55 protein-coding genes and 3 pseudogenes (1 of these 58 only partly in view) are annotated in these 55,068 nt (G+C 65.3%); 30 read left to right on the top strand and 28 right to left on the bottom strand.

Going from position 1 to position 55,068, the window contains the following annotated elements; all coding sequences use genetic code 11:
• From PY310_RS14980 to PY310_RS14965, 4 genes and pseudogenes are all read left to right on the top strand, one after another.
• Positions 1-418, top strand: a pseudogene (locus PY310_RS14980) (NADPH-dependent F420 reductase); its annotated part reaches 227 nt to the left of the window's first position; the annotation flags it as partial.
• 243 nt (positions 419-661) lie between these two features.
• Positions 662-994 carry a YciI family protein gene (locus PY310_RS14975; protein WP_275215264.1) on the top strand — a complete coding sequence of 111 codons (333 nt, stop codon included), beginning with the start codon at positions 662-664 and terminating at the stop codon, positions 992-994.
• Positions 994-2,247 (top strand): RNA polymerase sigma factor, encoded by a 1,254-nt coding sequence (locus tag PY310_RS14970; protein ID WP_275215263.1) that lies wholly within the window; start codon positions 994-996, stop codon positions 2,245-2,247. The genes PY310_RS14975 and PY310_RS14970 overlap by 1 nt, the downstream gene beginning before the upstream one ends.
• A gap of 101 nt (positions 2,248-2,348) precedes the next feature.
• On the top strand, positions 2,349-3,020 hold the full coding sequence (locus tag PY310_RS14965) for a hypothetical protein (protein WP_275215262.1): 672 nt from the start codon (positions 2,349-2,351) through the stop codon (positions 3,018-3,020).
• Between the two features lie 59 nt (positions 3,021-3,079).
• Here the strand turns inward: PY310_RS14965 and PY310_RS14960 are convergent, their stop codons facing one another.
• The gene (locus PY310_RS14960; RefSeq protein WP_275215261.1) at positions 3,080-3,832 is read right to left on the bottom strand and encodes an ArsR/SmtB family transcription factor; all 753 of its coding nucleotides are present in this window, start codon (positions 3,830-3,832) and stop codon (positions 3,080-3,082) included.
• 105 nt (positions 3,833-3,937) lie between these two features.
• Between PY310_RS14960 and PY310_RS14955 the strand changes: the two genes are divergently transcribed.
• Together PY310_RS14955 and PY310_RS14950 are read left to right on the top strand one after the other, a co-directional pair.
• Positions 3,938-4,525 (top strand): SOUL family heme-binding protein, encoded by a 588-nt coding sequence (locus PY310_RS14955; protein WP_275215260.1) that lies wholly within the window; start codon positions 3,938-3,940, stop codon positions 4,523-4,525.
• Positions 4,526-4,534: 9 nt separating this feature from the next.
• The gene (locus tag PY310_RS14950; protein ID WP_275215259.1) at positions 4,535-5,035 is read left to right on the top strand and encodes a GNAT family N-acetyltransferase; all 501 of its coding nucleotides are present in this window, start codon (positions 4,535-4,537) and stop codon (positions 5,033-5,035) included.
• Between the two features lie 66 nt (positions 5,036-5,101).
• Here the strand turns inward: PY310_RS14950 and PY310_RS14945 are convergent, their stop codons facing one another.
• From PY310_RS14945 to PY310_RS14935, 3 genes are read right to left on the bottom strand one after another with little or no spacing between them, the layout of a single operon-like run.
• The gene (locus PY310_RS14945; RefSeq protein WP_275215258.1) at positions 5,102-6,124 is read right to left on the bottom strand and encodes an LLM class flavin-dependent oxidoreductase; all 1,023 of its coding nucleotides are present in this window, start codon (positions 6,122-6,124) and stop codon (positions 5,102-5,104) included.
• A gap of 32 nt (positions 6,125-6,156) precedes the next feature.
• The gene (locus PY310_RS14940) at positions 6,157-6,624 is read right to left on the bottom strand and encodes a MarR family winged helix-turn-helix transcriptional regulator (protein ID WP_275215257.1); all 468 of its coding nucleotides are present in this window, start codon (positions 6,622-6,624) and stop codon (positions 6,157-6,159) included.
• A gap of 44 nt (positions 6,625-6,668) precedes the next feature.
• Positions 6,669-7,427 (bottom strand): NADPH-dependent FMN reductase, encoded by a 759-nt coding sequence (locus PY310_RS14935; protein ID WP_342755753.1) that lies wholly within the window; start codon positions 7,425-7,427, stop codon positions 6,669-6,671.
• A 206-nt stretch (positions 7,428-7,633) separates the two neighbouring features.
• On the opposite strand from PY310_RS14935, the gene PY310_RS14930 reads away from it, so the two are divergent.
• A complete protein-coding gene (locus tag PY310_RS14930; protein ID WP_275215256.1) occupies positions 7,634-9,025 on the top strand; it encodes an OFA family MFS transporter in 1,392 nt (463 codons plus the stop codon).
• A 1-nt stretch (position 9,026) separates the two neighbouring features.
• The gene (locus PY310_RS14925) at positions 9,027-9,170 is read left to right on the top strand and encodes an MFS transporter small subunit (RefSeq protein WP_275215255.1); all 144 of its coding nucleotides are present in this window, start codon (positions 9,027-9,029) and stop codon (positions 9,168-9,170) included.
• A 115-nt stretch (positions 9,171-9,285) separates the two neighbouring features.
• Here PY310_RS14925 and PY310_RS14920 read toward each other — a convergent pair whose 3' ends face one another.
• Positions 9,286-10,824: a PucR family transcriptional regulator gene (locus PY310_RS14920; RefSeq protein ID WP_275215254.1), complete on the bottom strand. Its 1,539-nt coding sequence runs from the start codon at positions 10,822-10,824 to the stop codon at positions 9,286-9,288.
• A gap of 224 nt (positions 10,825-11,048) precedes the next feature.
• On the opposite strand from PY310_RS14920, the gene PY310_RS14915 reads away from it, so the two are divergent.
• From PY310_RS14915 to PY310_RS14900, 4 genes are read left to right on the top strand one after another with little or no spacing between them, the layout of a single operon-like run.
• Positions 11,049-12,317 carry an alpha-hydroxy acid oxidase gene (locus PY310_RS14915; RefSeq protein ID WP_275215253.1) on the top strand — a complete coding sequence of 423 codons (1,269 nt, stop codon included), beginning with the start codon at positions 11,049-11,051 and terminating at the stop codon, positions 12,315-12,317.
• A gap of 27 nt (positions 12,318-12,344) precedes the next feature.
• The gene (locus tag PY310_RS14910) at positions 12,345-13,253 is read left to right on the top strand and encodes an ABC transporter substrate-binding protein (protein WP_275215252.1); all 909 of its coding nucleotides are present in this window, start codon (positions 12,345-12,347) and stop codon (positions 13,251-13,253) included.
• A 6-nt stretch (positions 13,254-13,259) separates the two neighbouring features.
• Entirely contained in the window at positions 13,260-14,306 is a 1,047-nt protein-coding gene (locus PY310_RS14905) for an amino acid ABC transporter permease (protein WP_275215251.1), read from the top strand.
• Complete coding sequence (locus tag PY310_RS14900) at positions 14,303-15,070, top strand: amino acid ABC transporter ATP-binding protein (protein WP_275215250.1); 768 nt, start codon at positions 14,303-14,305, stop codon at positions 15,068-15,070. The genes PY310_RS14905 and PY310_RS14900 overlap by 4 nt, the downstream gene beginning before the upstream one ends.
• Before the next feature lie 6 nt (positions 15,071-15,076).
• On the opposite strand, the gene PY310_RS14895 is transcribed toward PY310_RS14900, so the two are convergent.
• From PY310_RS14895 to PY310_RS14875, 5 genes and pseudogenes are all read right to left on the bottom strand, one after another.
• On the bottom strand, positions 15,077-16,636 hold the full coding sequence (locus PY310_RS14895) for an HD domain-containing phosphohydrolase (RefSeq protein WP_275215318.1): 1,560 nt from the start codon (positions 16,634-16,636) through the stop codon (positions 15,077-15,079).
• Between the two features lie 58 nt (positions 16,637-16,694).
• Complete coding sequence (locus tag PY310_RS14890; protein WP_275215249.1) at positions 16,695-17,450, bottom strand: hypothetical protein; 756 nt, start codon at positions 17,448-17,450, stop codon at positions 16,695-16,697.
• Between the two features lie 101 nt (positions 17,451-17,551).
• Positions 17,552-18,445 (bottom strand): potassium channel family protein, encoded by an 894-nt coding sequence (locus tag PY310_RS14885; protein WP_275215248.1) that lies wholly within the window; start codon positions 18,443-18,445, stop codon positions 17,552-17,554.
• 37 nt (positions 18,446-18,482) lie between these two features.
• On the bottom strand, positions 18,483-18,833 hold the full coding sequence (locus PY310_RS14880) for a glycerophosphodiester phosphodiesterase (RefSeq protein WP_275215247.1): 351 nt from the start codon (positions 18,831-18,833) through the stop codon (positions 18,483-18,485).
• A gap of 115 nt (positions 18,834-18,948) precedes the next feature.
• Positions 18,949-19,299: pseudogene (locus PY310_RS14875) on the bottom strand (glycerophosphodiester phosphodiesterase family protein); the annotation flags it as partial.
• Positions 19,300-19,309: 10 nt separating this feature from the next.
• Between PY310_RS14875 and PY310_RS14870 the strand changes: the two are divergent.
• From PY310_RS14870 to PY310_RS14860, 3 genes are all read left to right on the top strand, one after another.
• On the top strand, positions 19,310-19,477 hold the full coding sequence (locus PY310_RS14870; protein ID WP_275215246.1) for a hypothetical protein: 168 nt from the start codon (positions 19,310-19,312) through the stop codon (positions 19,475-19,477).
• A 268-nt stretch (positions 19,478-19,745) separates the two neighbouring features.
• On the top strand, positions 19,746-21,260 hold the full coding sequence (locus PY310_RS14865; protein WP_275215245.1) for an MFS transporter: 1,515 nt from the start codon (positions 19,746-19,748) through the stop codon (positions 21,258-21,260).
• Positions 21,261-21,436: 176 nt separating this feature from the next.
• Positions 21,437-22,537, top strand: coding sequence for a N5-glutamine methyltransferase family protein (locus tag PY310_RS14860; protein ID WP_275215244.1), 1,101 nt, complete (start codon positions 21,437-21,439; stop codon positions 22,535-22,537).
• Between the two features lie 24 nt (positions 22,538-22,561).
• Here the strand turns inward: PY310_RS14860 and PY310_RS14855 are convergent, their stop codons facing one another.
• Genes PY310_RS14855 through PY310_RS14845 form a run of 3 tightly spaced genes read right to left on the bottom strand, consistent with a single transcriptional unit; the run spans position 22,562 to position 25,364 of the window.
• Entirely contained in the window at positions 22,562-23,008 is a 447-nt protein-coding gene (locus PY310_RS14855) for a DUF2177 family protein (RefSeq protein WP_275215243.1), read from the bottom strand.
• Positions 23,005-24,882 carry an AMP-dependent synthetase/ligase gene (locus PY310_RS14850; RefSeq protein WP_275215242.1) on the bottom strand — a complete coding sequence of 626 codons (1,878 nt, stop codon included), beginning with the start codon at positions 24,880-24,882 and terminating at the stop codon, positions 23,005-23,007. Before PY310_RS14850 ends, PY310_RS14855 begins: the two co-directional genes overlap by 4 nt.
• On the bottom strand, positions 24,879-25,364 hold the full coding sequence (locus PY310_RS14845) for a MarR family winged helix-turn-helix transcriptional regulator (protein ID WP_275215241.1): 486 nt from the start codon (positions 25,362-25,364) through the stop codon (positions 24,879-24,881). The genes PY310_RS14850 and PY310_RS14845 overlap by 4 nt, the downstream gene beginning before the upstream one ends.
• 117 nt (positions 25,365-25,481) lie before the next feature.
• Here PY310_RS14845 and PY310_RS14840 point away from each other — a divergent pair, with 117 nt between their 5' ends.
• On the top strand, positions 25,482-26,354 hold the full coding sequence (locus tag PY310_RS14840; protein WP_275215240.1) for a DUF1295 domain-containing protein: 873 nt from the start codon (positions 25,482-25,484) through the stop codon (positions 26,352-26,354).
• A gap of 68 nt (positions 26,355-26,422) precedes the next feature.
• Here the strand turns inward: PY310_RS14840 and PY310_RS14835 are convergent, their stop codons facing one another.
• Positions 26,423-27,799 (bottom strand): APC family permease, encoded by a 1,377-nt coding sequence (locus tag PY310_RS14835; protein WP_275215239.1) that lies wholly within the window; start codon positions 27,797-27,799, stop codon positions 26,423-26,425.
• Positions 27,800-27,873: 74 nt separating this feature from the next.
• On the opposite strand from PY310_RS14835, the gene PY310_RS14830 reads away from it, so the two are divergent.
• Positions 27,874-28,326 (top strand): OsmC family protein, encoded by a 453-nt coding sequence (locus PY310_RS14830; protein ID WP_275215238.1) that lies wholly within the window; start codon positions 27,874-27,876, stop codon positions 28,324-28,326.
• Positions 28,327-28,564: 238 nt separating this feature from the next.
• Positions 28,565-29,284 (top strand): polysaccharide deacetylase family protein, encoded by a 720-nt coding sequence (locus PY310_RS14825; protein ID WP_275215237.1) that lies wholly within the window; start codon positions 28,565-28,567, stop codon positions 29,282-29,284.
• A 420-nt stretch (positions 29,285-29,704) separates the two neighbouring features.
• Here PY310_RS14825 and PY310_RS14820 read toward each other — a convergent pair whose 3' ends face one another.
• Entirely contained in the window at positions 29,705-30,028 is a 324-nt protein-coding gene (locus PY310_RS14820) for a hypothetical protein (protein WP_275215236.1), read from the bottom strand.
• A gap of 676 nt (positions 30,029-30,704) precedes the next feature.
• Here PY310_RS14820 and PY310_RS14815 point away from each other — a divergent pair.
• A complete protein-coding gene (locus PY310_RS14815; RefSeq protein ID WP_275215235.1) occupies positions 30,705-31,124 on the top strand; it encodes a hypothetical protein in 420 nt (139 codons plus the stop codon).
• A gap of 4 nt (positions 31,125-31,128) precedes the next feature.
• On the top strand, positions 31,129-32,364 hold the full coding sequence (locus PY310_RS14810; RefSeq protein ID WP_275215234.1) for a hypothetical protein: 1,236 nt from the start codon (positions 31,129-31,131) through the stop codon (positions 32,362-32,364).
• On the opposite strand, the gene PY310_RS14805 is transcribed toward PY310_RS14810, so the two are convergent.
• The 3 genes from PY310_RS14805 to PY310_RS14795 all read right to left on the bottom strand — a co-directional run bounded on the left by PY310_RS14805 (position 32,361) and on the right by PY310_RS14795 (position 36,834).
• A complete protein-coding gene (locus PY310_RS14805; RefSeq protein WP_275215233.1) occupies positions 32,361-33,998 on the bottom strand; it encodes an alpha-amylase family glycosyl hydrolase in 1,638 nt (545 codons plus the stop codon). The two genes, PY310_RS14810 and PY310_RS14805, sit on opposite strands and share 4 nt — an antisense overlap.
• On the bottom strand, positions 33,995-34,951 hold the full coding sequence (locus PY310_RS14800) for a lipid kinase (protein ID WP_275215232.1): 957 nt from the start codon (positions 34,949-34,951) through the stop codon (positions 33,995-33,997). The genes PY310_RS14805 and PY310_RS14800 overlap by 4 nt, the downstream gene beginning before the upstream one ends.
• A gap of 200 nt (positions 34,952-35,151) precedes the next feature.
• Positions 35,152-36,834, bottom strand: coding sequence for an HNH endonuclease signature motif containing protein (locus tag PY310_RS14795; protein WP_275215231.1), 1,683 nt, complete (start codon positions 36,832-36,834; stop codon positions 35,152-35,154).
• 371 nt (positions 36,835-37,205) lie between these two features.
• Here PY310_RS14795 and PY310_RS14790 point away from each other — a divergent pair, with 371 nt between their 5' ends.
• Both PY310_RS14790 and PY310_RS14785 read left to right on the top strand, forming a co-directional pair.
• Positions 37,206-37,472, top strand: a complete 267-nt coding sequence (locus PY310_RS14790) for a hypothetical protein (protein ID WP_275215230.1) — start codon at positions 37,206-37,208, stop codon at positions 37,470-37,472.
• 228 nt (positions 37,473-37,700) lie between these two features.
• A complete protein-coding gene (locus tag PY310_RS14785; protein ID WP_275215229.1) occupies positions 37,701-38,936 on the top strand; it encodes an endonuclease/exonuclease/phosphatase family protein in 1,236 nt (411 codons plus the stop codon).
• Between the two features lie 65 nt (positions 38,937-39,001).
• Here the strand turns inward: PY310_RS14785 and PY310_RS14780 are convergent, their stop codons facing one another.
• The 3 genes from PY310_RS14780 to PY310_RS14770 all read right to left on the bottom strand — a co-directional run bounded on the left by PY310_RS14780 (position 39,002) and on the right by PY310_RS14770 (position 39,781).
• Positions 39,002-39,271 carry a Txe/YoeB family addiction module toxin gene (locus tag PY310_RS14780; RefSeq protein ID WP_275215228.1) on the bottom strand — a complete coding sequence of 90 codons (270 nt, stop codon included), beginning with the start codon at positions 39,269-39,271 and terminating at the stop codon, positions 39,002-39,004.
• Entirely contained in the window at positions 39,268-39,516 is a 249-nt protein-coding gene (locus tag PY310_RS14775) for a type II toxin-antitoxin system Phd/YefM family antitoxin (RefSeq protein WP_275215227.1), read from the bottom strand. The genes PY310_RS14780 and PY310_RS14775 overlap by 4 nt, the downstream gene beginning before the upstream one ends.
• Before the next feature lie 112 nt (positions 39,517-39,628).
• A complete protein-coding gene (locus tag PY310_RS14770) occupies positions 39,629-39,781 on the bottom strand; it encodes a hypothetical protein (protein ID WP_275215226.1) in 153 nt (50 codons plus the stop codon).
• Between the two features lie 99 nt (positions 39,782-39,880).
• Here PY310_RS14770 and PY310_RS14765 point away from each other — a divergent pair, with 99 nt between their 5' ends.
• Complete coding sequence (locus tag PY310_RS14765; RefSeq protein WP_275215225.1) at positions 39,881-40,381, top strand: MFS transporter; 501 nt, start codon at positions 39,881-39,883, stop codon at positions 40,379-40,381.
• Positions 40,382-40,467: 86 nt separating this feature from the next.
• On the opposite strand, the gene PY310_RS14760 is transcribed toward PY310_RS14765, so the two are convergent.
• The 5 genes from PY310_RS14760 to PY310_RS14740 are packed head-to-tail and all read right to left on the bottom strand — an operon-like array spanning position 40,468 to position 44,255.
• The gene (locus PY310_RS14760) at positions 40,468-41,094 is read right to left on the bottom strand and encodes a 4Fe-4S single cluster domain-containing protein (protein ID WP_275215224.1); all 627 of its coding nucleotides are present in this window, start codon (positions 41,092-41,094) and stop codon (positions 40,468-40,470) included.
• Positions 41,091-41,888: a ComEA family DNA-binding protein gene (locus tag PY310_RS14755; RefSeq protein ID WP_275215223.1), complete on the bottom strand. Its 798-nt coding sequence runs from the start codon at positions 41,886-41,888 to the stop codon at positions 41,091-41,093. The genes PY310_RS14760 and PY310_RS14755 overlap by 4 nt, the downstream gene beginning before the upstream one ends.
• Positions 41,885-42,112: a hypothetical protein gene (locus tag PY310_RS14750; protein ID WP_275215222.1), complete on the bottom strand. Its 228-nt coding sequence runs from the start codon at positions 42,110-42,112 to the stop codon at positions 41,885-41,887. Before PY310_RS14750 ends, PY310_RS14755 begins: the two co-directional genes overlap by 4 nt.
• Positions 42,109-42,537: a hypothetical protein gene (locus tag PY310_RS14745; protein ID WP_275215221.1), complete on the bottom strand. Its 429-nt coding sequence runs from the start codon at positions 42,535-42,537 to the stop codon at positions 42,109-42,111. Before PY310_RS14745 ends, PY310_RS14750 begins: the two co-directional genes overlap by 4 nt.
• A 5-nt stretch (positions 42,538-42,542) precedes the next feature.
• A complete protein-coding gene (locus tag PY310_RS14740; protein ID WP_275215220.1) occupies positions 42,543-44,255 on the bottom strand; it encodes an AAA family ATPase in 1,713 nt (570 codons plus the stop codon).
• Between the two features lie 302 nt (positions 44,256-44,557).
• Between PY310_RS14740 and PY310_RS14735 the strand changes: the two genes are divergently transcribed.
• On the top strand, positions 44,558-44,887 hold the full coding sequence (locus tag PY310_RS14735; protein ID WP_275215219.1) for a DUF4234 domain-containing protein: 330 nt from the start codon (positions 44,558-44,560) through the stop codon (positions 44,885-44,887).
• 87 nt (positions 44,888-44,974) lie between these two features.
• On the opposite strand, the gene PY310_RS14730 is transcribed toward PY310_RS14735, so the two are convergent.
• Complete coding sequence (locus PY310_RS14730) at positions 44,975-46,633, bottom strand: thiamine pyrophosphate-binding protein (RefSeq protein WP_275215218.1); 1,659 nt, start codon at positions 46,631-46,633, stop codon at positions 44,975-44,977.
• Positions 46,634-46,754: 121 nt separating this feature from the next.
• Positions 46,755-47,258, bottom strand: coding sequence for an Lrp/AsnC family transcriptional regulator (locus PY310_RS14725; protein WP_275215217.1), 504 nt, complete (start codon positions 47,256-47,258; stop codon positions 46,755-46,757).
• 93 nt (positions 47,259-47,351) lie between these two features.
• Between PY310_RS14725 and hisC the strand changes: the two genes are divergently transcribed.
• From hisC to PY310_RS14700, 6 genes and pseudogenes are all read left to right on the top strand, one after another.
• The gene (gene hisC / locus PY310_RS14720; protein WP_275215216.1) at positions 47,352-48,449 is read left to right on the top strand and encodes a histidinol-phosphate transaminase; all 1,098 of its coding nucleotides are present in this window, start codon (positions 47,352-47,354) and stop codon (positions 48,447-48,449) included.
• A gap of 52 nt (positions 48,450-48,501) precedes the next feature.
• Positions 48,502-49,917, top strand: coding sequence for an amino acid permease (locus tag PY310_RS14715; RefSeq protein ID WP_275215215.1), 1,416 nt, complete (start codon positions 48,502-48,504; stop codon positions 49,915-49,917).
• Positions 49,918-50,480: 563 nt separating this feature from the next.
• Positions 50,481-51,803, top strand: a complete 1,323-nt coding sequence (locus PY310_RS14710; RefSeq protein WP_275215214.1) for a hypothetical protein — start codon at positions 50,481-50,483, stop codon at positions 51,801-51,803.
• A gap of 314 nt (positions 51,804-52,117) precedes the next feature.
• A complete protein-coding gene (locus PY310_RS14705) occupies positions 52,118-53,278 on the top strand; it encodes a DUF262 domain-containing protein (RefSeq protein ID WP_275215213.1) in 1,161 nt (386 codons plus the stop codon).
• Positions 53,254-53,469, top strand: a pseudogene (locus PY310_RS21655) (ATP-binding protein); the annotation flags it as partial. The gene PY310_RS14705 and the pseudogene PY310_RS21655, both read left to right, overlap by 25 nt.
• A 12-nt stretch (positions 53,470-53,481) precedes the next feature.
• Complete coding sequence (locus tag PY310_RS14700; RefSeq protein ID WP_275215212.1) at positions 53,482-54,738, top strand: AAA family ATPase; 1,257 nt, start codon at positions 53,482-53,484, stop codon at positions 54,736-54,738.
• Positions 54,739-55,068: the final 330 nt, after the last annotated feature.

Raw genomic sequence — 55,068 nt, 5'->3', positions numbered from 1 at the left:
TATGGCCCAGGCAGGCGCGGAGAACCTGGACGGCAAGGCCATCCTCGACATTGCCAACCCGCTGGACTTCAGCAACGGCATGCCCCCAACCCTCTTCGTCAAGGACACTGACTCCCTTGGTGAGCAGATCCAGCGCGCCTTCCCTGCCGCCCGGGTGGTGAAGTCCCTTAACACCCTCAACGCGGATCTCATGGCCAATCCGGGCCAGCTTTCGGAAGCCAGCACAGTCTTCGTTTCCGGGAACGACGCCGATGCCAAGCACACCGTCACCGTGCTTCTGAAGGGGTTCGGCCACCAGGACGTCATTGACCTCGGTGACATCACCACCGCCCGTGGCACGGAGATGCTCCTGCCGGTCTGGCTCCGCCTCTGGGGCGCGCTCGGTACACCGGTGTTCAACTTCAAGATCGTCCGCTAAGGGCCCTCGGGGAGGAAAATCCGGCCGGCGCAACGGCGGACAAGCGTCGAGTACCCCCAGCCACGGACAAAACCCTGGCATGGTCCGGCTTCTCTTGGAATTCTGGTGCGTAGTTGTCGATCTCGGCTTCCGGTGTCCGTCGTATGAGTAGGAGCCTTACGGAAAGGCTCCGTGGTCGGCGCGGTATTCGGCGTCGATGCAACGGAAGGCTCAGAGCAGAGTTACGGACGATGGGAGCACGGAATGTCAAAGTATTTGGTCCTGATCTTTCAGGATGAGGCGGCGAAGCAATCCGAGGGCGAGGCCGTCAGCACCCCCTACCAGGAGTTCCAGCAGCGCCGCGGCGCGTCACTGCTCGGCGGGGCCGCACTGCAGCCGCCTTCGACGGCGACGTCCATCCGGCGCGACGGGGCAGGCGGATTCTCGGTGACGGACGGTCCGTTCGCAGAATCGAAGGAAGCGCTGGGCGGCTACTACCTGATCGAGGCGGCCGACCTGGATGAGGCGCTGGAGATCGCCAAGGACGTCCCGGCCGGCATCGGGGTAGAGGTCCGGCCCGTGCGAATGGTCAGCTGATGCCGCAGGCCGCCAGCGCGGAGGTTGCTGCCGCGGTTGCCGATGCGCACCGCCGGGAGTGGGCGTTCGTGCTGGCGGCCACCGTCCGTGTTGCGGGGGACCTCGACACGGCGGAAGAAGCCGTCCAGGACGCATACGCCAGCGCACTGTCCACGTGGGGTCCCCGCGGCATCCCGCGGAACCCCGGCGCGTGGCTCACGGTGACCGCCCGCCGTCGGGCCCTGGATAACCGCCGGCGGGCCGCGACGGCGCAGCGGGCGCTCCCGAAGCTGCTGGACCCGGCCGAGGCAACCGATTATGAGCCGGACCCCGGGCCGGAAGGCATTCCCGATGACCGGCTGCGGCTGATCTTCACCTGCTGCCACCCGGCCCTGGGGTTGGACGCCCGGGTTGCCCTGACGCTGCGGCTCCTCTGCGGGCTCTCCACCGCCGACGTGGCAAGGGCGTTCCTGATCCCCGAAGCCACCATGGCCGCGCGGATCACCCGGGCGAAGAAGAAGATCACTGCCGCGCATATCCCGTACCGCGTGCCCGCGGCGTCGGAGCTGCACGGGCGCATCGACGGCGTGCTGTCGGTCGTCTACCTCGTGTACACCACTGGGCACACCGCACCGTCGGGCGCCGGCCTGATGCGCCGGGACCTTGCGGAACGCGGCCTTGAACTGGCCCGAATGCTCCGGGTCCTGCTTCCGCAGGACCGCGACGTCGCCGGCCTCCTGTCCCTCATTCTGCTCACCGACGCCCGCAGGTCCGCCCGGCTCGACGAGCACCGTGAACTCGTGCTGATGGAGCACCAGGACAGGGCGAAATGGGACCGGACTGCCATCGAGGAGGGCGTGGCGCTCCTGCGCGAGGCGTTGGGTGCGCGGCCGCCGGGCCGCTTCGCCGTGATGGCGGCCATCGCTGCCGTCCATGACGAGAGTGCGTCGTGGTCCGACACTGACTGGCGCGAGATCCTGGGGCTCTACGACGTGCTGATGGAGACGTGGCCTTCTCCCGTTGTCCAGCTCAACCGGGCCATCGCACTCGGTTTTGCGGTGGGCCCGGCGGAAGGCCTGGCGGAGTTGGACGCGCTCGGCGCGGAGCCGCAGCTGGCCCGTTATCCGTATCTTGCCGCCGCGCGCGCAGATTTCCTGACCCGGCTGGGCCGCGTCCGTGAGGCCAGGGTTGCCTTCGAGGAGGCGCTGATCCTGACCGACAATGAGACCGAACGGCGCTACCTCCGCAGCCGCCTGAACCAACTTGCGGGCTGAGCGCGGAGTAGGACGGTGGCGCCCGCGGCGGGTGCTTTGGCTGTTTGGGTTGCCTCGGGGGAGGCCTTGGGGTGCGGCGGAGGCAGTGGGAGGATGAATCCGTGGATCAATTCTTTGATTTCCTTCGCCACTACTGGTGGCTCGCTTTCCCGCTCAGCGGGATGGCCGGCGGGTGGGCGCGCCAGTGGTCCAGGGCCAGTGAACGCCGGCACCGTCGCCGCGTGGAGCTGTACAAGCTGAAGAACCAGGCGGTGCAGGCGGAGCAAGCGAGCCGGGCAGAGGTGGCGGCCCTGATGGCAGCGCACGATGCCGTGAACCGGCGGTGGCTGGACTACGAGCTCGATGTCGGGAAGCTGATCGACTTCCCGGTCATGACGGATGTGCGGGAACCCCTTACAGTAGCGTTCATCCGGGCGAAGAAAGCGGCGGACGGTTTGCGGCCGGCGGACCCGGGCGACATTACGACGCCGGCCCGGCTGGCGGAGTACCGGACAGCCGTCAATGGCTTTGAGCTGGCCTTCGACGTGGCCGAGCGCGAAGCCAAGCGGATCAAGGACCACAATTTCAGTGCCTTGGAGCGCCAGCGTCTGGCGACGGCCAGGAAGCTATTGAACATCGCCTCGGACAACGCCGCCACCCCGGCCGAACGGCAGACCGCGTACAAGCGCGCCCGGCGGGAACTGGACGGCCTGATCGTCCTGCCCGAGGCCACGGTGGCCGCGCTGGAAGTGAAGATCGCCGGCGAACTGAACGCACCGCACACCACGGAGTGAATGCGCAGGACGGCGGCACCCGGCTCTTGAATTCCCGGCCCGGGTGCCGCCGTCGTGCGTTACGTGTACAGGAGCGAGCCGGGGGTGGTGAGTTTCTCGCCGGTCTCGAGCCAGGTCTTCAGGCCGGAAAGGATCATGGGCCAGCCGCCGTAGAGCTGTTCGTTGGCGCCTTCGCGGAGCTGGTCGTGGGTGACGGTGAGGTGGCAGGAGTCGCCCACGGGTTCGATCTCCCAGGTGATCCGGGAGGTTCCTTCGGCTTTGACGTCCTCGCCCCACAGCGCCGTCATGGTCTGGACGAGCCGGCGCGGCGGGTCAACTTCGATGTTCTCGCCTTCGCCCAGCAGCGCCCCGGCTTTCGGGTTGCCCATCTCAAACCGGCCGCCCGGGGTCCAGTCGGAGGAGAGGGTGTTCCCGAACTGGTATTTGCTGCGGATCTCGCTGTCCGTGATGGCCTCCCAGAGCCGTTCCGGCGTGGTCTTGATGTAGATTTCGAAGATCTTTTCCATGGGACTTTCCAATCTGGTTTTGAGGTCGCTGAGGCCAGCGGCCCATGGTTCGGCATACTTGCTCACCCAGCGGTCGTGGATCAGCCGGATGGGCACCGGATTCAGGAAGTGGAGTTTCTCCCGGCCCCGGCGGCGGGTGACCACCAGGCCGGCGTCCTCCAGCAGCTTGAGGTGCTTCATCACCCCGTAGCGGGTCATCTCAAAGCGGGCCTCAAGCGCATGCAGGGTCTGCCCGTCCTCCCGGAAGAGCTCATCGAGCAGGTCCCGGCGGGTGGGGTCGGCGAGGGCCTTGAATACGGCGTCCACAGTCCAAGAATAGGTGACTAAAAGGTCACATGTCTAGACGTTCGCTGCCAACAGGGTAGGTCCGTCTCTGGCCGCCGGCCCCGGACCGGCGTAGGGTCTGGAGGCATGACCGAACAGCAACCTTACGAGCTGGTGCACCGCTACCCGCACTTTGAACTGCGCCGCTATCCCGCGCACGTCGTCGCCGAGGTGCACGTCAACGCCACCTTTGACCGGGCCGGCAACGCTGCCTTCCGGCATTTGTTCGACTACATCAGCGGCAGCAACACGGCCCGGCAGAAGCTGGCGATGACTGCCCCCGTCATCCAGGAAACCCAGGCACCGCAGAAGCTGGCGATGACAGCGCCGGTTCTCCAGAGCGGCCCGCTGCCAGGCAGCGATTCGCCCGCTGAGTTTGTGATTGCCTTTGTGCTGCCCGCCAGCACGACGGCGGAATCCGCTCCGGTGCCGACGAACCCTGACGTGGTGGTCCGGGAAGTTCCGGGTTCGCTGGCCGCGGTGGTCCGCTTCTCGGGCAGCGGCAACGCAAAGGCCTTTGAGCAACGGAACAGGGGGCTGCAGGCGGCACTGCCCCTGGCCGGTCTGACAGCGGTGGGTCCGCCGCGGTTTGCCCGCTTTGACCCGCCCTTCAAGCCCTGGTTCCTGCGGCACAACGAGGTCATCCAGGACGTGCAGGAGACAGCCAGCGCCTAGGCTGACCGGATGGAGTATCAGCTGCGCCAGGCCACGCCCGGGGACGCCCTCGCCGTGGTGCTCTTCCATACACTCGCCCACGAGGAGAGCTACGGGCACTTACTGTCCCCGGAGTTCTTCCGCGCCCGGCGGGCCAGCATCGCCGAACGGGCCGAACGGCGTCGCCCGCACCTGGCAGTTGATGACCCGCGGATCATCGCCGTGGACGGCAACAACCACATCGTGGGACTGGCGGACGCCGGGCCGGGCCGGGATGAGGACGGCCCCGCGGAGCTGGAACTGTATTCGCTCTTTACGCTCCGGCACACCTACGGGACGGGACTGGGCGCGGCACTGTTGAGTGCCGCCGTCGGCGATTCCGCCGCCTATCTGTGGGTGCTCCGGGACAATCCCCGGGCGCAGGCGTTTTACCTCAAGCAGGGATTCCGCCCCGATGGGGCAACGGGCCTGCTGCCGCCCGAGTGGGAAGAGTTGCCGCAGGTCAGGATGGTCCGGCCGGCCCGGGGCTGACGCCGAAAGTTCAGGAGCACGTGGGCACCGCCCGCGAGGGAAGAGCATGGTCTTCCCTCGCGGGGGTCAGCGCCAGCCGAGCTCGGGCGCTACATACTTCAGGATCGATTCGATGACGTGGGCGTTGTAGTCGACGCCGAGCTGGTTCGGGACCGTGAGCAGCAGGGTGTCTGCCGCGGCGATCGCCTCATCCTCGGCCAGCTTCTTGGCCAGCTCCTCCGGGGTGCCCGCGTAGGAGCGGCCAAACACGGCGCGCGTTTTCGCGTCGATGTTGCCCACCTGGTCCGAACTGTGGCGGTCGCGGCCGAAGTATTGCCAGTCGCGCTCGTCCGTCAGGGCGAAGATGCTGCGGCTGACCGAGACACGCGGCTCCCGCTGGTGCCCCGCCTCCTTCCAGGCCTGCCGGTAGAGCTCAATCTGCTCGGCCTGCTGGACGTGGAAGGGCTTACCGCTCTCGTCATCCTTGAGCGTGGAGCTCTGCAGGTTCATGCCGAGCTTTGCCGCCCAGATGGCCGTGGCGTTCGAGCCCGAACCCCACCAGATGCGGTCGCGCAGGCCCTCGGAGTGCGGCTCCAGGCGCAGCAGGCCCGGCGGATTCGGGAACATCGGGCGAGGGCTGGGTGCCGCGAAGCCCTCGCCCTTGAGTACCTCGAGCAGACGCTCAGTGTGCCTGCGGCCCATGTCCGCGTCCGACTCGCCCTCGGCGGGAGCGTAGCCGAAGTGGCGCCACCCGTCGATGACCTGCTCGGGTGAACCACGGCTGATGCCCAGCTGCAGCCGGCCGCCTGAGATCAGGTCGGCCGCGCCGGCGTCTTCCGCCATGTAGAGCGGGTTCTCGTAGCGCATGTCGATCACGCCGGTGCCGATCTCAATGCGGCTTGTCCGGGCGCCGATCGCAGCGAGCAGCGGGAACGGGGAGGCGTACTGCTGTGCGAAGTGGTGGACGCGGAAATAGGCGCCGTCCGCCCCCAGCTCTTCGGCCGCGACGGAGAGGTCAATCGCCTGCAACAGCGCGTCCGAGGCAGTCCGGGTGCCGGACTCCGGGTGGTCGGTCCAATGGCCGAATGACAGAAATCCGATGTTCTTCACACCGGCAACCTTAGTACTTGTCGCATGTTGTGTTACTCGCATTCAGGCTGAAGGGAGGCAATGATTTTGCGGGTGGCCGAGGCCAGGGCGTCCTGTTCCGCGCGGGTGAGCGGGTCGACGAAGTGTGTGCGGACGAACTCCACATGACCCGGCGCCGCGTGCTCTATGGCCTTCCGGCCGTCCGGGGTGATCTGCACGTCCAGGCCGCGTGCATCGGAGGAACAGTTCTTCCTCTCCAACAGGCCCCTGGCCTCCATCCGCTTGAGCAGGTGGGACAGGCGGCTGCGGTCCCAGCCGAGCGACCGGCCCAGCTCGCGTGCACGAACCACGCCGTCCGGGTGCTCAGAGAGTGGAACAAGCACCGCAAATTCGGCCCCGGAGAGCTGTGACTCCCGCACCAGCTGGCGGTCCATGGCGGCCGCCATTTGCTGGGATGCCTGCAGGAATCCGCGCCAGACTTCGGTCTCCCGTTCGTCCAGCCATTGGGTTTCCTCCGTCACAACGCCCCTCCCGCGGGTTCAACGTGGCACACTGCCGGGGAGCTCTAGCGAATGGTCGCGAAGCCCTTGGCCCAGGAGACCACCTGGTCAACCATCGGTGCCAGGGTGCCGGCGTTCTGCTCGGTCGGCTTGAACTCGGAGAAGTTCTCGAAGTCATTGAACAGGGAGAACATGACCTGGTTGCGCACGTGAGCCACCTGGAGTTCGGAGAGGATCTCGCGCAAGTGCTCGACGGCGCGGGCGCCACCCGCTGAACCGTAGGATACAAAGCCCGCCACCTTGTTGTTGAACTCTGCGTTCAGGTAGGACAGGGCGTTGGTAAGCACCGGGCCTGCAGTGTGGTTGTACTCGTGCACCACGAAGATGAAACCGTCGAACTCGCTGACCTTGGCCGACCACGCCTTGGTGGCCGGGTTCTGGTAGTTCTGGTACGCGGCGGGGTAGGCCTCGTCCAGCAGGGGGAGGCTGAAGTCGGCGATGTCCACCAGCTCGACGTCCGCATCCGTGCGATCCGCCACCTGGGCCAGAACCCACTCGGCTACGGACTTGTTCACACTGCCCGGCCGGCTGGCGCCGGTGATGATGGCAATCTTGGGCAGGCCATTCTCCGCCAGGGGATCGGCGGCCGGGGAAACCTCAGGGGCAACTGCGGCGGGAGCCTCTGCGGCAGGGACCACCACGCTCGGGGCCGCCACGCCGGGGGCTGCCGAGGCAGCGGAGTGGCCGGGCTTGGACTTGCGGGAGAAAATTTTGAACCAGGACATGGGCGCCTCACCGTTCGGAATGGTTGATGTTTCAATCATTCTACGAGGCTTTTTGATGATGTGTCAACAAAATGTCTACCGGGTGCCCGTCCGCCGCTCACCGTGAAATCCCTGCCGCTCGGCGCATAGATCCTACGTTTGCTTGGTATCTGCATCATGATTGCCGGAGGCGTTGGCCCACGTAGGGTCTTTCGCCTCTGGAATCGCTGGACACCGAGGTGCGGTGACGGGCAGAAGGAGTAACTATGGGCTGGCTGGACCGTGAACGAACTGTTGCCCCGCCGGGCTTCAACCGCTGGCTGGTGCCGCCTGCCGCACTCGCCGTCCACCTGTGCATCGGCCAGGCCTACGCCACCAGCGTTTACAAGACGGCACTGGTGAAGCACTTCGGGGCCAGCCTGACCGAAATCGGTGTGATCTTCTCCATCGCCATCGTGATGCTGGGCCTCTCGGCCGCCATCATGGGCACCTGGGTGGACAAGCACGGCCCGCGCAAAGCGATGTTCACGTCGGCCCTGTTCTGGGCCAGCGGCTTCCTCATCGGCTCACTGGGCATCTTCACGCACCAACTCTGGCTCGTCTACCTCGGCTACGGCGTGGTGGGCGGGATTGGCCTGGGCATCGGTTACATCTCGCCGGTGTCCACCCTGATCAAATGGTTCCCGGACCGCCCGGGCCTGGCCACCGGCATGGCCATCATGGGCTTCGGCGGCGGCGCGCTCATCGCCAGCCCGGTCTCCACCGCACTGCTCAAAATGTACGATCCCAACTCCGGCGCCCAGGGCTGGGTGGCCAGCGGCGACGCCGTGGGCAAACTCTTCCTGACCCTCGCCGTGGTCTACCTCGCCTACATGCTCTTCGGCGCGTTCACCATCAGGGTCCCGGCCGAAGGCTGGAAGCCTGCCGGGTTCGACCCGTCCAAGGTCAAGGCAGCCACGCTGGTCACCACGGACAACGTCTCGGCCAAGAACGCCGTGAAGACCCGGCAGTTCTGGCTCATCTGGGTGGCGCTGTTCTGCAACGTCACCGCGGGCATCGGCATCCTGGAGCAGGCCGCTCCCATGATCCAGGACTTCTTCAGGAAGCCCGACGGCGGTTCCCTGGTGAGTGCCGCTGTGGCGGCGGGCTTTGTGGGGCTGCTCTCGATCGGCAACATGTCCGGCCGTTTCGCCTGGTCGGCCACGTCCGATGTGACCGGCCGGAAGCGCATCTACATGGTCTACCTCGGCGTCGGGGCCGTGCTCTACACGGTGCTGGCGCTGGCGGGCTCCACCAGCACGTTCCTGTACGTGGTGCTGGCCTTCGTGATCATCTCCTTCTACGGCGGCGGCTTCGCCACCGTGCCGGCCTACCTCCGGGACCTCTTCGGCACCTTCCAGGTGGGGGCCATCCATGGCCGGCTCCTGACGGCGTGGTCCGCAGCCGGGGTGGCCGGCCCGCTGATCGTCAACGCCTTCCTGGACGCCCAGGGCAAACCCGGCCAACTGAACGCCGCGTCCTACCAGCCGGCACTGCTGACCATGGTGGGGCTGCTGGTGATCGGCTTCATCGCCAACCTGCTGGTCAAGCCGGTTGACCCGCGATTCCACGAACCCCGCCCCGGCCTGAGCCGGCATGAACCAGCCATGGAGGCATGACATGAGCACCGCATCCACCCCCGGCGCGTCCGCGCCTGCTGCACCGTCAACCGGCAGAGTTGCTATAGCCTGGGCCCTCGTCGGGGTCCCGCTGGCCTACGGCGTCTACGAAACGTTGACGCGTGTGGCGGCCCTGTTCGGCTGAACCCCGCGCCCCGAAGTGCCGCCGGCCGCCGTTGTGTAAATCACGACGGCGGCCGGCGGCGTGGGAAGCTACGTCGCCCTGACTCGCCTTGATTGAACAGGCGTGACATCAGCCGCTAATTGTTCCGGGCCCAGAGCTGCAGCCACAGCAGCAGGCGCGTTTCGGGGTCGTCGAGATCCAGGCCGAACAGCGTCTGCACCCGGGAGAGACGGTAGCGGACGGTGTTGACGTGCACCGCCAACATCCTGGCCGCTTCGATCGCGTTTCCGCCGCAGTCCAGGTAGGCCGCAACAGTGGATTCGAAGGATTTCTTATGCTGTGCGTCGTACGCCGCGATCCGTGCGGCTTGGGTTCCGGGCAGCTGGCCTGAGGCCGTCAATGACGAGGCAATCTGGCGCAGCTGCAGGCGCGGGCCGAGGGATTCGTCGTCGGCCACCACCTCGTCGGAATCGTCGGGAATGCGTCCTTCCGCCACGTTGCGGACCAGTTCGGAGAGGACCAGCTCGGCGTTGACCCGGGACTGCTCCAGCCGGCCAATCGGGGCCGCGATCCCCAGTGCGGCCACCACCGGGCGGCCGAGCAGCCGCCGCGCGTTCCGGACGATTTTGAGCACCGCGCCACGCTGGAACTGCCGGGCGGATTCTTCGCCCTGCGGCAGGACGATGTACACGATGCCGTCCGCCAGCCCGCAGACGGCCGAGGGCAGCCGGACGGCGCAGGCGGTCCGAACGGTGTCAAAGAGCTTGAGGCGCGATTGCAGTGTTTCGGCGGCGCCCGCGTCCGCCGGGCCGCCGCTCACCGCGGCCACCCTGATGGAAGCTGCCGAGATGCCCAGTCGGATGGCGGCCAGTTCGGCGCATTGGGGCTCGAACAGCAGCGGCTGGACCATGTCCATCTGGCGGGTGAGGTTGGAGACGTAGGAGGTGCGCTTGTGCAGGATGTGGAGCGCGGCGACGTTCGCCGCCTCGCCCAGAATCCGGGCCGCGTCCTCATGGTGGTGCTCGGCGCGCTCCAGGAGCCAGAGCGAGCCGAGGACCTCGGCGCCGGCGCGGATGGCGATGGCGGTCCGCCGGAGCATGGGGTCCTCGGTGGCCACCTCCAGCGCTTCCGCGGCCGCGTGAACGCGGCGGTAGTCCTTGTCGGTCTGGGCGGAATGGGGCACGTGCAGATTCAGGATGGAACTGCGCCGCGTCTCGTCGATGGGCTGGTCCGGGAGGGTCGAGTAGGCCAGGATCGTCTGATCGGGATCGGCGATGGCGATAGCGCCCCCGGCCTGGGCGGCTACGGTGTTGGCCAGATCGAACAGATCCCCGGGACGGATGTCCACCAGGGTGCGGCCGGACCGGCGGTGCGGGACCACGGCCGCGTCCATGATTTCCGCGAGCTGGTTCCAGGGGACTGTGTCGGAGGCCCGGAAAAGGGCCATCCCGGCTTCGCGGGCCACCGCCCGGAGTACGGCGTCCGGTTTGCCGTTGGATTTATAGACGATTGCCACATATCCGGCGTGATGGAGCTCCTGGATTTTGGCCCGCAGCCGTTTTCCGGTGAGTGACAGGCCGATGGCCAGCGCAACCGCGCCGGGAAAGTTCGCCGGAACGGCGGTGGAATCATAGAGCACCGAGCCGGAAACCGGCTGCCGGGAATCAGCGGGCATGTCCACGAGGCTAAGGATTTCCGAACTGGTGGACCGGGCCACATCAGCAAGGGTGGGCAGGCCCGGGTTCTGCAGGACAGCGGCACTGCCCGGTACTTCTCCGGCATCCTGTCTTTGGTAGTAAGTGCTAATGGCTGACCCCTTACCTTGTCTGAATCTCCATAGTTACACGGCCGCGTGCTTCCTACGCTGAAGAAAGCAACGTCGGCAGTGGAAGGCCAAGATTGAAGATCAGCGAAGCGCGGGAACTCATCCAGTTCAGGGCGCCTGTTTTGTCCAGGCAACGCCGGGTGCTGGCCAACGCTTTTAGCGTTGAGGAGTACCGCAAGGCGGCCAGGAAAGTCCTGCCTGCGGGCATCTTCGATTACCTCGACGGCGGCTCCGAGGACGAAGTGACGCTGCGCCGGAACCGGGCCGTCTTCGACTCCTGGGCGCTGATGCCCCGGTGGGGCCCGGTTGCCGGCCCCGATACCAGCACCGCCCTGCTCGGCAAGACCAGTGCCCTGCCCCTGACGCTGACCCCCACCGGTGCCACCCGCCTGTTCCACCCCGCGGGGGAGTCCGCCGTCGCGGCGGCCGCCGCGCACGCCCGCATCCCTTACGGACTCGCCGGGCTGAGCACCGTGGCCATGGAAACCATTGCCAAGGACCATCCCGGACTGGACCGCTGGTTCAACTTCGGGCTCGGCTCCGATGCCCTGGCCGCCCGGGACAAACTCGCGCGCTGCGAAGCCGCCGGATTCACCACCCTGATTGTCGGCGTCGACATCCGGGCCCTCGGGTCCAGGGAACGGGACCTGCGAAACGGCTTTACGGCACCTCCGGCTCTGACGCTTTCCACCGTCGCGGACATCGCCCGGCGGCCGTCCTGGTGGATCAACTTCCTGAAGGCGGACGGGATCAGCTTCCCGAACCTGGATCCCCGCAGTGCCGCGGCCACGTCCATGGTGACCCCGTCCATGTGGCAGCACATCCTCGGCCACTCCGACGCTGCCAGCGGGTGGAAGGAACTCGAAGCGCTGCGCGAAGCCTGGTCCGGCAAGATCGTGCTCAAGGGCTGCGTCAATCCGGCCGATGTTGACCAGGCGGCCCGGATCGGCCTGGACGCCGTCCAGCTCAGCAACCACGGCGGCCGCCAGCTCGATCACATGCTCAGCCCCATGGAAGTGCTGCAGGAGTCCCGCCAGCGGGTGGGGGACGCGCTGGAGATCTATGTGGACTCGGGAATCCGCCGCGGCAGCGACATCTTCAAGGCGCTGGCGCTGGGCGCCGACGCCTGCTCCATCGGCAGGGCGTACCTCTACGGGCTGGTGGCCGCCGGCACGCCCGGCGTGGAGCGGGTGATTGATATCCTCGCGGACGAACTCAGGCGTACCATGACGCTGGTAGGCGTTTCGAGCATTCCCGAGCTGAAAGCACGGGGTGGGGAAATCCTGCGTGACATCCGCTCTTCCGGCGAAATTCTTGAAAAAGCACCATCAGGCACCACCTAAAAAGAATCTCTGAAAGCTAAGGAAGCCATGCGCACCCGATACATACTCCCCGTCCTCACCGTAGCCACCGCGCTTGCCCTCTCCGGCTGCGTGGACAACAGCCAGCCTGCTGCCACCGGTTCGGCCGGGGCAAGCGGCAGTGCCGCCGCCGTCGACGTGAAAAAGAACGACGACGTGGCCGCGATGCTCCCGGAGAAGATCAAGAGCGCCGGGGTGCTCAACGTGGGCATGGCCAACAACTACCCGCCCAACGAGTTCAAGGACGATAACGGGGCGCCCGCCGGCTGGTCCGTGGACCTCACCAACGCGCTGGGCAAGGTGATGGGCCTGAAGGTCAACTTCGATATCGGCACCTTCGACAACATCCTGCCGGCCGTGCGCGCAGGCAAGGATGACATGGGGATGTCCTCCTTTACGGACACCGTGGAACGCGAAAAGCAGGTGGACTTCGTCAACTACTACTCCGCCGGGATCCAGTGGGCTACCGCCAAGGGCAAGACCGTGGACCCCAACAACGCCTGCGGGCTGAAGGTGGCCGTCCAGGCCACCACGTACGAGGACACCGACGAAGTGCCCAAGAAGTCCAAGGCCTGCACCGACGCCGGCAAACCGGCCATCCAGATCTTCAAGTTCGACGCCCAGGACCAGGCCACCAACGCCCTGGCGGTGGGGCAGGTGGACGCCATGAGCGCCGACTCGCCCGTGACCCTGTACGCGATCTCCAAGACCAAGGACAAGCTGCAGACCGCCGGGGACGCGTTCGAGGTGGCCCCCTACGGGATCCCGGTGGCCAAGGGCAGCGACTTCACCCCCGCGCTGCAGAAGGCGCTCCAGACCCTGATCGACGACGGCAGCTACACCAAGATCCTGTCCAAGTGGGGCGTCGAAGCCGGCGGAATCAAGAAGGCGGACCTCAACGTGGCGGCCAAGGGTTAACAGAACATGAGCAGGGCGGAATCCGACGGGATGACCCAGGCGGGACCGGGCGGCGGCCCGCGGAGCGGAAGCGGGCGGGCGGTGGACGATGCCCCGCCGGAGGCCATCGTCGCCATTCCGCTGCGCCACCCCTGGCGGAACTTCTTTGCCGTCATCCTGGTGCTGGGGCTGGCGGTGTTTGTGCTGGACGCCGCCCAGCGCCCGGATTACGGCTGGGCGGATGTAGGCAAGTACATCTTCGACCGCCGGATCAGCGCGGCGGCCTGGGTGACGTTGTCGCTGACCGTCTACGCCATGCTGGGCGCCATCGTGATCGGCCTGGTGCTGGCCATCATGCGGCTTTCGCCCAACCCGGTCCTGAAGAACATCGCCTGGCTGTACATCTGGATCTTCCGGGGGACTCCGGTGTACGTGCAGCTGGTCTTCTGGGGCCTGGTGTCCCTGATCTATCCGGTGTTCACCATCGGCATCCCGTTCATGGACCCGTGGGTCACCATTCCCAACGGAATATTCACCAACCTCTTCATCACCGCCGTGATCGGCCTGGGCCTGAACGAGGCCGCCTACATGTCCGAAATTGTGCGGGCGGGCCTGCTGTCCGTGGACCGCGGCCAGGAGGAAGCCGCCACCGCGCTGGCGCTGTCCTGGGGCCAGACCATGCGCTTTGTGGTGGTGCCCCAGGCCATGAAGATCATCATTCCGCCCACCGGCAACGAAGTCATCTCCATGCTGAAGACCACCTCCCTGGTGGCGGCCATCCCCTTGAGCATCGACCTGTACGGGGTCTCCCGCGGCATCTCCGCGGTGACCTTCACCCCCGTGCCGCTGCTGATTGTGGCATCACTCTGGTACCTGCTCTTCACCTCGGTGCTGATGGTGGGCCAGCACTTCATTGAGAAGCGGTTCTCCCGCGGCACCGGCCGGGCGGACGCTGGAAGGAAATCGCCGGCGTCGGACGCGGCATCCGAGGCGGGCCCCGCGGCGATCCCCGGGACAGTGCTTCCGGGGGAGCCGGGCGCCCCGCTCGGCAACGACTTTGGAGGAAAAGGATGACGGACGTGCCCATGGTCCTGGCCGAGAAAGTCTCGAAGAACTTCGGTACCAACCGGGTTCTGCGCGGCATCAGCCTGGAAGTGGCCCGCGGCCAGGTCCTGTGCATCGTGGGGCCCAGCGGTTCGGGCAAGTCAACGTTCCTGCGCTGCATCAACCACCTGGAACGGGTGGACGCCGGCCGGCTTTCCATTGACGGCGAACTGGTGGGCTACCGCCAAAAGGGCGGCAAGCTCTATGAGCAGAAGCTCTCCGAAGCGGCCCTGCAGCGCCGGGAAATCGGCATGGTGTTCCAGCGCTTCAACCTGTTCCCGCACCTGACGGCGATGGAAAACATCACCCTGGCCCCCATCCGGGTGAAGGGCCTGTCCAAGGCCAAGGCCACCGCCCGCGCAAACGAGCTGCTGGCCCGCGTGGGGCTGGCGGACAAAGGTGATGCCTACCCCGCGCACCTCTCCGGCGGGCAGCAGCAGCGGGTAGCCATCGCCCGTGCCCTGGCCATGGACCCCAAGCTCATGCTCTTCGACGAGCCCACCAGTGCCCTGGACCCGGAACTGGTGGGGGAGGTGCTCGAGGTGATGAAGGAACTGGCCAAGAGCGGCATGACCATGGTGGTGGTGACCCATGAGATGGGCTTCGCCCGCGAAGTGGCGGACACCCTGGTGTTCATGGACGAAGGCGTGGTGGTGGAGGCCGGCCCGCCCCGGCAGGTCCTGAGCAATCCGCAGCACGGGCGCACCAAGGAGTTCCTCTCCAAGGTCCTGTGACAGCCGCTAGGTGGTGGGCGCCCCGTACTCGGTCAGGCCGTTCCTGATCGCGAACAACGTGGCACCCACCCTATTGGTTGCACCGATCTTGGTGTAGATGTGCTCCACGTGGTTGCGGACGGTTTTCCGGGCAAGGAACAGGGTGCTGGCGATCTCGGCCGGCGTCATGCCGCGGCAGAGCATGCCGAGGATTTCCACTTCCCGCGGGGTGAGCCCGCCTGCGGCGGCATGGGGACGGCGGGGCTGCTGGCCGGCCGCCACAAGCACGGACTCCACCGCTTCGCTGCCGAGCCTTCCTGCTGAAACTTCCCGCCGGAGCCGGGCAGCCGCATCAGCCGGCGTGAGCGCGGGCCGGTGCGGACGTGGCTCCAGGGAGGCATGGTAGGAGTCGGCAGCCGCCAGGATCCGCTGCTTGATCCCCAGCTCCGCTCCAGCAAGCCCGCGTGGATAGCCGGACCCGTCGAGCCGCTCGTGGTGTGCGCCGGTGAGGGCCGCCTCGCCCTTCAGCCCGGGAACGCGGCTGAGGATCCGCTCGCCCAGAAACGGGTGCATGCGGATGCGTTCCAGCTCCAGCGCGGTGAGGGGTTCCTTCTTGTCCCACACCTGGTTGGACACCCCCAGCCGGCCAAGGTCGTGAACCCAGCCTGCACGGCGGAGCTCCCCGACGTCGTCCGCCGGCAGCCCGTGCTCCTCGCCGGCGGCGGCGGCGAGGGCCGCCACGGCGCGGGAATGCCCGGCCGTGTAGGGAGACTTGAGGTCTGCGAAGTCGCCGATCGCGCGCAGCACCGCATCCAGCTGGCCGCCGGACAGGGGAGCGTCAGCGGGAGCCAGGTCAAGGGCGGCCTGCCAGCAGTCGACGTCGAGGAGTCCTGCGGTGAGTGCCGCGGCCTGGTCGAGGAACAGCCCGGCCAGCGCCGGATCGAACTGGCTGCCGCGGCGCGCCCGGACCATGGCCACCGCCCCGGCCAGCCCCTCCCGGCGCAGGAAGACCTCTGCGGTGTCCGCGAGTTGCATGATCCGCATCTCCAACGGGATGTCCAACCCTGACACGCCCGCCGGCAGGCCCTTGCCGTCCCACCGCTCGAAGGTGTGGGCAAGCAGGCCTGCCACGCCGTCGTCGAGCCCTACACTGCTGGCCAGCACCCCGGCGGAGACGCAGTGCGAGGCAATCATGGTCCGCACGGCCCCGCTGCCGGTGGCCGCGAAACGCGTCCAGCGGGCAACGCGGGCCAGCGGCGGGAGGCCGGCACCGGCATGGCTGAACATGCCGGCGTACATGGGGAGGCCGTGCTGGTCACGGTTGTAGTAGTCGGCGCGGAAGGCGATGTCATCCGTGAACAACGCGGCCAGTTCAAAGGAATCCGCGTGGCAGCCGATCCAGGCCAGCTGGTTGGCGTAGTAGATCCTGCCTTGGCCGGCGGCGTCAACGCCCGCTGCCCCGGCGATCCGTAACGCCAGCAGGGACGCACGCAGCATGTGCTCCATCGGCTGCCCCAGTCCCAGATCGATGGCGAGCGACAGCGCGGCCAGGACTTCGCTGCGCCGGGGCGCAGCCGGTGACTGCATCACACCTGCCATTCTAGGAAGCCGTCAGCCATGGCAGTAGGGACCACGCTCGCGGCGGTTATGCGGCCTGGTTCTTCCCGGCCTTTACCCGGGCAGGACCGGGTCCGGCGGGAGGCGCGGTGGACGGGAACCTGACGCCCACCCGGGCCCCGAACAGGCCGCGCTGCGGAAGCCAGAAGTCCGCCAGGTGGTCCTGGACCGGGAGTGCCCCCGGGACTCCCGCGTCCGCGCCCTGGATTGTGGCCCGGGACTCCGTCACCAGCCACAACTGCCGCGGCTGGGCCTGGAACGTCTGGCCGTTCGGCACCACACCCGCGACCTTCATCCTGCCGGCGTTCAGCAGCGGGCCGGCGAATGCTCCCATGGCCCGGAGCACCAGCTCGTTCCGCCAAAGGCGTTCCGGCATCCGCACGGCCATGGCCGTCAGCATCCTGGTGGCCGCGGACGTGCCTAGCTGCAGGCGCCAGTCAACGGCGCCGGGAACCGTGATCCGGGCGGTGAACGGCTCGCTCCACTGGATGTCGACGTCGGTCTCCACAGTGTGCTGGACGGCCGTCCCGAAATAGCGGGCGCAACTGAATTCGGGTGCGGTGTTGGCGTAGATGGTCCACTCGCCGGCGGGTGTGCGGTGCCAGACGGAGCGGTAGCCGGGGCCCACGGAGCTGACCGGAAAATCCCGGAAGGCCAGGTAGTGGCCACTGCTGAAAGGTAGGCCCAGGACGGCGTAGCCAGCGAAATGCTCGGCGGCGTCGTCCGGAAGTTCGGCAAGTTTCGGTGTTGCCTCTGCTGATGTCTGCGGCTGGTAGATGGTCATGGCCGCCTCCTTTTCTCCATGACCCGAGCCTATGACCGGGCCGCGGCAGGGGCATGGGGCAATTGCCCCATTTTGGCCCACCCTGCACGCGGGTCCCGACGCTATTCCGCGCCGGGATCCCGGCGCCGCACGTGCCGGTGGTGCAGTTCGTAGCTGTCGAACACATCGGCGGATGTGGTTCCGGCGTGGCCGAATTTGCCGCGCAGGACTTCCGCGAGTCCTTCGAGGGCGGCATGGAGCATGCGGCCTGCGAACTGGAGTTCAGCGTTCTCGCTGCGCTGCGCCTGGGATACCAGCTCCTGGGCGTAGGCCACGGTGGCCGGCAGGGAACCGCGCTGCTCAATTTCACGGAAGTAGTAGGTTTCGTGGAACGCGAGGAGGTCTATGCTCACCGACGCCACGTTCCCGGCGATGGACTCCAGCAGTCCGGCCGCGTGAGCCGGGTTCACCGCCAGGAGGCCGGCCGGACCTGCGGCTTCCCGGAGCAGGTTCAGCTGATGGGCAAGCGCCCGGCGACGGTTGAGGGCCGGGAAGGTCTGCAGGATCCAGGTGACCGTTGCCGTCAGCAACCCGAATCCGGTGACGGCCTCGAGGGCAACCACCAGCCTGAGCACCGGATGCGCCGCCACGATGTCGCCGAAGCCCACCGTGGAGAGCGTGACCAGGGACATGTACAGGGCTTCGGCGAAGTCGGCCTGCAGCGGAACCCCGGCACCATAAACAAAACCGTCCGTCAGGTGGGGCAGGTAGAGCAGGGCCCAGCCGACGGCCGCCAGGCCGGCCCACGCACCGATGACGGCCGCCATCGCCAGGGGCGCTGCGATGAACGTGCCCCGGCCCCGCAGTTTCCTCGACACCAGCCAGAACCCGCGCATGATCGCCCGGCCCAGGGGCCCGGAGCCGTGCGGGTAAAGGAGCGTACGGAAGACGTCCACGAGCATCAGCAGAACCAGCCCGGCGCCCAACACCGTCCAGAGCGTGTCCTCGAAGTCCATCCCTCATCTTAGAAGCGGCACGGCCACGCCGGGGAAACTAGCCTTTGGCCTCGTACGCCTTGGGCAGCTTCAGCCCGCGTTCCTCCATGAGGGTGCGCAGCCGGGTGGGGTAGTCGGTGATGATGCCGTCCACGCCCAGGTCCATCAGGCGCGCCATGTCCGCGGTGGTGTTCACGGTCCAGGGGATGACGGGCAGCCCCACTGCGTGGGCATCGGTGATCATCGCAGGGGTGACGGAACGGAACGTGGGGGAGACGGCGTCGTACCCCAGGGCGGCTGCCGCCTTGGGAAGCGAACCGTTGTAGTCGTCGATGTCGATGCCGCCCAGGTTGGGGCTCTTGCCGGGCTGGCCCACGCCCATCCAGGCGTCGCCGCTGGAGAGTGCCACCAGGGTCAGCCCGGGTGAGGGACTCCATGCCGGCGCCGCCGATCTCGCTGTCGTTCACCTTGGTTTCCACGTTGAAGCGGACTTTCGCGGCGTTGGTGTCGCGGGCCAGCTGGTACACGTCCTTGAGCTCGGCGATCCGGTTGCCCTCGATGACGTCCTGGTCCGGGTAGCCGGGCAGCTGCATGAAGCCGCAGTCCAGGGTCTTGACCTGGGCCAGGGACAGCTCGGCCACGCGGTCGCCCACGTACGGGAACTCGGGGTCGCCGGCGGTGGCCGGTGCGGTGTCGACGCACTTGTTCGCCTGGATGGTGTCGTCGTGCCAGACGATCACCTTGCCGTCCTCTGTCAGGTGGGTGTCCAGCTCCAGGGTGGTCACGCCCAGCTTCAGGGAGTTGGCGAAGGCGGTGAGGGACTCTTCGGTCCACTCGCCGCGGCCGCCGCGGTGGCTCTGCAGGTCGAAGGACACGTTGCGTTCGTTGACTTTGATCGCCGAGGTGGCAGCGCCGGCAGCGTTCGACGACGGCGTGCCGGCCCCGTTCTCCGGGGCGGCGACGGCGGGGCTCGCCATGGCGGCGATGAGGGCGGCGGCTGCCGCAGCAGTCAGGACGTGGCGCATGGGTGGTTTCCTCCTGGGATTTCATTGATGCGCCCGGGTGGCGGTGCCAGAATGGTCGAAGCACATAAAATCAGCCGCCATGGGACCTGGGCCGGGACTGAACGCAGGGTTCCGTCCGCACCTTGACCATTCGGCTCTTCCTGTCAGCCCGGCACGGTTGCCGGGCACCCGGGCTTCGCCAGCATCGCGAGTCCAATGCCAAAGACGGCGCCATCCGTCGGTGGCGTGTGTCCACTGGAGGTACAAGTGCCTGAATGCCAGCTGGGGGGTAGTTTCGATGCGGCGGTGGGGCAGCCATGACCCGGCAACCTCTGCAGAAGCGCCGGCTCCGCGTCTCAGACGTCAATGTTGTTGACCACCGGACGCTCCGGAAAGCGCTGGGCGGGACCATCGTCGGGAACACGATGGAATGGTACGACGTGGGGGTCTTCGGGTATCTGATCACCACCATGGGGCCGGTGTTCCTGCCCGAAGCGGACAAAGCCGTGCAGAACCTGTTCCTCCTGGGGACGTTCGGGGCCACGTTTATCGCCCGCCCGGTGGGCGGGGTGTTTTTCGGCTGGCTGGGCGACAAGATCGGCCGGCAGAAGGTCCTGGCCATGACCCTGATGCTCATGGCCGCGGCCACGTTCGCCGTCGGTCTGCTCCCCGGGTACTCGGTCCTGGGCATCTGGGCCGCCGTGCTGCTGGTGGTCACCAAGCTGGTGCAGGGGTTTTCGACCGGGGGCGAGTACGCAGGCGCCACTACGTTCGTCAGTGAGCACTCCCCGGACCAGCGCCGCGGCTTCTTTGTCAGCTTCCTGGACATGGGCAGCTATCTGGGCTTCGCCCTGGGCGCCGGTCTGGTGTCCGTCCTCCAGCTCATCCTGGGCCAGGCCGGGATGGAGGCCTGGGGCTGGCGAATTCCGTTCCTTATTGCCGGGCCCCTGGGCATCATTGCGATCTACTTCCGGATGAAAATTGAGGAATCGCCGGCGTTCCGGGCAACCCTTGAGGCCGAGGCGGAGACGGCCAGGCACCCCGAAACCGGGGAGGTGCTCGGTCCCCTGGGCCCGGTGGGAATCCTCAAGGCCCACTGGCAGCGGATCGTGCTGGCCATGATCCTGGTGGCCGCCGCCAACACGGTGGGCTACGCGCTGACCTCCTACATGCCCACGTACCTGACCACCAACAAGGGCTACGACGAAATCCACGGGACCCTCCTGACCATTCCGGTCCTGGTGGTCATGTCCCTGTGCATTCCGCTGACCGGCCATCTCTCGGACCGGATCGGCCGGCGCCCGGTGCTGTGGATAGGTGCCATCAGCACGGTGGTCCTGGCGCTGCCGGCCTTCACCCTGATCTCCGTCGGAACCATCCCGGCCACGGTCACCGGCCTGGCCCTGGTGGCCTTCCCGGTGACGTTCTACGTGGCCAACCTCGCCTCCGCGCTGCCGGCGCTGTTCCCCACGGCCCACCGCTACGGGGCCATGGGGATCGCGTACAACTTTGCCGTGGCCATCTTCGGCGGCACCACGCCGTTCATTATTGCCAGCCTGATCCAACTGACGGGCAACGACCTGATGCCCGCGTATTACCTCATGGCCACCTCGGCCATCGCCGCGGTCACCATCTACTTCCTGCCCGAATCCGCCCGGCGGCACCTGCCCGGGTCGATGCCCAGCGTGGATTCGGAGCAGGCCGCCCGCGAACTGGTGGCAACCCAGGACGCCAACCCCCTGCTGGACATGGCCACGCTGCCGTTCGGCCCCGGATACGAGGCCGGAAGGGCGGCGCACGCGGGACCCGAAGGCAGGGCGGGGGAGCGGTGACGGGCCGGCACCCCTGTATCCTGACAAGGTAGCTCAAGGGTCCCCGGGGCCATCGACCAGGGCCTGACTCCGGCCCCCGAATTTCCCGGAATGGAACCTCTATCAGCACTGACCCAGCAGCTCCCGCCAGCCCCCCCGCGTCCGCGCACACCCCTGCGGCGGAGGAACCCGCCGTCGTGACCTGGACCGAGGCCGGCGAGAGCAGGACCGCGCGCTGGCGTTCGGCGAACGGCCGGCCGGCGCCCACGCGGGTGGAAGTGGTGGACGATTCCCTCACGGCCGATGACGCGAACCGGATGGCATCCCAGGGGGTCGCGATGCTCTGGCACGGTGACTTCCACAACGCGCGGCAGATCCTCAACGCCCTGGACCGGCGGGTAGGCGCCGGAAAGAAGACCGGAGGAATCCCCGCCGATCAGTTCTACCGGCACCGCCAGGCCGCCTCGCACCGTGCACGCATTCTCGGCCTGCTGCTGATTCCCCTTGACCCCGGTCCGGTGGTGCCGCTGCGCCGCGCACCGGACATCCGGGAGGCCGCCGCGGAAGCGTACGGTGAGATCGGCGAACCCTCCGTGGTGTCCCTGCATGAGCTGGTCGGGGCCATCGGCGCGCACGAGTGGCGGCGGAACGGCGTCTACGTCGAGGCGCTGCAGGGCCGGATCCACCCGCACTACGGCACGTTCTTCCCCACCCGCAGCGAGTACGTGGACCTCGTGGCGACTGCTGCGCTGCCGGCTGACACGCTGGCGTTCGACGTCGGAACCGGCACCGGGGTGCTCGCCGCCGTCCTCGCCCGCCGCGGCGTCCGCCGCGTGGTGGCCACCGACAACCAGCCGCGCGCCATCGCCTGCGCCGCCGAGAACTTCCGGAACCTCGGCGTCGCGGACCGTGCCGAAGCCGTCCTGACGGACATGTTCCCGCCCGGACGCGCACCGCTGATCGTCTGCAACCCGCCCTGGCTTCCGGCCACGCCGCACTCCAGCCTGGACAGCGCCGTCTACGACCCCGGCAGCAGGATGCTGTTCCGGTTCCTGAACGAACTCCCCGCCCACCTGGAGCCCGGCGGTGAAGGCTGGCTGGTGCTCTCCGACCTGGCCGAACACCTTGGCCTGCGCTCGCGGGAGGACCTGCTGACCGCCATCGAAGCGGCCGGGCTGAAAGTGACGGAACGGCTCGACACCCGGCCAACGCATGCGAAGGCATCGGACCCCAACGATCCGCTGTTCCAGGCACGCTCCGCCGAGGTCACGTCCCTCTGGCGGCTTGTTCCCCGGTAGTCCCGGGGGGCGATGGACTTGTCCCTAGGACGCGGAAGGGTGCCTGACGAGGCCCAGCTTCAAAAGCGTGGCCGCGAGCCAGGTGACGGCGCTGCAGGCCGCGACGCCCCAGGCAATGTCGGTGACCGCAACGAGGGCGGGGAAGTCCTTGAGGACTGCCAGCCCGGTGAGCGCCCAGGTGGCATAGGTGAAGAAGCCGAACAGCGCCCCGCCGGCCACCCGCTGCCGCATGGTGGCCCGCTGCTGGTTCGGCCTGATGCCGTAGTGCACCATCCCCGCGACATAGATGAGATAGAAGGCTGCAGCGCCGGCCACGTTGGGGCTGTCAGCCAGCAGGCCCGGAATCTGGCTTTCATACTGCCGGCTGGCCACGGTGGTGATCCAGAGGACGTCGAGCACGGCAAACAGCACCGCAGCCACTGCATAGGCCAGCAACCACTTTTTGACTGGGGCGTTGCCCTGGGCGTTCATGCGCGCCTCCCTGATTCGGCATAGAGTTTTTCGACGATGGGGCGGGCGTGTTCGGTGAAGGCGCCGCGCTTGAGTTTCATGGTGGGGGTCACGAAGCCGTTGGCCTCGCTGAGGTCCGTGAGCAGGAGGACAAAGCGGCGCACCTGCTCGGACCGAGCGATCTTCGCATTGGCGGCGTTGACTGCCTTGCCGATGGCGCTCAGGAGCCGGCTGTCGTCGATCTGCACTGCGCCCCCGCCGTGAGGAATGCGCAGGCCGGCCAGATCGGAGATGCCCTCGCGCTCGGCCCAGGCCGCCACGGACTCGGGGTCCAGCAGCACCAGTCCGCCGAGGTAGGGCTTGCCCTCGCCCACCATCACCGCGTGTGCCACGAGCGGGTCCCCCTCCACATAGCCTTCCCAGATGGCGGGCGAGATGGTCTTGCCGCCGGCGGTGACAATCACGTCCTTGCTCCGGCCCGTGAGGGTAAGCCGGCCCCGCTCATCCAGGGCCCCGAGATCGCCCGTGCGGAAGAACCCATCCTCGAAGGCTTCTTCGTTGTCGGCGGCCCGGCGGTAACCGGCGAAAACGCCCACGCCGCGGGCCAGCACCTCGCCCTGTTCAGAGATGCGCACCGTGGTGCCGGGCATGGGGACGCCCACGGAGCCAGCCTTGATGGACCCGGGCATGTTCCCGGTCAGCGGGGCGGTGGTCTCAGTCAGCCCGTAGCCCTCGATGACGGGAAGGCCCAGGCCGCGGAAGAACAGGGACAGTTCGGCATCGAGTGCGGCGGCGCCGGAGAGCAGGAAGTCCAGCCGGCCGCCCACCAGCGTCCTGAGCCGCGCGTAGAAGAGGCGGCCGAACAGTGCATGCCGGGCACGCAGGCCGAACGGGGCACGCACGGTGGGGTCGGCGTCGTGCGCTTCTGCAAACCTGCCCCATTCCACGGCGGTGCGCTGCGCCAAAGCCCACACCGGCCCGAGTTTCTTTTTCGCGGCGGCGGCCGCGGCGGATGCCTGGATCTTCTGCAGAACGCGCGGGACCACCACCAGGAACGTGGGTTTCAGCGCGCCGAGGGCGGGAACCACGTCCCGGGGATCGGACAGGTGCGCGATGCGCATGCCGTTGGCCAGGCAGATCAGCTGGAGTCCGCGCGCCAGCACATGGGCCATGGGCAGGAAGATGATGGTGTTCCCGTCACCCCGGACCACCTCGGTGTACGCGGCGGCCACGTTCAGCACCTGGCCCACGAAGTTGCCGTGGGTGATGAGGGCACCTTTTGGCGCCGCGGTGGTGCCGGAGGTGTAGACGATGGTGGCCACCGAGTCCAGATCCGCCAGCAGGCGGCGCTGCTCGACGGCGGCATCGGGGACGTGCGCGCCCGCCGCCGCCAGCCTGGCAAGGTCTGCGCGGTCACTGACCTGGCGGGCGTCCATGGTCCACACGCCGAGGCCGGCCGTCCCGGCCTGCTCGAATCCCTGTTCCAGCAGGAGGGCGTGCGCGGCGCTGCCCGCCACGGCGAGGCGCACCTCGGCGTCCTTGAGGATGGCGGTCACCTGGGGCAGGGCCGAGGTTTCGTAAATGGGAACCACGACGGCGCCGGCGAACCACGCCGCCATGTCCGCCAGGGCCCATTCGTAGCGGGTGGGAGACATGATGGCGAGCGATTCGCCCGGCTGCAGTCCGGCGGCGATAAAGCCCTTGGCCAGGGCCCGGACCTCGTGGACGAACTGCTGCGTGGTCACCTGCCGCCAGGGCTCGGTGATCGCGGCTCCCCCGGAGCGCACCTCGAAGGCGACGTGCCCGGGGTCTGACCGGAACCGCTGCATCAGCAGGTCGGTGGCGTTCCGGTGGCCGGCGGTGGACACCAGGGGCGGGGAGGTGATCTCTCTCAACGGGCATCCTTTTGTGAAAGTGCGTTCAAATGGGCCTGCATCTGGCCGGCAGCGGCGTGGAGGAAGGCCTCCACGACGGCCTGGTCTGCGGCGGGGAGCGCCGACAGGTACGTGCTGGTGGCGGCGACCAGGGGCCGCATCAGATCCATGATGTCCCGGGACGCCGCGGGGGTGACGTTCACCCGCACGTGCCGCCGGTCCTCGGCGCTCCGCAGCCGCACCGCGTAGGCGTGGGCTTCCAGCCGGCTGACGATCGCGGTGGTGGTGGCTGCGGAAGCACCCAGTTCCTCGGCGAGCTTTCCCACCGTCACCGGCCCCACCTGGGCCAGCACCGAGAGGGCACGGTAATCGGTGAGGTTCAGGCCCAGGGTGCGGGCCACCTCGCGTTCGGTCTCATTGGCGAGCGCGAACATCCCCTGCAGGATGAACGCGGCCGGATGAAAGGACGTGGCTTCCGTCATCCCATCTTGTTGCGTTTGCATGTACTCATAATACCCAATACTGTGGAACCATCAAATCGGTTTGAATATTAGCTGGCCTAGCATAGTGACTGGCTAGCGTTATGTCCGGCAAGGGCTGCGGGCGGGAAAGGGGCTTTGATGACCAAGGAATCAGAACGCAAGGCGGCCATCGTGCTGCCTGTGGTGGTGCTCGTCGGCGCGCTTGTGGCGGTTGCCGGCAGTCAGGGCGGTGCCGCTGTGGGCGGCTGGCCGCTGTTCGGGCTGGGAGTGGCCGCGGCCTTCCTGATCCAGTGGCTGGCGTTCATCCCGGCGTTCAAGGCGCAGACGGAGCGGTTTTACGACTTCACCGGCGCCCTGACGTATATCAGCATCACGCTGTTCCTGGTGCTGCTCAGCCCGGACATGGACGCCCGCGGCTGGCTGCTGGCGGCCATGGTGATGGTGTGGGCGCTGCGGCTGGGAACCTTCCTGTTCCGCCGGGTCACCAAGCACGGCAAGGACGATCGCTTTGACGAAATCAAGCCCTCCTTTGTCCGCTTCCTGAACACCTGGACCGTGCAGGGGCTGTGGGTGGTCCTCACCGCGGCGGCGGCCTGGATCGCCATTACGTCGGCCACGCGGGTGGCGCTGGACTGGTGGGCGCTGGCCGGTGTCGTGGTGTGGGCAGTCGGGTTCGGCATCGAGGTGGTGGCGGACAACCAGAAGAGCCGGTTCAAGGCGGACCCGGCCAACGAGGGCAGGTTCATTTCCACCGGGCTCTGGGCGAAGTCCCGGCACCCCAACTACTTCGGCGAGATTGTGCTGTGGATCGGCGTGCTGCTGATCGCGGTTCCGGTGCTGGAAGGCTGGCAGTGGGTGGCCCTGATTTCCCCCGTGTTTGTGGCGCTGCTGCTCACCAAGGCCAGCGGCATCCCCATGCTCGAGAAGAAGGCCGAGCGGAAGTGGGGCGGCCAGGCCGACTACGAGGCCTACAAGCGGAACACCCCGGTGCTGATCCCGGGGCTCAAGTAGAGGGTCGTAGGCAACCAGGAACCGCGGGCTGCAGGCTGCGGGCCGCGGGCCGCGGCCCGCGGGCTGGGTCAGGCGCCGGACTCGACGCCTTTCCGCCGCCGGAACATGATCGCGGCCACGGCGAGGCCCAGGACAAACCAGATGAGTCCCGCCGTCAGGGCAACGGGCGTGGCGGACGCCAGCACCACTACCAAAAAGGCGGCCCCGACGGCGGGAACTGCGCCGTGGAGGAACCAGTTTCCCGGGCCGGGGCCCAGCTTTTTGACCAGGAAGTAGCCGATCACCGAGGCATGCAGCAGGATGAACGCCGTCATGGCCCCGACGTTGACGGCCGAGCTGAGGATGTCCAGGCCGTCGCCGCGGGTGGCCGCCCACACGGCCACAATGATGTTCCCGGACGCGGCGAGCAGGATGCTGCGCACAGGCACCCCGGTGCGGGCGGAGACCGTGGCCAGGGCACGGGGCAGCCGCCGTTCGCGGGCCATGTCCATGATGATGCGGCTGCCCGCGCCTTGGCCCACCATCGCCGCGAAGGCAGCGCCCGCGGCCTTGGACAAGGCCAGCAGCCAGTGCAGCCACGGGCCGATGCTGGTATCCACCGCGTTGTAATAGGCGGCACCTTCCAGCGCGGGGTTGGCGGCAAGTTCCGCCGGGCTGGTGGGGGAGAGCAGGGCGCCCACGTAGCTCTGCGCCACGAACAGGACCCCGGCCACGGCCAGGCACAGCATCGTGGCACGGCCCACCATCCGGACGCCGCCCTTGGCCTCCTCGGCGAAGGTGGCCAGGGCGTCGAAGCCGAGGAAGGACAGGACAGCCACGGACACCGCAGCCAGGACCGCGGTAATTGAGAAGCCGCCAATCCCCGTGAACGGGCTCAGCCAGGGCCGCGTGGGTCCGTGGGACACCAGCACCCAGACCCCGAACACCAGCACCACCAGCAGGACCAGCACTTCCAGGAGCACGACGCCGGTGATCACCTTGGAAGCGACCTGAACCCCCGCGAGGTTGAGGGCCGTGGTGGCCAGGACCGCCACCGCCACGAAGGCCCAGATGGGGACGGCCGGGAACAGCGAATTCAGGGCGATCCCGGTGAACATGTAGGCGACGGAGGGTATGAGCAGGTAGTCCAGCAGGATCATCCAGCCTGAGACGTAGCCGGCCCGCGGGCCGATGCCCGCTCCCGCATAGGCGAAGACCGAACCGGCGCGGGGCACCTCCCGGGACATGCGCATGTAGCTGAGCGCGGTGAACCCCATGACCAGTGTGGCGATGACGTATACCGTTGCCACCGCGCCTGACGATTTCGCATCCAGGGTGCCGAAGATCCCCACCGCGGCGGCCGGCCCGATGAAGACCAGGCCGAAGAAGATGAGCTGGCCCAGGGAGATGCTGCGCCGCAGCGTTCCGGTGTCCGGGGCAGGTGCCTGCAGGTCCATGGGGATCATTCTGCTCCTCAGCGGCGCCGGGTGCACGGAAACGGCATCCCGGCCCGCGGCCTCACCGGTGGCATCATGGTCCCATGAGCGAAACAGAAGACCCCACGCTGCGTTCCGTCGAGCTGACCCGTACGGCCACGGCCCGTTACGTGGCGCGTAATGCCGCCGGCGCGGAACTTGAATTCGGCCACGGCGAGGGCCTGCTGAGCCCGGTGGAGCTGCTCCTGGCGGCGATCGCCGGATGTTCGGCCATCGACGTGGACACCGTGACGGCTCGAAGTGCCGAGCCCACGGCCTTCCAGGTCTCGGCCACCGGCCACAAGGTGGTGGAGGACGGTGCCAACCGGGTGGACGGGCTGCACCTGACCTTCAACCTGGCCTTTCCCGATACGGACGAGGGACAGAAGGCCGCCGGGATGGTGGAACGGCTGGTGGACCTCTCCCACGAGAAGTACTGCACCGTCTCACGGACCGTGGAGCACGGCACCGCCGTCACCAACGAGGTCCACGTCGCGGTGGGTGACACCGAGGGCTGACCCGAACTCCTTAGGGCTGAGCCCGCACTGCCGGGCCCCGCCTTGATCCGCGGGCTCTACCCTCATGCCATCATGAAGCTTGAACGTCTTCCCTGCCCTGGTTGAAAGTAGACCCGTGATGTATTTTGACCCCGCAACACGCACTCGAGCACGTGTTGGGCGCCGGGCTGCCCTCGCGCTAGTCGGCACAGCCCTGGCGGCCGGGATTAGCGCCTGCGCCGGACCAGAGACTGCTGAAATGGAACCGGCAGCCGGTGCGCCATCCCCGGTGATGGTGTCATCACCAGACCCCTCGGTGACGCCTTCGCCTACGTCCTCCAAGCGGCTCCGGAAGACTTTTACCCCCGACTACCGCCTTCCTCCAGTCCAGAACGGACTCGCCCCGGTTATCACCAGGATCCAGACCCAGCACCCGGTGGTCTTCCTGACCATCGATGACGGAATCGCCAAGACACCCCGGATGCCAGAACTCATGGCAGAATCCGACCTTCCCGCCACCCTGTTCCTGACCCGCAATTATGTTCAGGACAACCCGGACTTCTTCAAGGCCCTCAAGGCCCAGGGCAGCCTCGTTGAAAACCATACGGTCAGCCACAACATCAACATGGTTCGGGACATGTCCTACAGTCAGCAACTGGCCGAGATCACCGGAATGCAAACCTACGCCGAGCAGCAGTACGGACGGCGGCCCACCCTTTTCCGTCCTCCGGGTGGAGCGTACTCGAACGTGATGCGCAAAGCAGTCGCCGACGCCGGCCTCAAGGCCATCATCACGTGGGAAGCGAAGGCCAACTCAGGCCACATGGACTATCAGGTCGGCAACACCCTGCGCCCCGGCGACATCGTCCTGATGCATTTCCGACCCGAATTCGCCGCAGACCTCGCAGCCTTCCGGCAAGCCCAAACCGCCGCCGGCCTCGAAGTCGTCCTCCTCGAAGACTTCCTCGTCGCCACCTAATCCGGCAAAGGCATCCTCCGCCGACATTGATCCGGGGTTCACAAGGAGGGCCCGAAGGGTTTGTCCAGACGGTGATTTTAATTTAGGTAAGCCGCGCGGGTACCTTTCGTTGCCGAACTGTTGAGCTACGGAAACACCCCCGCCACCTTCGCCTCCGGCGCGCAGGGATCGGCAGCGTTGTCTGGTGCACGGGCTACACTGGCGCCTTCAGCTGGCTAGGGCAGGACCTGACGGATCCCGCAGGGGCACCGTTGCGCCACGGGCCCGCTTCGCCGGCTCCGGGCATCTGGTTCATCGGGTTGCGGTGGCTCATCCGACGGACCTCGGGGAACTTCATAGGTTTTCCGAAAGACGCCGAAGTCATCGCCAACTGCGCACGAAACTTTCTCGGACGCAGGAGTGTCTGAGCCCGGACAACGGTCAAGGTGTTGGCGTGTCCGCCCCGTCCCCGGTGTCCTCCCAGATGACATCGAGATTGTGGAAGATCACCGGCCCATCGCACAGTTCCGCCATCTTGGCTGCGAACTCCGACGTTTCGGGCCGGCCGGAATTCTCCATCGCGGAGTCGAAGGAATCGAAGTCGATGATGGTGAAGTAGGTCCCGGGGTGGTCCCGGTCAGCCGTGGCAACAATGCGGCGGAACGTGGGCGTAGTGCTTCCCTCGGTTCTGGAGGGACGGCCCAGTTCTTCGATCTCCTTGATGCGGGAGGACTTGAATTCGATGATCTGCACAAACCCGGGCATGACGGCTCCTCGACGGCGGTGGATGCTGATGCGGCTGAGAGTAGTCCCGGCGCCGGTCGGCGAACAGGGGACAAATGCCCTAACCGGGCGGCCGTCCCGGCACCGCACTGAAAGGGAGGCCGACGGCGACGCGGGGTGCCGTCGCCGGCCTCCTTCCGGTGGGTATTCATCTCCGTTCGCCTGGAGTTATGTGCTACCGAACAAGCATGGGAACGGCCGAGCAGCCGCGAAAATGAGAGTATCCAACGACTTTAGTAATCAGCTCAAAAGCCATTGACGGCTTCGTCTCCGGCGAGGATGATATTGAACCGTAGGCAGCGGCAGCCGAAAAGGTAAAAGACCCTGCCGGTGACATTCAAAAAGGGATCGGTTATGGCCCGCAATCAATTTCAGGAATGGCCTGCGCGGTCCCGCCACTGGCAGGACCGGCGAATAATTCCTTTTTGGATAAGTGACGGGGAGAGCATCGGGCTGGGCGATGCGGTTAAGGATCTGACAACCTTGGCCGGAATCCCGCCGTGCAGCAGCTGTGAACAGCGCGCCGCTTTCCTTAACAGGCTTTTGCGCCTGCCACGGTTCCGGAAGCGGAGCCGGTCCTAATTATCGTGTTGCCCCGGCGTCATGCCGGGATGTCGGCCTGCCCGCAGCACGGCCGGCGGAGTGTCAGGAGACGGCCATGCCGCAGCAAGTAGTGGTAACGGAAACGTATTGGTGTCCCGGGGCGTGGCCCTGGGAGTGGTTCGATACGTGCACGCGCAAAGTGACCAAGTGGTGTTATGACTTCAGCTGGGTTGAGGAGACCGGCTACGGGCTGGCCAGCCATCTGAAAGGCTGCGAAAACGGAATTCTTTACAGCTGGTGGGCCTTTTCCTTCAATATCTGGGGCAGTACCCAGTACGGTCCGGGGCGAATGTGTTTTACCAGCAAGTTGAGTTCTTCGGGCCGCTGCGCCGCGTCCGCTGTTTCAGGCCTGACGGTTACGGCTGAAGCGCCGAGGATTCAATCCATGGCCCGCCGCCAAATCCGCGGGCCGGTGCACCGGCCGTTACCCGGTGAAGAAGAACAGCCCATGCTTGATGACGGTGGCGGGAAGTAATTCCATGCGCGCCACACTGAATTTGGAAACGGTGCTGCAGAATGTCCATTGCCATGATGAGGGCGATGGGTGGGGAAATGCGGAGCCGTATATCTGGACCGTGTTTTTCAAGGTGGACGGGGACAACTTCGCCGTGGAGGCCGGGTCCGGGCTGATCGGCTCACCCACCATCGTTTCCAGCAACGGAAGCCACGGGAACCTGGGCAACACGGACGTGGATGCAGGGGATGATGTTCCGGTGCCGGACGCCGTCGGCCTCTGGTCCACCAAGCTGAAACCCATCCCCGTCAACGATGCCGGGCTGCGCGCCCTGCTCGGCGAAGACGATCTCCCCGCTTTCGCCGGTGTGGTGGTGTCCCTCATGGAGGAGGACGGCTGGCCGGACTCCCTGGCGAACACGGGGTACGCGGCGTTTGTGGATGCCGTCCAGCTGGCGGTGGTCAAGGTGGCCGCGAGTTTCCAGTACGCGCTGGCGGCACCCACGCCGCAGCAGATCAAGGACGCGATCGAGGAGGTGAAGGCCTCGGCCGCCACGTCGGTCAAGGCGGCGGTCAAGAACGCCATGTCCGGGTGGGAGCTGATCTGGTACGCGACGTTCGGGAACAACGACGACGGGATCGGCACTGAAGCGTTCACCACCACCACCGATGAGCTGGTGGCCACGCCGGCGATCCCGATCAATCGGCGGTGGTCCGGGGACGAATCCGGGGACGGGGACTGGGAGATCAGCGGCGTGTTCCGCGGCTTCCCGCAGCTGGACTGCCACCTTGAGACGCTGTTCTCGTCCAGTGCCTTCCGCGAGGCCCGGCAGGAGGAGTCCCGTGCAAAGAGCTTCGATGCGATGCGGGTCTTCCGGGACGGAGCATTCCGTGAGTCCCCGGGCCTGGGCGCATGGTGGGCGGAATTCGCCGCGGCCAGCCCCGCGCTGGCCATGCTCGCGGAGCAGCGCCCGGACGTCAGGGAGGCCTTGAACGGGCTGGTGCACGACGCCGGCACCTGGCTGGGGAACGGGACGGAACGTATCGGCGGGCAGTCTTTGGAACGGCTGAACACCGTCCTGGATGCCCTGGCCGCCGATGCGCCCGGCCACAGGGCCCGCGTGCTCCGGCAGGCCAAGCGCCTGGTGAAGCGGCTGGACGGGGCCAGTTTTGAGGATGGGGTTCGGTTCGCCGCAGAGATGAAACCGGTCGGCAGGACACCGCGCCGGGACGCTCCCCAGCCGCCCGGGTCACGGGCCTAGGGTTCCCGCAGCACCCACGCGGCATTGTCCGGCTGCAGCCAGCCGCCGGTGTCCAACGGCGCGGCAGTGGCCAGCACGGTCCCGGCCGGCAGCCGCACCGGTTCGGTTCCCATCGCCACGGCAACCAGGAACCGGGGGCTGCGTTCGCAGACTAGCAGGTTCCCGGGCTCCACCCGCCAGCTGCCGTCGTCGTCCGCGGTGAACACGCCCTGCTCCCAAAGCTGGCGGCGGAGGCCGACGGCGGCAGTCACCAGAGCGAGCATGGAACCGGGGTCCTGCTGCTGGGTTTCGGCCGCGTAGGAACCCCAGCCGGGGGGCTGCGGCAGCCAGGGCGCCGCCGCCGGTTGCGCCGAGGAAAACCCGTGGCTCAACAAAGGAGACTCCGTCCAGGGGAGCGGGACGCGGGCGCCGTCGCGGGTGATGCCGCCGCGCGCCCACATCGGATCCGCCCGGGCCGCCAGCGGGACATCCACCTCCGGCAGGCCCAGCTCCTGGCCCTGATAAAGGTAGGCGGCGCCGGGCAGGCCAAGCAGCGCCAACACCGCGGCCCGTGCGCGCCGGGCGCCAAGGTTCCCGCCGCCGAACCGGGTCACGGCCCGGACAATGTCGTGGTTCTCCAGCGCCCAGCTGGGCGCCGCGCCGTGGAGCTGCCGCGCGGCCTCCAGCTCTGAGCCCACGGCAGCCCATGCTTCCGGGTCCCAGCCGAGCTTCACGAAGGCGAACGCGAACGCCTGGTGCATCTCGTCGGCGCGGGTGTAGCGGGCGGCCCGGGAGGGTTCCAGGTTGACCTCGCCCACCAGCAGGCGGTGCGGCTGGTACTTCTCCGCGAGCCTGCGCCAGCGCCGGTACACCTCATGGACGTCCTCCTGGTCCGAAACCAGCGGGTTGGACCGCAGGCCGTCCACCACGTCGGTGGCGGAGGGCGCGTCCGGCAGGCCGTCGGCCTTGAAGAGGGCGTGCGCCACGTCGATCCGGAGGCCGTCCACGCCCTTGTCGAACCAGAAGCGGAGCACCCCTTCGAAGTAGTCGCCCACCGCGGGGTTCCGCCAGTTCCAGTCCGGCTGGCCGGGGGAGAAGAGGTGCAGGTACCAGTCGGTGTCCGTGTCTGAGTCCGGGTTGGCGCGGGACCAGGCCCGGCCGCCGAAGACGCTCTGCCAGTTGTTCGGCGGAACGTCAGAAACGGACCCGGGCCCGGACCTGCGGCCCTCGACGAAGTGGAAGAGTTCCCGCTTCGGCGAGCCGGGCCGGGCGGCCACAGCGGCCTGAAACAGCGGGTGGGCGGAGGAGCAGTGGTTGGGGACCACATCCAGCAGGATCCGCAGGCCCCCCGCGTGGGCCTGTCCCAGGAGTGCATCGAACTCGTCCATGGTGCCGAACAGCGGGTCCACGCCGCAGTAGTCGCTGACGTCGTAGCCCTGGTCCACCTGCGGGGAGGGCTGGAACGGGGTCATCCAGATCCCGTCCACGCCGAGGGACGCGATGTAGGACAGCCGGGCGGCCAAGCCTGCGAGGTCGCCCACGCCGTCGCCGTTGCCGTCCGCGAAGGAGCGCGGATACACCTGGTAGATCACGGCGGAGTCCCACCACTGCCCGGTGACCGGACCTGGAAGGCGGGCGCCGCCGTCGTGCGTCATTTCGGTGGTTGGTCCGCGGCGCCAGGTCCGTCGAACAGGGCGCTGGTGCTGCTCTGGGGCACCACCACGTGGACGGCGTTGCGCTGGACGGTGAAGTCGGTGGGCGTGGTGGCGGCGATCTCGCCGTCGAGGTTCACCGGAAGCAGCGGCTCGGTGATGAGCCGGACATGGCGGCTGGTCAGGTGGTACACGCGGTCGTGTTCGATGAAGCTGCCGTCCTTGAGCAGCCGTGCGATGCTCACGTGTTCCCGGAGCGGGCCGGCCAGGATGGCGTAGATGTCCAGGAGGTGGTCGTCGATTCCGGCGGTGGGGGAGACCGTGTTGCCGCCGCCGTAGTGCCGGCCGTTGCCGACGGCCACCTGCAGCAGGTCCTCGAGCTCCAGCGGCTCGTGGTCCCCGTCCGGGAACTCGAGGCGGGCCCGGAACGGTTTGTGCCGGGCATAGGCCAGAACCGTGGCGATGCTGTAGGCCAGCGGCCCGATGTACCGCTTCAGCCGGGGGCTGAGGGCTTCGGTCACGGATACCGACAGGCCCGCGGAGGCGACGTTGAGGAACGGTTCGCCGTTGGCCCGGCCGAGGTCGATGTCCACCACTTTGCCTTCTGCGATGGTGGCGCACGCCTCGGCAAGGTTGCTCGGAATCTCCAGTGTGCGGGCGAAGTCGTTGGCGGTGCCCAGCGGAAGAACACCGAGCACCACGTTGGTACCGGCAACCCGGCCGGCGGCGTAGGACACCGTCCCGTCGCCGCCGCCGACAACCACCAGGTCGTGCCCGTCCGCAAGCACCTGGTCAAGCGTCCCGGCCAGCTCGCCTCCGGACAGCACGGCGTGCACGGCGGAGACGGGCACGCCTGCCTTGCGCATCGTGTCCACGGCAAGTTCGTGGGCCGCTCCTCGGCGGGATCCGGCGTTGATGACAACGGCGGCGGAGCGGACGTCCCGGGGAGATTTCATGTGCGCCATGGTATGCGGCGGACCTGTGGGTTTCCTATGGCGTCGGCGGAAACCACGACGGCGGTGCATAAGTTTCAGCGACGGGAATCTGCATGCGGGGGAGCCCAAGGCGGCGCCGGACAGCGGGCTCCACCGCCCTCGTGCAAGTCCTCATAACCGAGCTTCAGTACGTGGTTAGAGCACCTTGAATATGTGGCCCATCATCCGGACAAGAGCTGGAGCAGCAGCCCTTCCAGCGGACTGACTAGGGATGAACCATCTTCCGGTGAACCTATTTCCGACCCACTGATTTTCGGCGGAACGATTGCCGACGGATTGACGCGGGACGGGAGGACTCCCGGCGGCCATTGTGGTGGTTCGCGGTCGGGTTGTTCGGCTTGGTAGTGGCGGCCGGTGGGTGATGTCCAGCCGGGTGGCTCATCTCTGGTTGAGGCCGTGGGGGTCCACCCGCTGTTGTGTTTCAGGCCGTGGTGGCGGGGGCAGAGCTGTGCGAGGTTGCTGATTCCGGTGGTTCCGCCGTGCTGCCACGCCTGCAGGTGGTCGGTGTCGTTGTCTAAGGAGTTGTTGTTGCAGCCGGGGAATACGCACTTGCCGTCCCGCAGCTGCAGCGCCTTTTTCATCGCCTTGGTGAGTCGATAACTGGTGCGACCGATTTCCAGGGGTGTTCCGTCGCTGGGATCGAGCAGGACCCTGCGGAACGATTCGGCGCCGTTGGCGAGGAGCTGACGGGCCATTGAGGCGGGAATGGGCCCGTAACCGTCTAGCTCTGCCGGTTCGTCGGTGAGGCCCAGGAGTGCGAAGAACGGGACGGTGACGAGAACCTCGGCGCGGAGCGTGGGGGCCTTGCCTGCATCCGGATCCGTGGTGGTTCCGCTCAACACCGGTTCAGCCTGGTCGGGGCGGTCACTGTTTGCGGCAGTATCGAAGCTGCAGAACTCTTGCATGGGCTCATCGGAGCCCATGAGAGTGGCCACGCCAAGCGGGTCCTCCGGCGCGTCGCCCTCGCCCTGGAGGGAGACTGTGGTGGGGATGGTGGCTGTTCTGTTGGTAAGGAGGCGTCTGGCGAATTCGTCGGACTTGAGTTGGGTCAGAGTGCGGGGTTCGTTAGGTCCTTGGAGGCTGCGGGCGGTGGCGGTGAGCTCGTTCGAGATCGCCAACGCCTGGTCTGCCGGCAGGTATGCGGCGATCCAGGCCATCCCGTCCCGGTCCGGAGTGAATTCCACCCGCCGGTCCGCGGCGCTTTTGCGGTGACGCTTCTCGATCGATTCCGGGTGATGGCGTTCCCGCCAGCCCCGCACCTTTGCCCGTAACCGGGCCGGCACCAGTTCCGGCGCGGGGCAACCCCTCGCCGGGTTAGGGGCGTCGGGGTCGAGGAAGTGCGCCACCAAAGCGGCCGCGGCGGGATGATCCAAAGCCTCGGTCTCGTCGGCGAAAATCCGTGCCTGCTGCCAGGAGAGGCTGCCTGTGGAGAGGGCGTCCATGACCGGCGGCAATGCACACAGCTGCCGGGACTGATCCACGAACGCGGACGCGGCCCCGGAACTGATGGTCAGGATCCCGCCGATTTCCTCAACCGTGGACATCTCGGTGTAGGTCCGCTCATGCAGGGGCGCGTCTGGTGGGGTCATCGCGTGTTGCAGGTCCATGGCTTCGGCCACGGACCTGGCCTTCCTGGCTGCAGCCTGGGCCTCCAGCTTCTTTTCCAGCCCCATCCGTTCCAACCGAATTTCGTACGCGCGCGCCAGCACATCCACACCGTCCCCGGCCACAGCCGAAGCACCGGTGGAGGCGAGGGCAGCGTCCTCGGCATCGAGCGCGGCGAGAGCAGCAACGGTGGCATAGATAGCCTCCATAACTGTCCCCGTCCCCGCGCTGGTTCCCATACCAACATCCTCTAACGGGGGTACGACAATTTGGCCGGCGGCCAAAGGCGCGCTCTCAAGGTGCGCGCCGCCGTCGTACTTTCAAGAAGACCCGCCGTCGCCGTTCCTGGCGGCCCCGCGTCGGCGCTACTCGCCGTCGTCGTCGTCGTCGGGGCAGTTGTCCCGCGACGCGTGAAGGTGTCGAAGGGCACCTTATTTTGAGTAGCTCACGATAAGCCCATAGGGTTGGAGGCAGGCCATCGAAGCCCTTGAGTGCCGCACCGGTGAACATACCCGGGCCAGCAGGGCAAGCGACAACGTGCGACCGCCCTCCTGCTTGAGCGGCACAAGAACCTGTATGGCCCTCATACTGCAAAACCTAAGGAGAAACCATGACTTTGTTGACCGAACGCCCCGCAGCATCCTCAACCGAAACCACCGTCAAGACTGCTGCCGCTACCTCCGTGGCTGACGCCGCAGTGCGCGGCGGCAGCTACGTGGCTGGTCCCGCCGGCGGCGAGGGCAGCTATGTCGCCGTCGCCGGCACCCGAAGCCTGCACCCCACCACGCGCGGCAGCTATGTCACAGCAGACGGCACTCCCGTCGTTGCCGCACGCGTCATCGAGGGCAGCTACGTAACGCTTCCCACGGCGGCCTAGGTTCCAAGCGCGCTGCGGGGACAGCGCCGCGAGGGCACTAAGGGAGGCCGACGGCGGACACTGGGTGTCGCCGTCGGCCTCCTTTTTGTGCCATCGGGGAGAGCGCCCGGCCGGGTGGTGCGATGGGCTTCATCTCTGTTCGCCTGAGGTACGCCTCGTGGTCACCTCGGAGGCATACGTTGAACGCAACTTCGTCCCTACTGCCGCCTTTCCCTGTCAAGGAGTCCCATGTCCACGAGACGCACATTCACCGCTGCCGCCACCGCCGCTGTTCTCGGCAGCCTCGCCATTGGTTTCGGCGCAGCTCCGGCCACCGCCGAGCCCAAGAAGGACCACACGCTGGACCTGCGGGTGGCCACCTACAACCTGTCGCTCAACCGGGCCAGCGCCGGCGAACTTGAGAAGGATCTGAGCACTCCGGACAACCAGCAGGCGCGCACCGTGGCCGAGGTCATCCAGCGTGCTAACCCGGACGTCATCCTGCTCAATGAGTTCGACTACGTGCCCGGGATGCGCGCCGCCGACCTGTTCCGCGAGAACTACCTGGCGGTCGGTCAGGGCGGGGCTGACCCGGTGAACTTCCCCCACGCCTATGTGGCGCCGTCGAACACCGGGATCCCCAGCGCATTCGACCTCAATAACGACGGCAAGGTGGGTGGTGGCGACGACGCGTTCGGGTTCGGCGCCTTCGAGGGCCAGTACGGCATGGCCATCCTGTCGAAGTACCCCATCGACACGGAGAACGTGCGGACGTTCCAAAACTTCCTGTGGAAGGACATGCCGGGGGCGCTCCTGCCGGATAACCCGGCCACGCCCGAACCGGCCGACTGGTTCTCGCAGGAAGAGCTCGACGTCGTTCGCCTGTCCAGCAAGTCGCACTGGGACGTGCCGGTGACGGTGGGCCGTGAAACGGTGCACGTGCTCGCCTCGCACCCCACGCCGCCCACTTTCGACGGCCCCGAGGACCGGAACGGCCGCCGCAACCACGACGAAATCCGGTTCTGGGCCGACTACATCACCCCGGGCAAGTCGCAGTACATCGTGGACGATCACGGCATGAAGCGCGGGCTCCTGCCGAGCGAACCGTTCGTCATCGTCGGGGACCAGAACGCTGACCCGTTCGACGGCGACTCCGTGGCGGCCGCGGTCGACCAGCTCCTGGATTCCAAGCAGGTGGTGGACCCGTTGCCAGCCTCCGCCGGTGCCGTGGAGGCGGCGGCCCTGCAGGGCGGAGCCAACGCCGCCCATCAAGGCGACCCCCGCTACGACACCGCCGACTTCGGCGACACCGCGCCCGGCAACCTGCGGGCGGACTACGTGCTGCCCTCACGCAAGGCCACGGTGCTCGGCTCCGGCGTGTTCTGGCCGACCCAGGCTGATCCGCTCTCGCGGCTGACCGGGGTCTATCCGTTCCCCAGCAGCGACCACCGTCTGGTGTGGGTGGACATGCAGGTGCGCGGCTGACGAAGCCCCGGCCGGTCCGGCCTCCCGTAACCGGCCCTCGACGGCCGGTCGTCGGGGACCAGCCGTTAGTAGTGGTAGCGGGCCTGCAGGATGGTCACGTACTGGTCATCCGCCATGTAGACGAGTCGGTGTTCCTGATCGATGCGCCTGGACCATGCTCCGGCCAGCGCGTGTTTCAGGGCCTCCGGCTTGCCGATGCCCTCGAAGGGATCATCGCGCAAGGTGTCTTCGATGAGGGTGTTGATCCGCCTGAGTGTCTTGCGGTCCTGGGTCTGCCAGTAGAGGTAGTCCTCCCACCCTTCGGCGGTCCATGCCAGCCTTCGGCCGGCGGTCACGGATCAGTAAGCTCGTGCTCGGTGACTTGACCATCCCGGACGGCAGCAAGGGATGAGAGCAATCGTTGGGCGTTCTTCGGCGACCGCAGCAGATGGGTGGTCTCCACCAGGGCGTCGTACTCTTCCTTGGACATGAGGATTGCGGATCCGCGCTTGGACGTGATCTCGACTTCGGTGTGATCGAGGTTGACGCGTTCGATGAGGCCGAAGAGATCCCGCCGTGCCTCGCTTGCGGTGATTGCCATGTCTTCCTCCTTGTGTACTGGATATGGTACCAGTCGGACCTGTGGTCAGGCTGCTTTGTTTGGCCTGCGGTCATTGCCCCGCAAGCTCCCCGGGCTCCGATGAGTCGCAGGCCTACCCGCCGGCATGACCAGCCGCCACAGCCGCCTTCGCCCCCTGTTTGGCCTGCATCCACTCGCTCATCCGCGGGGCCCGGACCCTCGAGGTGATCCGGCAGTCGGCCACGAACGTTCCCTGGGCTCCGGCGTCGATCCAGTCCTGGCGCACGGAAAGGTCCGACAGCGAACGGATGATCGCGGACTCAGCACACAGAGCGCGGGCGATCCCGCTGAAATACACCTCGGTGATCGGCAGGCCGCCAGCACGGTGTTGCTTGCAGTTCCGGCGTTCCTGGCGAGAGCGGCGGGCAGCCTCCCGGCAAGGCTTTTGGTCCTGGCCGTGGTCGCGTTCCCTGTGGCGTTTTCGGTGTCGAACCTCGCCGCGGCGAGGTCGGCACTGTTCCCCACCGAGCACCGCTACTCGGCCATAGGCATCGCCTACAAGCTGGCGGTGGCCAGCTTCGGCGGGACGGCCCCGTTCATCATTGCGTCCCTCATCGAACTGACCGGGGACGACATGGCGATTGCGTACTACCTCACGGCCGTGGCTGCGGTTGCCGCCGTGGCCATCTGGTTCCTGCCCGAATCAGCCCGGCGGCACTTGCCCGGGTCCATGCCCAGCGTGGAATCGGAGGAAGCCGCCCGCAAGCTGGTGGAGACGCAGGACAACAACCCGCTGCTGGACCTGGACTCGCTGCCGTTCGGGAGCAGCTTTGAGATCGCACGCGCGGAGCATAAGGGACGGCCCGGGAAGCCGACGGTGATGTGAGGCGTGGATGTCCGACGGCGGCACTTGCGTGAGTGCCGCGGTCCTGCGGAGATGTCAAGAATCGAATCTGCCTAGCGCGTCGCTTCTTACCCCGTCATCGTCCGTCGTGCCTTTCTTTTCGTCCCCGTCGCTTCCATCAGGTCGTTCAGGTTGCTCGTGTCCAGGAAGCCGGCCACGTCGATGGAACCATCAGGGAGGACGCGTATATCAACGCGGTTGGCGGAAATTTCTGGGCGATAGGAACTGTATCGATCGGAGATGTGGATGAAGCGTTGGTTGGTGGACCCAACCAACGCCCGGTCTGTTTCCTGATTCCATGCCTGATAGGGGCCGTCGACGACCAGGTCGATAGCACCAAGAAACAGTTCGGTGTCTTGGTCCCTGTGCAGGAGTGTCTCGTACTGGTAGCCGGAGAAAGCGATGACTCCGAGCCCTTGTTCCTGGGCCATCCGTGCCAGCTCCGCCCCAGCGGCGGGCTGGTCGAAGGGCTCACCGCCGATGAGAGTAAGCCCCTCGACTCCGCCTTCTACGGCAGCTAGAACGATGTCACTGACATTCATGTCGCTTCCGCCGGCCGAACTGAACAGGTGGGGGTTAATGCACCCCGCGCACTGGATGCTGCAGCCCTGGAACCAGATGGCGCTCCGGACCCCCGGTCCTTCAGCTGTTGTCCCATGCAGGACCCGGGCAACGCGCAGAACGTCGGCAGTCAAAGGTCGAGTCGGCGGGCCGTTTGGTTGGCATTTCGCCGGGTCGGCTGCGGCGCGGCCTGTTCGGCCGCGCTGACCCCGCCGCCCCCGAAGGCAAGCTTTTGCCGGTGCGGGATCAGGAGGTGCGGCTGTACCTGGGCCTGAGACATGAGTTGCTCAAAGGAAGTGAACTGTCCTCGACTTGTCCGGGCTTCCACAATACGTCCGGCTGTGTCGTAATCGATGCCCAATGCGGCGAGGTCCTGGGCCGATGCAGCGTTGACGTCAACGGTGGCCAACGGGGCACTCTGAGGAGTGGAGAAGTGCGCTGGTGAGGCGGGTTGGGCAGCCGGCGCTGGACTTGAGGGGACGGTAGACCTGAAGGCCGCCGCCGCAGCGGCGTGGGGGTCAGGAACTGTGTGCGCGTTGACAGGGGGAGCGGAGGTGCCAGCCTGGGCGTACCACTTGGCGTCGCCCGAGTGGGCCTTCCACACCAGCCACTTCCGGTTCATGATTATTGATAGAACGACTCCGGCTACGAACGTCGAGAACCATATCCATCCCCAGATGGTGTTCGCCGTGGAGCTGACGGGTGCTTCCTTTGTGCCAGCGTCAATGAATCCGGTTGCCACCAAAAGACCGAGTCCCAGGACGAGAAATCCCACGCCCATTTGGATCCAGAGCTTGTTCTTGGCTTTCACCCCTCGGATGAGGAATCCGACGCCCGTAAGGAAGCCGAAGGAGAGAATGCTCCAGAGGACTCCGGCGCTGTTGCGTAGCCGCCAAGTGCGTGAACACAGTTTTTCTTCGGGCGTCATCGTCCGTTGTCCCCTTCGTGCTGTAGTTGTTGAGTTGCAGTTTCTTGAGCAGTGGTGATCTGGAAGTATGCAGGTGTCAGGCGGGAATCCACGATGACTGCATCGGGGAGGAGTGCCTGGATAGCTGCAAGTTCGTCCGCACATGCCGGACCCGGACCGCTGGCCTCGGCAGTGATGGATCCAGAGGGCGAAACGGTGACGGTTATGGTCTTTTTTTGCATCATGTCGCCTGTTCGAAAACGAGTTGGACTTCTCCGTTGGCCGTGGTCTGCGAGACCAAGGTCATCCCCATCTCGGCGGCCCGCTCGTGCAGAGACGCGATTGTTCTCTGCTGGAGCAGCGCTCCCACGCTCATATCCAGGGCAGCCAGCATGTTGTCTGTGACTTGGCCGTCGGCGCCATCGACTCGCCCGAGGAAGACTTCGCCGACCCGCTGGAAAGTGATCCGGCCGTAGGGGCTGCCACCGGTGATGCGACCGTCCGCTACGCTGAGGCTGGTGGCACCCATACCCAAGAGAGCGTCCTGCAGGAGCTGTTGATCCTTGATCCGGGTGGTCTTGCATTTTTCGCAAAGATCAGCGCTGCGCGCTTCTTTTATGGCGGCAATGGCTGCAATTCCGAGTGGGATGAGAAGAACTTCGAGACTCATCGCCTTCAGTCCCCAAAGTCGATCTGCCGACCACCGCGCCAAGAGTTTACATCTGCAGGCGCTGCAGACCCGCTGGTGGAGTAATCACCTCTGGAACTCGTTGACGTTGCTGCCACGGCCCGCTGTGAAGCCCAATCCCGGACTCCTTTGATTTGCTCCGCTTGGGTGACCGACAGGGGAACAGTGTTGGTGATCGCCCTTCGGAGATCTTTTTCGTTAAGGCGCCGGCGCTCCGAAAATGCTTCAAAGCAGGCACTGACTGCTGCTTCGGCGATCTCTGCTCCTGAAAAGCCCTCCGTGTGTTCCGCAAGGAAGCCCAGCGAATCCTTGTTTATCTCGAAGTCTCCAGTGGCTTCAGATCCGGCGGTAAGCCGCTTTTCGAGCTGAATGCGCCAGATGTGGACCCGTTCTTCTCTCGTCGGCAGGTCGACGAAAAAGATCTCGTCGAAGCGGCCCTTGCGGAGGAATTCTGGTGGGAGGGTGTCGATCTTGTTCGCGGTGGCGATAACGAAGACAGGGTTCTTTTTCTCCTGCATCCACGTCAGGAACGTTCCGAAGACGCGCTGACTGGTGCCCGAGTCTCCGCTGCCGCTCGAACCGAAGCCTTTCTCAATTTCGTCGATCCACAGTATGGATGGGGAGACCGCTTCTGCCAGCTTGAGCGCGCCCCGCATGTTCTGTTCGCTGGAGCCCACGAGACCGGAGAAGACTCGGCCGACGTCAAGGCGTAGTAGGGGAAGTCCCCAAAGCGTGGCCATGCAGGTGGCGGTGAGGCTCTTGCCGCAGCCGGGGATGCCGGTGATGAGAACACCCTTTGGTGCTGGGATGGACCAGCGCTGCGCTTCGGGCAGCCAGGAGCCGTTCCGCTTCTCTAGCCATTTCTTCAGATTTTCCAGGCCCCCGACGTCGTTCATCGTGCCCTCTGGCGTGATGAACTCCAGCAGTCCTGACTTCCTGATGGTTTGGCGCTTTTCGTCAAGGACCAAGGCGATATCCGAAGCGTCCAGCCGCCTGTCTGAGGCGATGGCGCGTGCGAAGGCGTTTTCCGCCTCGCCCAGGGTCAGTCCCTGTGCTGCCTGGATGAGTCTTTGGCGATCGTCCGCGCTCAGGTCAACGACGATGGACGCGGCGTTCGCACTGACAATCTCATCGAGGACACCCTCGATTTCCCCTGCTGTCGGCAAGGGAAGATCAACAACGGTTACTTCCTTCTCCAGATCCGCCGGCAACGTCAGAGCCGGCGAAACGATGATGAGGGTGTGCGGGACCTCTCCGGTACGAAAGGCTGTCGCGGCGTCCTGGACTGCCCGCACCATCGTTGGCTCCGCCGGACGCCCCTGCGACCCCAAGAAGTGGTGGAGGTCGAAGAACACGAAGATGGTGGGTTCTGGTGTCTTCGTGGCCTCGACGAGGGCAACATCCGGAGCGGTTGGCTTTCCCGCTTGCCCGGGTGCGTGCAGTCCCTTGGAAACCGTGTAGGCAATGACCCTGCGTTGTCGCCGAATATCCGGGCTGACGGCGACAGCTTCAGCAGCAGCGATCACCCTGTCACCTTCGTGGGTTTCCACGAGGAGGATCGGGTGCCGGGCCCGGATCAGCTCTACTAGAGTCGCCCCGAACTTCAGCGGCATTTTTGAATTCATATTGGCCCCCAACATTACATTTGTCACAACTGCACGAAGCATATCCCAGCCGACCATGACCAGGAGCTTCTTCAATCGGCGTGAATTCCCGTTGTCCGTCGGGTTGTAGCCCCCGAAAGCACATGAGTGATGGGTGGTTCAAAGGACGTAGGACAGTGTGCCTCTGAGGAACGGACCGGAAATCCCTGACCAGCGACTTAGGACAAGTCGCCCAGCCTGTGCAATATGACGCACTGCGCAGGTTTGCGTCAAGATTGCCCTAGTTTTGCCTTCGGCGGTGATTACCCCGGATAGTGTCACTTTGGTGGAAATCGACGACGCTGTGATGCGCCAGAGGTGTTACTCCGACCGTTCCACGAAATGTGTCTAGGAGAACCATGAAATATCGCAGCATTGCAGCGCCGCTACTCTTGCCCATCGTTACTTTCGGAATCTACTCTTTGGTTTGGAGTGTGAAGACGAAAAATGAAATGAATAAGTACGGTACCGCTATACCCACCGCATGGTTGCTGCTCGTGCCCATTGCCAACATCGTCTGGCTGTGGAAATACTCAGTGGGTGTCGAGGTTTTCACGCATCGAGGCCTGGGGCGTCACGCGGCGTTTTGGTTGATACTCCTTCTCGGTACCATCGGGCCCGCAATCGTCCAGCACGAGTTCAACCGAAAGATCGCACCGGCCGCGGTCACCGTTCCTGTTACCGTCTGACACGGCATGCCCTGAGACAGGGGTAAAGAACTAAATCGGCCCAGCATGACAACGTAGCCATGCTGGGCCGTTGGCTTCTAAATTCGGCTACCCCGCCAACGCAGCCTTCGCAGCCCGGGAAGCTGCCATCCACTCGCTCATCCAGGGTGCCCGGACGCTGGAGGTAATGCGGCAGTCGGCCACAAAGGTTCCCTTGGCGCCGGCGTCGATCCAGTCCTGGAGCGCGGACAAATCGGAAAGCGAGCGGATAATCGCGGACTCAGCACCCAGAGCGCGGGCAACCCCGCTGAAGTCCACCTCGGGGATCAGCATGGGCTTGTCGGTCAGGCCCTTGGAGGCGTACTGGTGGATTTCGGCTCCGTAGGCGGCGTCGTTGTAGATGACCACAATCGCACTGCGAGCGGCACCGATCAGCGATTCGAGGTCGGACAGGCCCATCAGGAAACCGCCGTCGCCCGAGGCCAGCACCAGGGTGCGGCCGTCCTCCACCGCGCGGGCTGCCCCGACGGCGCTGGCCAGGCCCAGCCCGATGCTCTGGAAGGCGGTCCCCACCATCACCAGGTCCTGGGGCCGCGGGATGTTCCAGTACATGGGTGCCCAGCCGAGGAAGTGCCCGCCGTCCTGGACCACGGTGCGCCGCTCCGGCAGCACAGCGTCCAGGGCGGAGGCCAGGGCGCGCGGGTCCAGCCGGCCATCCGGTGTCTCCGCCGAACCTGCTGCGTGGCCCGGGCCTTCGGCCAGGCGCTTGCGGGCTTCCGCGCGCCACGCGGTGCCCGAAGCTCCGCCGTCCAGCATCCCCAGGAGGCGCGAAGCAGCAGACTTCACGTCCGCGCTGACGAACGCGTCCACCCGGGGGTGCGTCGGCTGCAGCGCGGTGTCGATCTGGATGACGGTGCTGTCCGGGCCGAGCAGGTGCCCGAACCGCAGGGTGAAGGGACTCAGGCTTGCCCCGGCCACGAGGACCACATCGGCCTCACCCATGAGCCCGGCCGCGGTGTCGGTGCCGAAACCGCCGGCGACGCCCAAGTACCCCTCGCCATTGAGGAGGTTGAGCGCCAGGGCGGTTCCGGCGGTCAGTGCGCCGAGGCGGTCGGCGAGCTCGCGGAGCTCCGGGCCGGCGCCGGCGAGGTGCGCGCCGCGGCCGGCGAGGATCAGCGGCCGCTTCGCCCCGGCGAGCAGGCGGGCCACCTGCCCCAGGCCGCCGTCGACGTCGTCAATCACCGTTGGTGCCAGCGGCGCCGGAAGTTCTTCCTCGTCCGCCTCGAGTGCTGCGAGGTCGTAGGGGATGGCAATCACGACGGCGGTGCGCTTGGTGAGTGCGTACTCCACCGCCTGCCGGGTGATGGAGCCCGCGGCATCGCGGGTGACGGTGAAGGTCGCCGCACCGAGACCTGCGGCGATGGCCGCCTGGTCCACGTCCTGGGGCCGGGCGCCGCTGCTCGGGGCGTCCCCGGTGACCAGCACCACGGGGATCTGCGCCTGCACCGCCTCCGCGATGGCGGTGAGTGCGTTGGTGAAGCCGGGGCCGTAGGTGGTGGTGCCCGCGGCGAGCCGTCCCGAGGTCCGGTAGTAGGCGTCGGCCGCGGCGATGGCGGCGCCTTCGTGGCGGACGGCGGAGAAGCGGAGGCCCAGCTGTTCCGCGGCGTCCAGGAAGTAGACGTTGCCGTTGCCCATCACGCCGAAGACATCGGTGACATAGCTGCTGAGAACCTGTGCGACGCGGCCGGAGACGGTAAGAGTAGTCATGCAGAAATCGTGTGGGCTGGCCCACTGATAGGCAAGAGAGTTAGTTCTGATTGGGATATTTGGCAGGGGAGTGCGGGTACGAGTGAAAATATGCCCACTTGTGGCGTGCATCACCCCGCCGTTAGTGGGAGGGGCGGGACTCCTGCTCGGAGAGCCGGGACAGGAGCCCGTCGTAGCGGGGCGGCATGAGTTCCAGTACGGAAATGGCCGTGCTGGTCCGCTGGATCCCCTCGATTTCCAGGATCTCGTTGGTGATGCGGTAGAGATCGGCGGTGCTGCGTGCCACCACCTTGGCCATGAGGTCCGCGTCGCCGGTGGTGGCGTGCACCTCGATGACCTCCGGGATTGCGGCGAGCCCGTCCTCCACGGCGCCCGTCCGGGTCTGGCTGATGGACAGGGAGAGGAAGGCCATCAGGTCATAGCCCAGCGCGGCGGGGTCCAGCCTCCGGCTGAAAGAGCGGAGCGCGCCGCTGCGCTCGAGCCGTGCCAGCCGGGCGTGAACAGTGTTGCGTGCGACGCCGAGTGTCCGGGAGAGTGCCAGGGCGCTGGCTTCGGGATCCTTGTCGAGGGCGAGGATGATCCTGCCGTCGAGGGAATCCAGGGTGCGGGCGTTCGGGATGGTCATATTTTCACCACAGTTAGTAGAAGTTGAGCAGAAGTCCCAATGGGTTGAGGGTATCTTGCATTGTGGGGCGGGTCACAATCATGATCGTTCCTCATGACCAGTGATCAGCTCCTCATCGCACCGGACACCGTCCTTCCCACCCTTCGTGGCGCCGTGGCCGGACTTCCGGCCTATGTCCCGGGCCGGCGCAGCGCCGGCATGGACATCGCCGCCCTTGCCAGCAACGAAAGCCATTACGAACCGCTGCCCGCTGCCGCGGCTGCGGTGGCCGCGGCGGCCGGCACCATGAACCGCTACCCGGACAGTGCCGCCGTCGAACTCCGTGAACGGCTTGCCCTCCACCTCGGCGTCACCGCCGACGAGGTGGCGGTGGGACCCGGCAGCGTGGGCGTCCTCCAGCAGATCATCACCGGACTGTGCGACGCCGGGGATGACGTGATCTTCGCATGGCGCTCCTTCGAGGCCTACCCCATCCTGGTGGAGCTGGCAGGCGCCCGGCCGGTCCGCATCCCGCTGGACGACGCCGAGGGCCACGACCTCGATGCCATGGCCGCGGCCGTCACCGACCGCACGAAGGTCATCCTGCTCTGCACCCCCAACAATCCCACCGGCGTGCCGATCAGCCACGAACGCATCGAGACGTTCCTGCAATCCGTGCGCTCCGACATCCTCGTGGTGATCGACGAGGCCTACGTGGAATACGCCGAAGCGGGCAGCGGCCCCGACTCCCTGGCGCTCTACCGCCGGTACCCGAACGTCTGCATCCTGCGCACCTTCTCGAAGGCCTACGGGCTCGCCGGCCTGCGCGTCGGGTACGCCATTACGACGGCGGCAATCGCCGAAGGTCTGCGCCGCACCGCCCTGCCCTTTGCCGTGAGCGCGCTGGCCCAGAAGGCCGCCGTCGCCTCCCTGGACGCGGGGGAGGAGATGGAAGCGCGGGTGGCCGACGTCAAGCAGGAGCGCGCACGGATGGCCGCGGAGCTGGAAGCCCAGGGCTGGAAGCTGCAGCCGAGCCAGGGCAACTTCCTGTGGATCCGCGCCGATGAGAGCCTCCAGGCGAGGCTGGTGGACGCGTTCGACCACGCCGGCATCATGGTCCGGGCCTACCAGGGGGACGGCGTGCGGATCACCGTTGCCGGGCCCGCCGCCAACAACCGCGTGCTCCGGGTGTTGGAAGCCCACGCAGCCTGAACACTCACTGACCTTTACCAACCCGTTCCACCTACAACCAGAGGAATCCCCAATGGAACAACAGACAAAGACGTCTGGCCGCCCACTCGGCGCCGCACTTAAACCCCGCCAGCTCACCATGATGGGCCTGGGAAGCGCCATCGGCGCGGGCCTGTTCATCGGCTCCGGTGCAGGCATCCAGGCTGCCGGACCGGCCGTTCTGATCTCGTACCTCGTGGCCGGCACCCTCATCATCCTGGTGATGTGGGCCCTCGGCGAGATGGCTGCCGCCAATCCGGACAGCGGGGCCTTCTCCGTTTACACCGCCAAGGCCTACGGGCCGGTGGCCGGTGCCACGGTGGGCTGGCTCTGGTGGCTGCAGCTCGTGGTGGTGATCGCAGCCGAGGCGCTCGGTGCGGCGGGCCTGCTGGCCACCATCTTCCCGGCCCTGCCGGTGTGGCTGATGGCCTTCGTGTTCATCGTGGCGCTCACCGCCGTGAACCTCACCAGTGTGAAGAACTTCGGTGAATTCGAGTTCTGGTTCGCCCTGCTCAAGGTGGCGGCCATCGTCGGGTTCCTCCTGGTGGGCGCTGCGCTGCTCTTCGGCTGGCTGCCGGGCGTCCAGTCGCCGGGCCTGTCCAACTTCACCGGTGCCGGCTTCGCACCCAGCGGTTTCGCCGGCATCGCCACGGCACTCTTCGTGGTGGCCTTCGCGTTCGGCGGCACCGAGATCGTCTCGGTTGCGGCAGCTGAAACGGCGGAGCCCGCCCGCAGTGTGAAGAAGGCAGTCCGGACGGTGCTGTGGCGCATCCTGGTCTTCTACATCGGCTCCATCTTCATCATCGCGGCCGTAGTTCCCGTGGGTTCGGCCGGGCTGAAGAGCCCGTTCGCCGCGGTGCTGGACGCCGCCGGCATGCCCGGCGCGGCCACCGCCATTACCCTGGTAGCCGTTGCTGCGCTGCTCTCGGCCCTCAACGCCAACCTCTACGGTGCGTCACGGATGGCGTTCTCCCTCGCCGAGCGCGGTGAGGCGCCGCGCCTGCTTGCCTCGGTGTCCAAGGCCCGCGTCCCGGTTGTGGCCGTCCTGGCCAGCGTCGCCTTCGGTGTTGTAACTGTTGTGCTGGAGCTGGCTTTCCCCGAGAAGGTCCTTCCCGTCCTGCTCAATATCGTGGGCTCAACGTGCCTGTTGGTCTGGACGTCCGCACTCATGGCCCAGCTCTCACTGCGCCTCCGCGCCGACCGCGAGGGAACGGAGCTGCCCCTGCGGATGCCCGGCTTCCCGTGGCTCACGGGCTTCGGCCTGCTCATCCTCGCGGCGATCTTCACGGTGGGGTTCATCGGCGAGGACTCCCGTCCCCAGCTCCTGAGCACTTTTGGACTCGTGGCGCTTCTGGCCGCGGCGAACTGGCTGCACCACCGTGGCGGCCGAAATATTGCTTCTCGTGTTGAAGCTTCTGACGGTGACAAGCAGCCGGTGCTTATCGACTGAATCGCGTGCTTTAACCCACGTGGTGGGTTCAGTGCTCGCCGAGGGCGCGTCCGGCTTAGCCGGGCGCGCCTTTTGCGATTGGTTCCGCGACAAACGGTCCCTTCTCGGCGCTTGCCATCAGACCAACTGGTGGACGTCCTCGCGCCCGGGGACGATTGTCTTCGATGACGTGCCGGACAAGCGGGCGGCTTTGCGCAACCGGAGTTCAGTAGCTTAGTTAGCGCCAGGGACGGCTCGGCCACGGGTTGGCGTACGTACGGGAACTCGGGGTCACCGGGAGATTGCGGGTGACGTGTCCATGCAATTGTTGGCCAGTACCGGCATGCTGACGGAGATGGGCATTGTGGAAAGGAACGGAAAGAGCCACCACGGCGATGAACCCCGATCGGCACCTCGGCTTCTCCCGCAGCGACGGTCCCGTAGTCGGCCGCTATGCTCCTTCCATACGTCTGCGGATGCCAGACACCTGCCAGAACAAAAGGAAACCTGTCATGCGAACGATATCCCGTTCCCGATTTAGCGCCTTGGCGGCGTATGCCCGAGCCCCAATGGGAGTGTTCATTATGGAGGAACTTGCCTGGTTTGAGGACGTGGACGCCGGGATTCTATCGACGATAGTGATGGATAGGACTGATGGTGATTACGGTGGCATTATCCTCGCACGAGACATGAATGAGCGGTATCGCTTTATCGATCAGACTGATTTCTTCGAAACACCAGAGCGTGCAGTACTCGCGCTGAACCTCCGCCTCCTCCAAATTCTCCCGGATCTGGAAGCGTTGCGCGTACAGGGCGACGAGACGGGACAACCGATCGACTTCTTTGCCCCACTGTCCACTGAAGAAAAGCTTCACCCTAACTTTCTGCACTTGACATCGGATGAGGGATTTTCTGCAGCCCGACGTATTATCGGCGCAATGATGCGCTGGAATCGCGACGTGGACGGCAACTTTGTGGAGCAGTTCCAAACCACGGGGTTCGACCCACGTCTTTGGGAGCTTTATCTTTCAGCTGCTCTGACCGAAGCCGGACTGTTCGTCGATCGGCCTGATCCAGCACCCGATTTCACTGCCATTGGGCCCCTTGGAGGATTTGCGATGGAGGCAACCACCATTAACCCCAGCATCGGAACAGATGGGAAGCCAATAGGGTCGCAGAAGCCCAGTAGTGAAGCAGAAATTGAACACTACGTCCAGCACTATCTACCCACCAGGTATGCAGGAGCCCTGACCGCAAAATTGCATAAGGAATACTGGAAGAGGCCCGTAGTGGCCGGTAAGCCGTTGGTCTTCGCCATTCAAGATTTCCACGACGCAATGTCCATGACTTACAGCGGAACCGCCCTTGCAACCTACCTGTACGGATACAGGCACGAGGCGAAGGAGGCCGCAGACGGTTCCCTTGTAATCCTCCCTATCCAGGTCGTAGAGCATAGGTGGGGAGAAAAGACCGTCCCGTCAGGGTTCTTCTCACTCCCTGGGGCGGAAAACATCAGCGCGGTTATCTTCAATAGCAGTGCTACGCTTTCCAAGTTCAACAGAATGGGTGTCGGGGCAGGCTTCGGATCTAACGACGTCGTTCTCATTCGTCGCGGGTTTTATGCGGACCGCAACCCGGACTCGCCAAGCCCTAGGCCCTACATTGAGTTTGTCACAGATGAGAACTCGGAAACCTGGATTGAAGGAATGGACGTCTACCACAATCCCAGGGCCACACACGTCCTTGAACCTCGGTTGCTTCCGGGTGCAGCTCACCACCGTCTACTGGAGGACGGGCGGATCGAGACCATGGCTCCACATTGGAAGCCGCTGCAATCGCAGACGTCGATTGTGATATTGACCGGAAACGACCAACCAGGAGCGGAATCAGCTCATACGCCCGAGTAACCGGGCCCTGGGAAGACGGTGGGCAATCAAAGGTTTTGTTCGTCAGCAATAGTTCTCTATGGCACGCTGCCAATGGGAAGGTGACGACACCTTACGCTTCGATGGGTGGGGTAGCGCTTTACGTCATCGGAGACTCGCTCTGCCACCTGTGCTGACGTGAATACGCTCCACTAGTGCGGGGGTTAGTGCATGTGCTGCACCAAGTTCCGCCCTTGCATTGAGAGCGTGTATTCCACCGATGATGCCTGTCAACTCTCCGAGCGGGTTAGTATGGCCCAGATGGTTTGTTAGCTGGTTGTTATTATGGGGAGTTTATGAAGTTCAATACTCAAGATCCTGACATCGAAACTATATATCGCAGGATCAGCGACGCTGATTACGACCTGCAGCCCGACTTTCAGCGGGGGGAGGTCTGGACTCTGAAAAAGCAGCAACGACTGATCGATACCGTGTTGCGAGGCTGGCATATTCCGCCAGTGCATCTCGTCGCGCGTCCCGAAGGAACAAGTGACGTGCTCGACGGGCAACAGCGACTTACGGCGATAAGGGACTTTATGGACGGTGCCTTCTCGGTGGATGGGTTTATCGAACCTGAAAAAGAGGAGCTCCTTTCACTCAACGGCCTGAGATTTCAACAGCTACCCCCGTCAATTAAGCGAAACTTTAGAAAGTTTACAATAAGAATATTCGAACTTACTGATTACGATCCCGACGAACCGCATGAGCTCTTTTTTCGCCTTAACCAACCGACGAACTTGACGGAGGCAGAAAAAAGAAATGCATTTATAGGTGGTCCCCGTAATCAAATCAAGAGCTTGGTTACCTCTTTTTCGAAAGCTGGCTTGAGTAAGGAGCGAATCGGCTTTTCCAATGCAAGAATGGCCTACGATGATCTATTGGGTCGGCTAATGCTGACTATGGAAAATCGTTCTCTGACCGAGAAAATAACGGCTGGTCGAATAACTGCCCGGTATCGCCAAGCTGATGAGTTTCCTAACGACATCGTAGATGATGCAACGAATGCGGTCAGATTTATTTTAGCATCCCCGATGCTTGACTCGGATGTTGCGCAAATTCGTCCCAACAAAGCAACTATACATACTTGGCTTTGTTTGGTATCTCGAAGCGGAGTTTACAAAGCACCTCAAAAAGAAATGAATCGCTTCTATGCAGGTGTTGAGTGGATCGAACGTAACCGATGGGAGCCCAGCATCGTCGAGGACGCCAAACTGGCAACCGCCCTTAGGATTTTCCATGACCGGTCTACTGCTCGTGTTGCTGACGTCTCCTCCGTGGTACTCCGGGACTTGTGCGGAGCGATCCTGTTAACGTGTGGAGGCTTCTGGGAACCGACGCTGCGGACGTCCAAAATCGTAGATGAAGCCCTGTTTGCCTTAGATCTTCGGGCTGCGAGTGATCGCGAGCTGTACCAATATGCCCACAGTGTCGGATGGGGCGAATCGTGGTCAGTGTAAGGTTCGCCGAGATCGCAGAGCGAATCAAGCGCTTGCCTGCGAGGAACTATTCCGCCAGCCCCAAGACGATCACATTGAGGGGTCCTCGCGTTCCGCATGGCTTTTCCGTGGGACTCGGCAATGGAATGGCAGTAATCGCGGGTGGCAATGGAGCGGGTAAGTCGAGTCTCCTCCAGGCCCTCCGCACGTGTTTGGACTCCACGGTGGAGCTGCCAGAAGATGCCGTGGGATGGTTCTCACAGGTCGACGAAGTGGAAGTTCAATGGTCTGACGACCGTTCAAAGGAAACTGGTAAGTCGTCCCGTATGGAAATCCGCCGACAGGGCGGCATGGTGGAGTTGGTCAGGTCCGGACATTGTCCTGAAAACGTTCACTACATTGACGCGGCAATTGAAACAGGCAAAATATTGGCGATGTTGCGAGAAGATCCTAACTATTTGGACTTGATCGAAGGAGTCGATCCGGCACCCGCATCAGCAGAAATGATGACTTTGGCCTCATATGTACTCAATCGTCAGTATGACCATATCGATACTTTTGAAATAACATCGGTGAGTGAAGAGGACTTTGCCGTTCCGTTCTTCCGGATTGCAACTCACGGCGCTGATTATACGGTTCTCGGGATGGGCCGGGGTGAGCTCGCCACGATATACCTGCTATGGAGGCTTGATCAGTTATCAAATGGCGGTGTTGTAATTCTGGAAGAACCTGAAACGCACCTTGCAGCGATTTCTCAGCGCAAACTGACTGAAGCCTTGGCAATTATTTCGGGGGACAAGGACTTGACTATTATCATGTCGACCCACTCACCCGGTGTTTTTGAATCCCTGCCGGCCGGGCAGGTTTCATTGATAAGTTCGTTACCCGAGTTGTCCGTATCGACGGGACTTGATTCTAGAGCACTGGCCAGTAGGCTGGGTCTCAGGCGCTCATTGCGATGTGTAGCAGTAACAGAGGATTTATTTGCTGCGCAGATGCTTGAAATGATTCTACGCAGATTAGACAAAAGTCTCCTGGACTGCGTGGGGATCTCCTTTGCCGCGGATGGAGAATCTGCTGTCAGGACAATTGTCAACGGGCTCAGGGCATATCGCACCTCTGGCAAAGTTCCCCACCGGATTGTTGGCATCCTAGATGGTGACCAGCGCGCGACTGAAGCCGATGTGGATGGTTTTTCCTATCTTCCGGGTCTTCAATCACCCGAACGTGTTCTCGAAAGTAGACTGAAGGCCTGGCTTGCTGGGCACGAAAAATTTGCTTTTCCGACTGATGTTGATGCGAAGTTGCGGGCCGCGTTGGTCGACGCCCAAGGGCTGGATCATCACGACTGGCTTATATGCGTAGCGGAGCATTTCAATGGCACTGCTGTATTATTGGATGCCCTAGCCAATTTTCTTTTCGAGGACAGTATTTTTGTCCAGCAGGCATACTCCCTACGGTCATTTCTCAGTTCCTTATAAACGATTGGGAGGACTGCCATTGAAGTTCATCTGTAATTCTCTTGTAGCAGAATCAGCGCAAAGTCGGTAGTAGGTCTGGCGAGACCTACACTTGCTGACCTTTGGGCCATATAGCCGTCGTGGTCGCCGGCTAGTACCTGGAATGGTGCATTCCGGCGGCTTCGAATAATTTCGCCCGCCACCGCCAGAGATAGTGGTTTTGGGGCTTGTATCTCTTAAGTACCCCTGTTGACGTGGGGTGGTCGTCGTTTACGGTGGCCTTGGGAGGGGCCGGGGTGGTTCCGGTTTTCGGCTGGGCGTCATGGCTCGTGAAAGAGATCGTCGCCCCCG

Source organism: Pseudarthrobacter naphthalenicus (genome assembly GCF_029076445.1).
Classification (GTDB): Bacteria; Actinomycetota; Actinomycetes; order Actinomycetales; family Micrococcaceae; genus Arthrobacter; species Arthrobacter naphthalenicus.
Note: the sequence above shows the minus strand (reverse complement) of the source record. Positions and strands in the feature narration are given on the sequence as shown.

What these genes read in the sequence shown, in the direction of transcription:
- PY310_RS14830 (WP_275215238.1), top strand. Translation starts at nt 27,874, where the DNA reads ATGAGCGAAACAGAAGACCCCACGCTGCGTTCCGTCGAGCTGACCCGT.
- PY310_RS14895 (WP_275215318.1), bottom strand. Translation starts at nt 16,636, where the DNA reads ATGCAGTCACCGGCTGCGCCCCGGCGCAGCGAAGTCCTGGCCGCGCTG.
- PY310_RS14910 (WP_275215252.1), top strand. Translation starts at nt 12,345, where the DNA reads ATGCGCACCCGATACATACTCCCCGTCCTCACCGTAGCCACCGCGCTT.
- PY310_RS14715 (WP_275215215.1), top strand. Translation starts at nt 48,502, where the DNA reads ATGGAACAACAGACAAAGACGTCTGGCCGCCCACTCGGCGCCGCACTT.
- PY310_RS14730 (WP_275215218.1), bottom strand. Translation starts at nt 46,633, where the DNA reads ATGACTACTCTTACCGTCTCCGGCCGCGTCGCACAGGTTCTCAGCAGC.
- PY310_RS14925 (WP_275215255.1), top strand. Translation starts at nt 9,027, where the DNA reads ATGAGCACCGCATCCACCCCCGGCGCGTCCGCGCCTGCTGCACCGTCA.
- PY310_RS14905 (WP_275215251.1), top strand. Translation starts at nt 13,260, where the DNA reads ATGAGCAGGGCGGAATCCGACGGGATGACCCAGGCGGGACCGGGCGGC.
- PY310_RS14750 (WP_275215222.1), bottom strand. Translation starts at nt 42,112, where the DNA reads ATGATGCAAAAAAAGACCATAACCGTCACCGTTTCGCCCTCTGGATCC.
- PY310_RS14900 (WP_275215250.1), top strand. Translation starts at nt 14,303, where the DNA reads ATGACGGACGTGCCCATGGTCCTGGCCGAGAAAGTCTCGAAGAACTTC.
- PY310_RS14855 (WP_275215243.1), bottom strand. Translation starts at nt 23,008, where the DNA reads ATGAACGCCCAGGGCAACGCCCCAGTCAAAAAGTGGTTGCTGGCCTAT.
- PY310_RS14805 (WP_275215233.1), bottom strand. Translation starts at nt 33,998, where the DNA reads ATGACGCACGACGGCGGCGCCCGCCTTCCAGGTCCGGTCACCGGGCAG.
- PY310_RS14890 (WP_275215249.1), bottom strand. Translation starts at nt 17,450, where the DNA reads ATGACCATCTACCAGCCGCAGACATCAGCAGAGGCAACACCGAAACTT.
- PY310_RS14970 (WP_275215263.1), top strand. Translation starts at nt 994, where the DNA reads ATGCCGCAGGCCGCCAGCGCGGAGGTTGCTGCCGCGGTTGCCGATGCG.
- PY310_RS14930 (WP_275215256.1), top strand. Translation starts at nt 7,634, where the DNA reads ATGGGCTGGCTGGACCGTGAACGAACTGTTGCCCCGCCGGGCTTCAAC.
- PY310_RS14705 (WP_275215213.1), top strand. Translation starts at nt 52,118, where the DNA reads ATGAAGTTCAATACTCAAGATCCTGACATCGAAACTATATATCGCAGG.
- PY310_RS14825 (WP_275215237.1), top strand. Translation starts at nt 28,565, where the DNA reads ATGGAACCGGCAGCCGGTGCGCCATCCCCGGTGATGGTGTCATCACCA.
- PY310_RS14865 (WP_275215245.1), top strand. Translation starts at nt 19,746, where the DNA reads ATGACCCGGCAACCTCTGCAGAAGCGCCGGCTCCGCGTCTCAGACGTC.
- PY310_RS14835 (WP_275215239.1), bottom strand. Translation starts at nt 27,799, where the DNA reads ATGATCCCCATGGACCTGCAGGCACCTGCCCCGGACACCGGAACGCTG.
- PY310_RS14815 (WP_275215235.1), top strand. Translation starts at nt 30,705, where the DNA reads ATGCCGCAGCAAGTAGTGGTAACGGAAACGTATTGGTGTCCCGGGGCG.
- PY310_RS14755 (WP_275215223.1), bottom strand. Translation starts at nt 41,888, where the DNA reads ATGACGCCCGAAGAAAAACTGTGTTCACGCACTTGGCGGCTACGCAAC.
- PY310_RS14785 (WP_275215229.1), top strand. Translation starts at nt 37,701, where the DNA reads ATGTCCACGAGACGCACATTCACCGCTGCCGCCACCGCCGCTGTTCTC.
- PY310_RS14725 (WP_275215217.1), bottom strand. Translation starts at nt 47,258, where the DNA reads ATGACCATCCCGAACGCCCGCACCCTGGATTCCCTCGACGGCAGGATC.
- PY310_RS14935 (WP_342755753.1), bottom strand. Translation starts at nt 7,427, where the DNA reads ATGATTGAAACATCAACCATTCCGAACGGTGAGGCGCCCATGTCCTGG.
- PY310_RS14920 (WP_275215254.1), bottom strand. Translation starts at nt 10,824, where the DNA reads ATGCCCGCTGATTCCCGGCAGCCGGTTTCCGGCTCGGTGCTCTATGAT.
- PY310_RS14810 (WP_275215234.1), top strand. Translation starts at nt 31,129, where the DNA reads ATGCGCGCCACACTGAATTTGGAAACGGTGCTGCAGAATGTCCATTGC.
- PY310_RS14820 (WP_275215236.1), bottom strand. Translation starts at nt 30,028, where the DNA reads ATGCCCGGGTTTGTGCAGATCATCGAATTCAAGTCCTCCCGCATCAAG.
- PY310_RS14845 (WP_275215241.1), bottom strand. Translation starts at nt 25,364, where the DNA reads ATGCAAACGCAACAAGATGGGATGACGGAAGCCACGTCCTTTCATCCG.
- PY310_RS14885 (WP_275215248.1), bottom strand. Translation starts at nt 18,445, where the DNA reads ATGGACTTCGAGGACACGCTCTGGACGGTGTTGGGCGCCGGGCTGGTT.
- PY310_RS14800 (WP_275215232.1), bottom strand. Translation starts at nt 34,951, where the DNA reads ATGAAATCTCCCCGGGACGTCCGCTCCGCCGCCGTTGTCATCAACGCC.
- PY310_RS14975 (WP_275215264.1), top strand. Translation starts at nt 662, where the DNA reads ATGTCAAAGTATTTGGTCCTGATCTTTCAGGATGAGGCGGCGAAGCAA.
- PY310_RS14710 (WP_275215214.1), top strand. Translation starts at nt 50,481, where the DNA reads ATGGAGGAACTTGCCTGGTTTGAGGACGTGGACGCCGGGATTCTATCG.
- PY310_RS14955 (WP_275215260.1), top strand. Translation starts at nt 3,938, where the DNA reads ATGACCGAACAGCAACCTTACGAGCTGGTGCACCGCTACCCGCACTTT.
- PY310_RS14795 (WP_275215231.1), bottom strand. Translation starts at nt 36,834, where the DNA reads ATGGGAACCAGCGCGGGGACGGGGACAGTTATGGAGGCTATCTATGCC.
- PY310_RS14745 (WP_275215221.1), bottom strand. Translation starts at nt 42,537, where the DNA reads ATGAGTCTCGAAGTTCTTCTCATCCCACTCGGAATTGCAGCCATTGCC.
- PY310_RS14790 (WP_275215230.1), top strand. Translation starts at nt 37,206, where the DNA reads ATGACTTTGTTGACCGAACGCCCCGCAGCATCCTCAACCGAAACCACC.
- PY310_RS14840 (WP_275215240.1), top strand. Translation starts at nt 25,482, where the DNA reads ATGACCAAGGAATCAGAACGCAAGGCGGCCATCGTGCTGCCTGTGGTG.
- PY310_RS14775 (WP_275215227.1), bottom strand. Translation starts at nt 39,516, where the DNA reads ATGGCAATCACCGCAAGCGAGGCACGGCGGGATCTCTTCGGCCTCATC.
- PY310_RS14950 (WP_275215259.1), top strand. Translation starts at nt 4,535, where the DNA reads ATGGAGTATCAGCTGCGCCAGGCCACGCCCGGGGACGCCCTCGCCGTG.
- hisC (WP_275215216.1), top strand. Translation starts at nt 47,352, where the DNA reads ATGACCAGTGATCAGCTCCTCATCGCACCGGACACCGTCCTTCCCACC.
- PY310_RS14735 (WP_275215219.1), top strand. Translation starts at nt 44,558, where the DNA reads ATGAAATATCGCAGCATTGCAGCGCCGCTACTCTTGCCCATCGTTACT.